The sequence below is a fragment of the Streptomyces phaeoluteigriseus genome, from assembly GCF_001896135.2.
Taxonomy (GTDB): domain Bacteria; phylum Actinomycetota; class Actinomycetes; order Streptomycetales; family Streptomycetaceae; genus Streptomyces; species Streptomyces phaeoluteigriseus.
The window spans coordinates 914,633-962,949 of record NZ_MPOH02000011.1 but is presented as its reverse complement, the minus strand read 5'-3'; the positions used below and the strand labels follow the sequence as shown (position 1 = coordinate 962,949).

At 72.3% G+C, this 48,317-nt stretch carries 35 protein-coding genes and 10 pseudogenes (1 of these 45 cut by a window edge); 22 read left to right on the top strand and 23 right to left on the bottom strand.

Annotation, left to right across the window (positions count from 1 at the left end):
- Nucleotides 1-2: 2 nt before the first annotated feature.
- Nucleotides 3-1,529, bottom strand: coding sequence for a class I adenylate-forming enzyme family protein (locus tag BM536_RS15430; RefSeq protein WP_094103035.1), 1,527 nt, complete (start codon nucleotides 1,527-1,529; stop codon nucleotides 3-5).
- Between the two features lie 156 nt (nucleotides 1,530-1,685).
- Here BM536_RS15430 and BM536_RS15425 point away from each other — a divergent pair.
- The 4 genes and pseudogenes from BM536_RS15425 to BM536_RS15405 form a co-directional block, all read left to right on the top strand.
- A pseudogene (locus tag BM536_RS15425) lies at nucleotides 1,686-2,878 on the top strand (amidohydrolase family protein).
- Nucleotides 2,878-4,011: an acyl-CoA dehydrogenase family protein gene (locus BM536_RS15420; protein WP_094103034.1), complete on the top strand. Its 1,134-nt coding sequence runs from the start codon at nucleotides 2,878-2,880 to the stop codon at nucleotides 4,009-4,011. Before BM536_RS15425 ends, BM536_RS15420 begins: the two are co-directional and overlap by 1 nt.
- Nucleotide 4,012: 1 nt before the next feature.
- A pseudogene (locus BM536_RS15415) lies at nucleotides 4,013-4,950 on the top strand (acyl-CoA dehydrogenase family protein).
- 519 nt (nucleotides 4,951-5,469) lie between these two features.
- A pseudogene (locus BM536_RS15405) lies at nucleotides 5,470-6,003 on the top strand (ATP-binding protein); the annotation flags it as partial.
- 585 nt (nucleotides 6,004-6,588) lie between these two features.
- Here the strand turns inward: BM536_RS15405 and BM536_RS15400 are convergent.
- Nucleotides 6,589-7,515, bottom strand: coding sequence for a cyclase family protein (locus tag BM536_RS15400; protein ID WP_073498608.1), 927 nt, complete (start codon nucleotides 7,513-7,515; stop codon nucleotides 6,589-6,591).
- Nucleotides 7,516-7,601: 86 nt separating this feature from the next.
- Between BM536_RS15400 and BM536_RS15395 the strand changes: the two genes are divergently transcribed.
- The 3 genes from BM536_RS15395 (at nucleotide 7,602) to BM536_RS15385 (ending at nucleotide 10,802) form a co-directional block, all read left to right on the top strand.
- On the top strand, nucleotides 7,602-8,471 hold the full coding sequence (locus tag BM536_RS15395; RefSeq protein WP_073498609.1) for an SDR family NAD(P)-dependent oxidoreductase: 870 nt from the start codon (nucleotides 7,602-7,604) through the stop codon (nucleotides 8,469-8,471).
- Nucleotides 8,472-8,598: 127 nt separating this feature from the next.
- Nucleotides 8,599-9,753, top strand: a complete 1,155-nt coding sequence (locus tag BM536_RS15390; protein WP_094103131.1) for an acyl-CoA dehydrogenase family protein — start codon at nucleotides 8,599-8,601, stop codon at nucleotides 9,751-9,753.
- Nucleotides 9,753-10,802, top strand: a complete 1,050-nt coding sequence (locus tag BM536_RS15385) for a Zn-dependent alcohol dehydrogenase (protein ID WP_073498614.1) — start codon at nucleotides 9,753-9,755, stop codon at nucleotides 10,800-10,802. The genes BM536_RS15390 and BM536_RS15385 overlap by 1 nt, the downstream gene beginning before the upstream one ends.
- 220 nt (nucleotides 10,803-11,022) lie before the next feature.
- Here BM536_RS15385 and BM536_RS15380 read toward each other — a convergent pair whose 3' ends face one another.
- Entirely contained in the window at nucleotides 11,023-12,093 is a 1,071-nt protein-coding gene (locus tag BM536_RS15380; RefSeq protein ID WP_245873506.1) for a GlxA family transcriptional regulator, read from the bottom strand.
- Between the two features lie 143 nt (nucleotides 12,094-12,236).
- On the opposite strand from BM536_RS15380, the gene BM536_RS15375 reads away from it, so the two are divergent.
- Nucleotides 12,237-13,613 (top strand): MFS transporter, encoded by a 1,377-nt coding sequence (locus BM536_RS15375; RefSeq protein WP_245873558.1) that lies wholly within the window; start codon nucleotides 12,237-12,239, stop codon nucleotides 13,611-13,613.
- A gap of 68 nt (nucleotides 13,614-13,681) precedes the next feature.
- On the opposite strand, the gene BM536_RS15370 is transcribed toward BM536_RS15375, so the two are convergent.
- Entirely contained in the window at nucleotides 13,682-14,497 is an 816-nt protein-coding gene (locus BM536_RS15370) for a GbsR/MarR family transcriptional regulator (RefSeq protein ID WP_073498611.1), read from the bottom strand.
- 229 nt (nucleotides 14,498-14,726) lie between these two features.
- Between BM536_RS15370 and BM536_RS15365 the strand changes: the two genes are divergently transcribed.
- Together BM536_RS15365 and BM536_RS15360 are read left to right on the top strand one after the other, a co-directional pair.
- A complete protein-coding gene (locus tag BM536_RS15365) occupies nucleotides 14,727-15,392 on the top strand; it encodes a DUF4097 family beta strand repeat-containing protein (protein WP_073498612.1) in 666 nt (221 codons plus the stop codon).
- Between the two features lie 167 nt (nucleotides 15,393-15,559).
- Nucleotides 15,560-15,736, top strand: a pseudogene (locus tag BM536_RS15360) (ATP-binding cassette domain-containing protein); the annotation flags it as partial.
- A gap of 209 nt (nucleotides 15,737-15,945) precedes the next feature.
- Here BM536_RS15360 and BM536_RS15355 read toward each other — a convergent pair.
- From BM536_RS15355 to BM536_RS15325, 6 genes and pseudogenes are all read right to left on the bottom strand, one after another.
- Nucleotides 15,946-16,530, bottom strand: coding sequence for a flavin reductase family protein (locus BM536_RS15355; RefSeq protein WP_073499670.1), 585 nt, complete (start codon nucleotides 16,528-16,530; stop codon nucleotides 15,946-15,948).
- A gap of 134 nt (nucleotides 16,531-16,664) precedes the next feature.
- Complete coding sequence (locus BM536_RS15350) at nucleotides 16,665-17,504, bottom strand: enoyl-CoA hydratase/isomerase family protein (protein WP_094103130.1); 840 nt, start codon at nucleotides 17,502-17,504, stop codon at nucleotides 16,665-16,667.
- 82 nt (nucleotides 17,505-17,586) lie between these two features.
- A pseudogene (locus tag BM536_RS15345) lies at nucleotides 17,587-19,809 on the bottom strand (acetate--CoA ligase family protein).
- A gap of 176 nt (nucleotides 19,810-19,985) precedes the next feature.
- A pseudogene (locus BM536_RS15340) lies at nucleotides 19,986-21,490 on the bottom strand (flavin monoamine oxidase family protein).
- A gap of 644 nt (nucleotides 21,491-22,134) precedes the next feature.
- Nucleotides 22,135-23,328: a flavin-containing monooxygenase gene (locus tag BM536_RS15330; RefSeq protein WP_094103033.1), complete on the bottom strand. Its 1,194-nt coding sequence runs from the start codon at nucleotides 23,326-23,328 to the stop codon at nucleotides 22,135-22,137.
- 271 nt (nucleotides 23,329-23,599) lie between these two features.
- Nucleotides 23,600-25,196 (bottom strand): annotated as a pseudogene (locus tag BM536_RS15325) (subtype B tannase).
- Nucleotides 25,197-25,438: 242 nt separating this feature from the next.
- Between BM536_RS15325 and BM536_RS15320 the strand changes: the two are divergent.
- Nucleotides 25,439-25,888, top strand: a complete 450-nt coding sequence (locus BM536_RS15320) for a DoxX family protein (protein ID WP_073493743.1) — start codon at nucleotides 25,439-25,441, stop codon at nucleotides 25,886-25,888.
- 40 nt (nucleotides 25,889-25,928) lie between these two features.
- Nucleotides 25,929-26,333: a Zn-ribbon domain-containing OB-fold protein gene (locus tag BM536_RS15315; protein WP_073493741.1), complete on the top strand. Its 405-nt coding sequence runs from the start codon at nucleotides 25,929-25,931 to the stop codon at nucleotides 26,331-26,333.
- 328 nt (nucleotides 26,334-26,661) lie between these two features.
- Here the strand turns inward: BM536_RS15315 and BM536_RS42835 are convergent, their stop codons facing one another.
- Nucleotides 26,662-27,126, bottom strand: coding sequence for a hypothetical protein (locus tag BM536_RS42835; RefSeq protein WP_245873504.1), 465 nt, complete (start codon nucleotides 27,124-27,126; stop codon nucleotides 26,662-26,664).
- 451 nt (nucleotides 27,127-27,577) lie between these two features.
- On the opposite strand from BM536_RS42835, the gene BM536_RS15300 reads away from it, so the two are divergent.
- Nucleotides 27,578-28,183, top strand: a complete 606-nt coding sequence (locus tag BM536_RS15300; protein ID WP_073493739.1) for a GNAT family N-acetyltransferase — start codon at nucleotides 27,578-27,580, stop codon at nucleotides 28,181-28,183.
- 126 nt (nucleotides 28,184-28,309) lie between these two features.
- Here BM536_RS15300 and BM536_RS15295 read toward each other — a convergent pair.
- A pseudogene (locus BM536_RS15295) lies at nucleotides 28,310-28,411 on the bottom strand (transposase); the annotation flags it as partial.
- Nucleotides 28,412-28,766: 355 nt separating this feature from the next.
- Here BM536_RS15295 and BM536_RS15290 point away from each other — a divergent pair.
- Complete coding sequence (locus BM536_RS15290; protein WP_073493737.1) at nucleotides 28,767-29,156, top strand: SHOCT domain-containing protein; 390 nt, start codon at nucleotides 28,767-28,769, stop codon at nucleotides 29,154-29,156.
- A gap of 26 nt (nucleotides 29,157-29,182) precedes the next feature.
- Nucleotides 29,183-29,470, top strand: coding sequence for a hypothetical protein (locus BM536_RS15285; RefSeq protein WP_073493735.1), 288 nt, complete (start codon nucleotides 29,183-29,185; stop codon nucleotides 29,468-29,470).
- A 29-nt stretch (nucleotides 29,471-29,499) separates the two neighbouring features.
- On the opposite strand, the gene BM536_RS15280 is transcribed toward BM536_RS15285, so the two are convergent.
- Together BM536_RS15280 and BM536_RS15275 are read right to left on the bottom strand one after the other, a co-directional pair.
- Nucleotides 29,500-30,165 carry a pyridoxine/pyridoxamine 5'-phosphate oxidase gene (locus BM536_RS15280; RefSeq protein WP_073493734.1) on the bottom strand — a complete coding sequence of 222 codons (666 nt, stop codon included), beginning with the start codon at nucleotides 30,163-30,165 and terminating at the stop codon, nucleotides 29,500-29,502.
- 284 nt (nucleotides 30,166-30,449) lie between these two features.
- Complete coding sequence (locus BM536_RS15275) at nucleotides 30,450-31,622, bottom strand: thiolase C-terminal domain-containing protein (RefSeq protein ID WP_073493732.1); 1,173 nt, start codon at nucleotides 31,620-31,622, stop codon at nucleotides 30,450-30,452.
- 113 nt (nucleotides 31,623-31,735) lie between these two features.
- Here BM536_RS15275 and BM536_RS15270 point away from each other — a divergent pair, with 113 nt between their 5' ends.
- Both BM536_RS15270 and BM536_RS15265 read left to right on the top strand, forming a co-directional pair.
- Nucleotides 31,736-32,923, top strand: a complete 1,188-nt coding sequence (locus BM536_RS15270) for an acyl-CoA dehydrogenase family protein (RefSeq protein WP_094103032.1) — start codon at nucleotides 31,736-31,738, stop codon at nucleotides 32,921-32,923.
- On the top strand, nucleotides 32,920-33,492 hold the full coding sequence (locus BM536_RS15265) for a nitroreductase family deazaflavin-dependent oxidoreductase (RefSeq protein WP_073493730.1): 573 nt from the start codon (nucleotides 32,920-32,922) through the stop codon (nucleotides 33,490-33,492). Before BM536_RS15270 ends, BM536_RS15265 begins: the two co-directional genes overlap by 4 nt.
- On the opposite strand, the pseudogene BM536_RS15260 reads toward BM536_RS15265, so the two are convergent.
- Nucleotides 33,416-34,038: pseudogene (locus tag BM536_RS15260) on the bottom strand (LysE family translocator). The gene BM536_RS15265 and the pseudogene BM536_RS15260 sit on opposite strands and share 77 nt — an antisense overlap.
- Before the next feature lie 81 nt (nucleotides 34,039-34,119).
- On the opposite strand from BM536_RS15260, the gene BM536_RS15255 reads away from it, so the two are divergent.
- The gene (locus BM536_RS15255; protein ID WP_073493728.1) at nucleotides 34,120-34,572 is read left to right on the top strand and encodes an Lrp/AsnC family transcriptional regulator; all 453 of its coding nucleotides are present in this window, start codon (nucleotides 34,120-34,122) and stop codon (nucleotides 34,570-34,572) included.
- A 321-nt stretch (nucleotides 34,573-34,893) separates the two neighbouring features.
- On the opposite strand, the gene BM536_RS15250 is transcribed toward BM536_RS15255, so the two are convergent.
- Entirely contained in the window at nucleotides 34,894-35,529 is a 636-nt protein-coding gene (locus BM536_RS15250) for a TetR family transcriptional regulator (protein ID WP_073493727.1), read from the bottom strand.
- Nucleotides 35,530-35,663: 134 nt separating this feature from the next.
- Between BM536_RS15250 and kbpA the strand changes: the two genes are divergently transcribed.
- Both kbpA and afsK read left to right on the top strand, forming a co-directional pair.
- Nucleotides 35,664-36,386 carry an AfsK-binding protein KbpA gene (gene kbpA, locus BM536_RS15245; RefSeq protein WP_073493725.1) on the top strand — a complete coding sequence of 241 codons (723 nt, stop codon included), beginning with the start codon at nucleotides 35,664-35,666 and terminating at the stop codon, nucleotides 36,384-36,386.
- A 244-nt stretch (nucleotides 36,387-36,630) separates the two neighbouring features.
- Nucleotides 36,631-39,001, top strand: a pseudogene (gene afsK, locus BM536_RS15240) (protein serine/threonine kinase AfsK).
- 46 nt (nucleotides 39,002-39,047) lie between these two features.
- Here afsK and BM536_RS15235 read toward each other — a convergent pair.
- The 4 genes from BM536_RS15235 to BM536_RS15220 form a co-directional block, all read right to left on the bottom strand.
- Entirely contained in the window at nucleotides 39,048-39,494 is a 447-nt protein-coding gene (locus BM536_RS15235; RefSeq protein WP_073493723.1) for an anthrone oxygenase family protein, read from the bottom strand.
- Nucleotides 39,495-39,638: 144 nt separating this feature from the next.
- Nucleotides 39,639-40,412, bottom strand: coding sequence for an enoyl-CoA hydratase/isomerase family protein (locus BM536_RS15230; protein ID WP_073493721.1), 774 nt, complete (start codon nucleotides 40,410-40,412; stop codon nucleotides 39,639-39,641).
- Nucleotides 40,409-40,825: a Zn-ribbon domain-containing OB-fold protein gene (locus BM536_RS15225; protein WP_073493719.1), complete on the bottom strand. Its 417-nt coding sequence runs from the start codon at nucleotides 40,823-40,825 to the stop codon at nucleotides 40,409-40,411. The genes BM536_RS15230 and BM536_RS15225 overlap by 4 nt, the downstream gene beginning before the upstream one ends.
- Before the next feature lies 1 nt (nucleotide 40,826).
- A complete protein-coding gene (locus BM536_RS15220) occupies nucleotides 40,827-41,975 on the bottom strand; it encodes a lipid-transfer protein (RefSeq protein WP_073493746.1) in 1,149 nt (382 codons plus the stop codon).
- A 95-nt stretch (nucleotides 41,976-42,070) separates the two neighbouring features.
- Between BM536_RS15220 and BM536_RS15215 the strand changes: the two genes are divergently transcribed.
- Nucleotides 42,071-43,681 (top strand): FadD3 family acyl-CoA ligase, encoded by a 1,611-nt coding sequence (locus BM536_RS15215; RefSeq protein WP_073493717.1) that lies wholly within the window; start codon nucleotides 42,071-42,073, stop codon nucleotides 43,679-43,681.
- 54 nt (nucleotides 43,682-43,735) lie between these two features.
- Here the strand turns inward: BM536_RS15215 and BM536_RS15210 are convergent, their stop codons facing one another.
- The 3 genes from BM536_RS15210 to afsR all read right to left on the bottom strand — a co-directional run bounded on the left by BM536_RS15210 (nucleotide 43,736) and on the right by afsR (nucleotide 47,804).
- The gene (locus tag BM536_RS15210; RefSeq protein ID WP_073493715.1) at nucleotides 43,736-44,188 is read right to left on the bottom strand and encodes a phospholipase; all 453 of its coding nucleotides are present in this window, start codon (nucleotides 44,186-44,188) and stop codon (nucleotides 43,736-43,738) included.
- 245 nt (nucleotides 44,189-44,433) lie between these two features.
- Nucleotides 44,434-44,628, bottom strand: a complete 195-nt coding sequence (gene afsS, locus BM536_RS15205; RefSeq protein WP_073493713.1) for a regulatory protein AfsS — start codon at nucleotides 44,626-44,628, stop codon at nucleotides 44,434-44,436.
- A 215-nt stretch (nucleotides 44,629-44,843) separates the two neighbouring features.
- Nucleotides 44,844-47,804, bottom strand: coding sequence for an SARP-family global regulator AfsR (afsR, locus tag BM536_RS15200; protein WP_094103031.1), 2,961 nt, complete (start codon nucleotides 47,802-47,804; stop codon nucleotides 44,844-44,846).
- A 462-nt stretch (nucleotides 47,805-48,266) separates the two neighbouring features.
- Here afsR and BM536_RS15195 point away from each other — a divergent pair, with 462 nt between their 5' ends.
- A protein-coding gene (locus BM536_RS15195) for an amidohydrolase family protein (RefSeq protein WP_073493711.1) crosses the window boundary here: on the top strand, nucleotides 48,267-48,317 show its beginning. It continues 1,185 nt past the right edge of the window; only the first 51 of its 1,236 coding nucleotides appear in the window; the start codon lies at nucleotides 48,267-48,269; its stop codon lies off the right edge, out of view.

The window sequence follows — 48,317 nt, the reverse complement described above, 5'->3', positions numbered from 1 at the left end:
CCTCAACCCCCCGTCCCCGCATACCTCTCCCGCAACCGGTACTTCAGGACCTTCCTCAGCGTCTCGTTCCGCGGCAGGGCGTCCACCACCTCCAGTTGTTCCGGCAGTTTGTGGACCGACAGGCCCGCCGCTCTCAGGTGTGCCGTCACCGTGGCCAGGGTCAGGTTCTCGGTCTCCTGCCCGGGGCTCCGGCGTTGTTCCACCACCGCGCACACGCGCTCGCCCCGTTCCGGGTCGGGTAGGCCGATCACCGCCACGTCCTCCACCGCGGGGTGGGTGTGGAGGAGGTCTTCTATCTCCTTCGCCGAGATGTTCTCGCCCTTGCGGATGATCACGTCCTTGAGGCGGCCGGTGAGGACCAGGTGGCCGGTGTCGGTGACGTGGCCCAGGTCGCCGGTGCGCAGGAAGCCGTCCGGGTCGAAGGCCTCCGCCGTTTGGACCGGGTCGAGGTAGCCCTGGCAGACCGCCTCTCCGCGCAGGCGCACCTCGCCGTCCACGATCCGTATCTCCATGCCCTCCGGGGGGCGTCCCTCTGTCGTCGCCAGGTTGTCGGCCGTGTCGTCGGGGGAGCCCATCGTGATCATCGGGACCTCGGTCATGCCGTAGCCGTGGGTGAGCCGGACGCCCATCTCGTGGACCACCGCGTGGTACAGCTCGGGGGGTTTGGGGGCCCCGCCGCCCGCGAGGAGGCGGAGGGTCGGGATCACCGGGAGACCCGGCCGCTTGCGCTGTTCCGCGAGGAACATCGAGTAGAACGCCGTCGAGCCGCCCGCCACCGTCACGCCGTGCCGGCGGTACTCCGCGAGCGCGTCCGGCAGGGCGAAGTGCTCGAACATCACCGCCGGGAAGCCGTACAGGAGCAGCATCACCGTGTAGTCCGGGCCGGCGATGTGGGCGTACGGGAAGGCCATCGAGCCGACGTCGTCGGCCGTGAGGCGCAGGGCGTGGGCGAGGCAGGCGCCGCCCGCGATGAGGGAGCGGTCCGTGTGCAGGACGCCCTTGGGGTCGGACGTCGTGCCCGAGGTCCAGTAGATCCAGCGCACGGAGGTGCCCTCGGTGGGCGGGGCGGGGAGTACCGCCGGGTCACCCTCGGGCAGGTCGTCGTAGGCCTCGAAGACGCCCTTCGCGCCCAGCCGCCGGGCCATCTCCGTGTGGTCGTAGCCGCGCCACACGCCCGGTACGGCGAAGAACTCCGCCTTGGACTCGCGCAGCGCGAAGCCGACCTCGCGGTCCCGGTAGAAGGGGATCACGGGGGTCTGTACGGCGCCCAGGCGGGCCAGGGCGAAGGACAGGACGGCCGTCTCCGGGCGCGTGGGGAGCTGCCAGGCGACGACCGTGCCGGGGCGTACGCCCATGCCGTACAGGCCCGCCGCGGTGCGCTCGGCGCGGTCGCGCAGGGCGCCGAAGGTCAGCGCGCGGTCGCCCTGGAGGAGGACCGGGCGGTCGGGGGTGAGCGCGGCGCGGCGGGCGAGCAGGTCCCAGAGCGTGCGGGACGTGCTGAGGGCGATGGCGATGGCGGTGTCGGGCACGGCGACCCCCTGATTCAGCTGACGGTCAGTCAGATCGTGGGCAGAGCGTAGGGCCGGGTGCCTTGTCGGTCCAGGGGTGCGGGGCTAGCCTGCCCGTAGACCTGACCTGACGGACCGTCAGAAAAACGGACCGTGTCGGCCCGGCGGAGGGGACCCATGACCGAACTGCCCCGCATCATCAGCGTCGACGACCACGTCATCGAGCCCGCGCACCTCTTCGAGACCTGGCTGCCGCACAAGTACCGCGACCGCGGGCCGAAGCCGCTGACCGCCGGCATCGGTGAGCTGGCCTACGTCGGCGGCAAGTACCAGATCACGATGGATCCGGACGGCCCGCCCACCGACTGGTGGATCTACGAGGACCTCAGGTTCCCGTACAAGCGCAACATCGCCGCCGTCGGCTTCGACCGGGACGAGATGACCCTGGAGGGCATCACGCGCGCGGAGATGCGGCCCGGCTGCTGGGACCCCGCCGAGCGGCTGAAGGACATGGACCTCAACCACGTCGAGGGCAGCCTCTGCTTCCCGACCTTCCCCCGCTTCTGCGGGCAGACCTTCGCCGAGGCGCACGACAAGGAGGTCGCCCTCGCCTGCGTGCGCGCCTACAACGACTGGATGGTCGAGGAGTGGTGCGGCGACAGCGGCGGACGGCTCATCCCGCTGTGCCTGATCCCGCTGTGGGACATCGGCCTCGCGGTCGCGGAGATCCGGCGCAACGCCGCCCGCGGGGTGCGCGCGGTGACCTTCTCCGAGATCCCCACCCACCTGGGCCTGCCGTCCATCCACTCCGGCTACTGGGACCCGTTCTTCGCGGTCTGCCAGGAGACCGGGACGGTCGTCAACATGCACATCGGGTCCTCGTCCCAGATGCCGGCCGCCTCCCCCGACGCCCGCCCGCCGTCCAGGCCGCGCTCAGCTTCAACAACGCCATGGCCTCGATGATGGACTTCCTCTTCAGCGGGGTGCTGGTGAAGTTCCCGACGCTCAAGCTGGCCTACTCCGAGGGCCAGATGGGGTGGATCCCGTACGCCCTGGAACGCGCCGACGACGTCTGGGAGGAGCACCGCGCCTGGGGCGGCGTCCGCGATCTGATCCCCGAGCCGCCGTCGACGTACTACTACCGGCAGATCTTCTGCTGCTTCTTCCGCGACAAGCACGGGGTCGCCTCGCTGGACGTCGTCGGGCGCGACAACGCCACCTTCGAGACCGACTACCCGCACGTCGACTCGACCTTCCCGCACACCAGGGAGGTCGCCCTCGACCACGTCGAGGGCCTCGACGACGAGACCGTCCACAAGCTCATGCGCGGCAACGCCATCCGCATGCTCGGCCTCGACCTCGACCGCTGATGGACCTCGCGGACAGCGCCGAGGAGGCGGGCTTCCGGGCCCGGCTGCGGGAGTGGTTGGGCAAGGCGCTCCCCACCCTCCCGCCGAGGCCGTCCCCCGCCGACTGGCCGGGACGCAGGGCGTACGACCTCGGCTGGCAGCGGATGCTGTACGACGCCGGGTACGGGCACGTCCACTGGGACGCCCCGCCCGGCGTCCGGCTCGTCTTCCTGGAGGAGACGGAGAAGGCGGGCGCACCCTATGTGGGCGCCAACTTCGTCGGACTCCTGCACGCCGGGCCGACCGTCGCCGCCGAGGGGACGCAGGCGCAGCGGGCCCGCTGGCTGCCGCCGATCCTGCGCGGCGAGGAGGTCTGGTGCCAGGGCTTCAGCGAGCCCGGCGCCGGCTCCGACCTCGCGGCGCTGCGCACGCGCGCGTGGCGCGACGGCGACCACTACGTGGTCACCGGCTCCAAGATCTGGACCTCGCACGCCGAGGTCGCCGACTGGTGCGAACTGCTCGTGCGCACCGACCCGGAGGCGCCCCGGCACCACGGGATCACCTGGCTCGCCCTGCCCATGGACACGCCCGGCATCACCGTGCGGCCGCTGCGCACGCTCGCCGGGTCCACCGAGTTCGCCGAGGTGTTCCTCGACGAGGTGCGGGTGCCGGCCGACCACCGTGTCGGGGAGGAGAACGACGGCTGGCGGGTGACGATGGTGACGCTGTCCTTCGAACGCGGCACGGCGTTCGCGGGCGAGGTGGTCGCCTGCCGCCGGGTCCTCGGCGAACTCGCCCAGGAGGCCCGGCACAACGGCCGCTGGGACGATCCCGCGCTGCGCCGCCGGCTCGGCCGGCTCAACGCCGAGTTCCGCGCGCTGTGGCGGCTCGCACAGTGGAACGTGAGCGCCGCGGAGGCCTCCGGCGGAGTGCCGGGCCTTGCGGGTTCGGTCTTCAAACTGAGGTACGCGCAGGCGCGCCAGGACCTGTACGACACCGCCGCCGACGTCCTCGGCGACGCGGCCCTCGACCTCGACCGGCCCTGGGTGCTCGACCGCCTGACCTCCCTGTCGTACACCATCGCGGCCGGGACCTCGCAGATCCAGCGGAACATCGTGGGCGAACGGATCCTGGGGCTGCCGAAGGGGCGATGACGTGCGTTTCCAACTGAGCGGGGACCAGCGCGCCTTGCGGGACGGGGTGCGGGAGGTGCTCGCGCGCCGCTTCGGGCCCCGGGAACTGCGGGCCGCGGCCGACCGGCCACCCGCCCTCGACCGGGCCCTGTGGCGGGCGCTGGGCGACGCCGGGTTCTTCGCGCTGCGGCTGCCGGAGTCCGAGGGTGGAGTGGGACTCGGCCTGCCCGAGGCCGTGTTGGCGTTCGAGGAGGCGGGCCGGGTGCTGCTCCCCGGCCCGCTGATCGCCACCCACCTCGCGGCCGGACGCGTCCCGGGCGCCGCGACCGGCGAAGCGGTCGTGACGGCCGTCGACGGCGGCCGGGTGGAGTGGCTGACGGAGGCGGACGTGGTGGAGGGGGGCGGAGGAAGGGGGGTGGCCGGGTCGGGTGCGGTCGCGTTGCGGTCGGTGGATCCGCTGACGCCGCTGCACCGGCTCCCCGCGGCGCCTGCCGTGTCCGCGGGCCCGGAGGCCGTCCCCGACCCCGTCGCCGTCCTCCTCACCGCCGCCGAGCAGCTCGGTGGCGCCACGCGCGCGTGCGAGCTGGCCGTGCAACACGCGCGGACGCGCGAGCAGTTCGGCCAGCCGATCGGAGGCTTCCAGGCCGTCAAACACCTGTGCGCGGAGCTGCTGGTGCGGGTGGAGGTCGCGCGGGCCGCCGTCTACGGGGCCGCCGTGACCGCCGACCCGGCCGACATCGCGACGGCCCGGCTCCTCGCCGACGAGGCCGCCGTACGCGGTGCGCGCGACTGCCTTCAGGTGTACGGCGGGATGGGTTTCACCTGGGAGGCGGAGGTGCACCTGGTGCTGAAGCGGGCGTGGTGCGCACCCGACGTGCCGGGGGCGGCACGGAGAGTGAGGAGCTGTTGGCGCGCGAGCTGCTGTCCGGAGCGGGTCGCAGGGGCGTCGGCCTGCACTGATGGGCGTCGGCCGGGAGGTGTGTCGATGATCGTGGCATCGACCGATCACACAGCGTGAGATGTGGTTGTGGCCGATGCGTGACCCGTCACGGGCCGGAGTCGGGGAGTTGCTCCGGTACCTTCTGTGGGATGCGAGTGGCTACGAGCGCGAGCCGTGCCGGTGGTGCCTGCGGGGCAGTGCCGGATCCGACGGTGCGCGCCCCTGCTCGCAGGCCGGGCGGGCGCGGGATCATGGCCTGTTCGACTCGCCGCAACGAGCGTCGCACAGTATGCCGCACGCGTACTCCTTCGCGCTGGAATATGCCCGAAGCGCTTGTTGAGGTGACTGTATGTCAACCAAGCTGTCTCGTAAGGGAATCACGTTCCGTCACTCCGCCCCTGGCCGTTGTTCTGGTCATGCGGAAAATGGCTACGATCGTGGCCCTCGTCGTCATGGTGCTCGTGTGGCTTGCGTGGCTCACGTGGCGCGCGGCCATGTGTCCGCCGGTTCGGATGGTGTGAGCGGTGCAGGTGCTTCAAGTGCAACTGGAGATCCGGCCCGACCCCGCTGAAGTGGGTCGCGCCCGGCGGTGGGCCCGTTCGCGCATCGTCGGGTCCGGGATAGAGGCCGACGAGCCACTCGCCGAGACGCTGATCCTGCTCGTCTCCGAACTGGTCACCAACGCCGTCGTGCACACCGGCTGTCCGGCCGTGCTGCGGCTCTCCCTGCCGGGCGCCGGCGCCGGGGAGGCCACCGTCCGGCTGGAGGTGGCCGACAGCAGCGACCGGGCGCCCGTGCCCCGCTGTGTGGGCGACGATTCCACGGGCGGCCGTGGCCTCGCCCTCGTGGACGGTCTCGCGGACCGCTGGGGCTGGAGTGTCGAGGGCCCCGGCAAGCGCATCTGGTGCGAACTCGACCGCTGCGTCCGGCCCGTCGACCGTGCCGGCCCCGGAAACGCGGCGGAGTGCGGCGGCGCGGCGGAGAGGGGCGTCACCGCGGACGGTGGCGTCACGGTGGAGGGCGGAGCCGGTGCCTTCCGGCCGCCGGTCTACGAGGGGTTCGCGTACGAGGCGTGTGACGGCACACGGGCACACGGGCACGCAGTCGCACCGGCAGGCCGGTACACGGGTACGCAGTCGCACCGGCAGGCCGGTACACGGGCACGCAGTCGCACCGGCAGGCCGGTACACGGGCACGCAGCCGCACCGGCAGGCGGGCGCACCGGCACACGGGCGCACCGGCATACACGGTTCCGGACGGCGCGCGGGGCACGGTGCACGGTGTACGGGTGCAGAAAGCGCTGTCGGTCCGGCCGGGGAGGGCGGCGGTGCGCCTGGATGTGCTTCCGTGCGCGCCCATGGCAAATGGGACGTAATTCACAAATCCCCGATCGGGTGTTGACGCCAGGTGTCCGTTTGATCACGCTTATGGTCAGCGATTCGCCGCGAGGGGACGACGAGGGTTCCGGTGACGGGGACCCCCGCCGAGTGTGGGTCGTGATGCGGCGTCGGGTCCCTCAGGGCCGGGGGAGGCCGGGGCGGGTACGCCGAGTCGATGGTGGCGCGTGGTGCCGTGCTCGGGGCGGGCAGCGGCGCGCCACCATCCGGCGTCATCCATGGGGTGGTTGGCCGCCCGCGGCCCGGCGGGGGAGGGGGTCGTCAGAGCACGGCCACCGGTGCCACCGGCGTCCCGGTCCCGCCGGCGAACGGCTCGGGCATCGCGGAGAGCAGGAACGCGTAACGCTCCTCTTGTCCACAGGCTGTGGACAACTTTTCGAGATTCCAGTTCTGGCCCTGCATCATGCCCATCTCCACCAGGTGCAGCGCGTGCACCGGCAGCCACAGATCCTCGATCTCGGGCGGGAACACCTCGAACGTCAGGGTGTCGTTGGCGACCGCCGCCACATCGCGCGCGTGGAACCACTCCGGCGTGCGCACCGACAGCCCCGGTGAGGGGTGCGCGTACGCCTGCCGGTCCCCGGCTAGGTAGAGCCGTATCTGCCCGGTCCGTACGAGCACGATGTCGCCCGCCCGCACCCGCGTCCCCGCCAGTTCCTCGGCAGCCTCCAGGTCCTCCGGGGTGACCGCGTGTCCGCCGTCCAGCCGCTCGACGCCACGCGCGCGTGCCACGTCCAGGAGCACCCCGCGCGAGACGACGTGCCCGGCCTTGTCGATGCCGCTGAACTCGGCGCCGCCGTGCGCGGTGACGGTGCCGGCCGGACGTCCGTTGTAGATCCGGCCCGAGTGCGAGACGTGCGGCAGCGCGTCCCAGTGGGTGGCCGCCTGGAGGCCCATCGTCACGGCGTCGTCGCTGCACGCCACCGTGCCCGGCCCGAAGATCTCCTGGTTGATCTGCACCATCGCGTGCAGGGGGTTGACCCGCCCCGGGATCATGCCGGTCTGCACGCCGTCCTCCCGCAACGGCAGCGCGAGCGGGACGCGGCGCCCGGTGCGCACCTCGGCGGCGGCACGCCGTACGACCTCGTCGGTGACCAGGTTGAGGGTGCCGATCTCGTCGTCGGTGCCCCAGCGTCCCCAGTTGTTGACGCGCTCGGCGATGTCGTGGAACTCGACCGGCAGTGCCATTCGGTGCCTCCCCGGGGCTTGTCGCCGGGTATCCGACGGGACATAAAATCTAACGGTCCGTCAGAAACTGCGGGAAGGGGCCGGGCGTGGGGAACTTCTTGACCGGCAAGGCCGTCGCCGTCACCGGCGCCGGACGAGGGATCGGCCGGGCGGTGGCGCTCGCCGCGGCGGCCGAGGGAGCGGGCGTCGTCGTCAACGACTACGGCGTCTCGGTGGACGGCGGCTCGCCCTCCAGCGAGATAGCCGAGGCCGTCGTCAAGGAGATCGAGGCCGCCGGCGGCCGGGCCGTCGCCGTCGCCGACGACATCTCGACCATGGCCGGCGGCCAACGGGTCGTCGACTCCGCCCTGTCGGCCTTCGGACGGCTCGACGGGGTCGTGTGCGTGGCCGGGATCCTGCGCGAGCGGATGCTGTTCAACATGACCGAGGACGAGTGGGACCCGGTCATCGCCACCCACCTCAAAGGCACCTTCACGGTGTTCCGGGCCGCGTCGGCGGTGCTGCGCGCCCAGCGCTCCGGCACCCTCATCGGCTTCACCAGCGGCAGCCACCAGGGGTCGTACTCCCAGGCCAACTACAGCGCGGCCAAGGGCGGGATCATCTCGCTCGTGCGCAGCGCCGCGCTCGGAATGCACAAGTACGGCGTGACCGCCAACGCGGTGGCACCCGTCGCCCGTACGCGGATGTCGGCCGGGGTGCCGATGGAGCTGGCGGAGATCGGGGAGCCGGAGGACGTGGCCGCGCTGGTCGTCTACCTGCTGTCCGAGCGGGCTCGGGAGGCGGGGGTGACCGGACAGGTGTACACGGTGGCGGGGCCGAAGATCGCGGTGTGGGCGCAGCCACGGGAACTGAGGTCGGCTTTCGCGGAGGGCGGCGCGTGGACGCCGGAGCGGATCGCCGAGGTGCTGCCGGGGTCGGTGGGGGTGGATCCGATGCCGTTGCTGCCGCCGGGGTGAGAGGGCACGGTCGTCGCCCGGGCGCGGTGGGCGAGGGCTGGGCGTGGCCCCACGGCGGAGCCGCACAGCGACGCGGCCCCGCGCCCCTGGACCAGACAGATGTCCCTTCCCTGATGGAGGAGTGGCCGTGGAGTTCGGGTTCTCTGCTCTCGACGAGGCCTTTCGGGGCGAAGCCCGGGACTGGCTGGGTCTGCATGTCCCGCACGCCGGCGAACGTCGTGCCTGGGAGCGGGCTCTCGGCGCGGACGGGTGGATCGGGATCGGCTGGGGGGAGGGCGGATACGGCAACCGGGTGGCGACTCTCACCCAGCAGGTGGTCTGGGCCGAGGAGTACGTGCGGTCGGGGGCGCCGGCGCGGTCCGGGCACATCGGGGAGAAGTTGCTGGCGCCGACGCTGCTCACGCATGGCACGGCGGAGCAGAAGGAGCGGTTCCTGCCGCCGATCGCCGCCGGGGCCGAGTTGTGGTGCCAGGGGTACAGCGAGCCCGGTGCCGGGTCGGACCTCGCGGGTGTGCGGACGCGCGCGGAGCGGGTGGCGGACGGGTCGTACCGCCTCACCGGGCAGAAGATCTGGACCTCCCTCGCCCACGAGGCCGACTGGTGTTTCGTGCTGGCGCGGACCGATCCGGGGTCGGTGCGGCACCACGGGCTGAGCTTTCTGCTCGTGCCGATGGACCAGCCGGGGCGGATCGAGGTGCGGCCGATCCGGCAGCTGACCGGGACGAGCGACTTCAACGAGGTCTTCTTCGACGGGGCACGCGCGCGTGCCGGGCATCTCGTCGGCGCCGAGGGGGACGGCTGGCGGGTCGCCATGAGCCTCCTCGGCTTCGAGCGCGGCGTCTCCACGCTCGCCCAGCAGATCGGTTTCGCAGAGGAGTTGGGGCGCGTGGTCCGCACGGCCGTGGAGACCGGCGCCGCCGACGACCCCGTCGTACGCGACGGGCTGGTGCGGCTGTGGGCGGAGCTGCGGACCATGCGGTGGAACGCGCTGCGGACGCTGGGGGGTTCGGCCGGGCCCGGCGCGCCCAGTGTGGCCAAGCTGCTGTGGGCGGGCTGGCACCAGCGGCTCGGGGAGCTGGCGGTGCGGGTGCGGGGCGCGGAAGCGGGCGTGGGGCCGGCGCACTGGTCGCCCTCCGCGCCGTACGAACTGGACGACACGCAGCACCTGTTCCTGTTCTCGCGGGCCGACACGATCTACGGCGGCTCGGACCAGGTCCAGCGCACGATCATCGCCGAGCGGGTGCTCGGTCTGCCCAGACAGCCCAAGGGATGGGGGACGTGATGCGGGGCGTGGTGTTCGACGGGAAGCGGGCCGAGGTCGTCGACGATCTGGAGGTACGGGAGCCGGGGCCGGGGGAGGTGCTCGTGGCCGTGTCGGCGGCCGGGCTGTGCCACAGCGACCTGTCGGTGATCGACGGGACGATTCCCTTCCCGGCGCCGGTGGTGCTGGGGCACGAGGGCGCGGGCGTGGTGGAGGCGGTGGGCGCGGGGGTCACGCATGTGGTGGCCGGGGACCATGTCGCGCTGTCCACGCTCGCCAACTGCGGGACCTGCCCGGAGTGCGACCGGGGGCGGCCGACGATGTGCCGGCGGGCCATCGGGCGGCCCGGCCGGCCGTTCTCGCGGGGCGGTCGGCCGGTGTACCAGTTCGCGTCCAACTCGGCGTTCGCGGAACGCACGGTCGTCAAGGCCGTCCAGGCCGTGCGCATCCCGAAGGACATCCCGCTGCCGTCCGCCGCGCTGATCGGCTGCGGGGTGCTGACCGGCGTGGGGGCGGTGCTCAACCGCGCGCGCGTGGACCGTGGGGACAGCGTCGTCGTCATCGGCACGGGCGGGATCGGGCTCAACGTGCTCCAGGGCGCGCGGATCGCGGGCGCGCTGCGGATCGTGGCCGTCGACGCGAACCCGGCGAAGGAGGCCGTGGCGCGGCGGTTCGGGGCCACCGACTTCCTGACCTCCACCGAGGGCGTGCGGGAGGTGCTGCCGACGGGCGCGGACCATGTCTTCGAGTGCGTCGGACGGGTGGAGCTGATCCGGCAGGCCGTCGACCTGCTCGACCGGCATGGCCAGGCGGTGCTCCTCGGGGTGCCGCCCGCGACCGCCGAGGCCTCCTTCCGCGTCTCCTCCCTGTTCCTGGACAAGTCGATCCTGGGCTGCCGCTACGGGGCCGCCCGGCCGCAGAGGGACGTCGCCCTGTACGCCGAGCTGTACCGCACGGGCCGCCTCCTCCTCGACGAACTCGTCACCCGGACCTACCCGGTGGAGGACTTCGCGAAGGCGACGGCGGACGCGGAGGCGGGGCGGGTGGCGCGGGGGGTGCTCACGTTCTAGACCGCCGCGACCCGTCGCCGCGCGAGGCCCGCCCGGCGCACGCCCCGGCCGCCGGGTACACGGTCAGGTGCGCTGCCGCCGGCGCGGGTCGCCCGGCGACCGGCCGCCTGGCGTGTGCGCCGCCCTCGTGGTCGCGCCGTCCACGGCGGCCCCGGCCGGGGTGGGGGCCCTCGTGCTCCTGTGCGTCGGCCGGTGGGGCGAGGCGCGGCACGCCGCCCGTTCAGCGCGGGGCGCCGACACCGCCGTAACTCTCGTCCCGGCTCTCGACGACTCCCGTCGTCCGGGTCGTTCCCGCACCCTCGGTGACTCTGGTGCGGAAGGTGCGGCGATAGGCCGTCGGGGTGACCCCGAGCGCCGTCTGCAGGTGCTGGCGCATCGACTGGGCGGTGCCGAAGCCGGCGTTCCCGGCGACCTGGTCGACGGAGAGGTCGGTGGACTCCAGGAGGTGCCGGGCGCGCTCGACGCGCTGCTGGGTGAGCCACTGGCCGGGGCTGACACCCACCTCCTCGCGGAAGCGGCGCGTGAACGTCCGTACCGACATGGCCTCCTGGGCGGCCATGTCCCGCAACTGGATCGGCTCGTGGAGGCGGCCGAGCGCCCACGCGCGCGCGGCGGTCGTGCCGGACAGCTGCGGATCGGGCACGGGCCGCTCGATGTACTGCGCCTGCCCGCCGTCGCGGTGCGGCGGTACGACCGTACGGCGGGCGACCTCGTTGGCGACGGCCGTGCCGTGGTCGCGGCGCACCATGTGCAGGCACAGGTCGATGCCCGCGGCGACGCCCGCCGAGGTCAGGACGTCGCCGTCGTCGATGAAGAGGACGTCGGGGTCGACCCTGACGCTGGGGAACAGGCGCTGGAGACGGGCGGCGTCGGCCCAGTGCGTGGTCGCGGGGCGGCCGTCGAGGACTCCGGCGGCGGCCAGGACGTACACGCCCGTGCAGATGGAGGCGAGGCGGGTGCCGGGGCGGATGCGGGCGAGGGCGGCGGCCAACTCGTCGGTGAGGACGCCCTCCTCGAAGACCGGACCGAGTTCGTACGACGCCGGGACGATCACCGTGTCGGCGGTGGCCAGGGCTTCCGGGCCGTGCGCGACCTGGATGGCGAAGTCGGCGTCCGTCTCGACCGGGCCCGGTGGCCGGACCGAGCAGGTGACGACCTCGTACAGGTGCCGGCCCCCGGAGTCCTTCGGACGGCCGAAGATGCGGTGCGGGATGCCCAGCTCGAAAGGGAGCAGGCCGTCGAGGGCGAGCACGACGACGCGGTGCGGGCGGAAGCCTGCGGTAGGGCTCATGGCCCGATCCTAACGAACATCGTCCTTCGGGCCACTCGCTCGGGGAGATCGCGGACCCGAAGCTCTATGACGTGACTCAGGCAGACGCGACTCAGGCAGACGTGCCCCGGACAGGCGGGCCCAAGGCGGACGCGGTGGCGGACATGGGGGCGGACGCGGTGGAATCCGTCGGTGGGGCGCCCCGCGCCGGGAGGCGGCGGCCGCGGATCCACCGGGCGTGGTTCGTCGCCGCCGTCACCTTCGTCACGATCATCGGTGCGGCGGCCTTCCGCTCCCTGCCCGGCCTGCTCATCGAGCCGCTGAACGAGGACTTCGGCTGGTCGCGCGGCACGATCGGCGCGGCCGTCTCGATCAACCTCGCCCTCTACGGGCTCACCGCGCCCTTCGCGGCGGCGCTGATGGACCGGTTCGGCATCCGCCGGGTGGTGGCCGTCGCGCTGACCGTGATCGCGATCGGCTCCGGCCTGACGGTGTGGATGACGGCGGCCTGGCAACTGCTGCTGTGCTGGGGCCTGCTGGTGGGCCTCGGCTCGGGCTCGATGGCGCTCGCCTTCGCCGCGACGGTCACCAACCGCTGGTTCACCGAACGTCGCGGCCTGGTCAGCGGCATCCTCACCGCGGCCTCCGCCTCCGGCCAGCTGGTCTTCCTGCCGCTGCTGTCCTGGATGATCACGCGGTACGACTGGCGCCCCGCGGCGGTGACGGTCGCTCTGGCCGCCCTCGCGGTCGTGCCCTTCGTCTGGCTGCTGCTGCGCGACCATCCGGCGGACGTCGGGCAGATGCCGTACGGGGCGAAGGAGTTCGTGCCCAAACCGCCCCCGGTGCGGGGCGCGGCGCGGCGCACGGTCGCGGTGCTGTTCTCGGCGGTGCGCACGGGGCCGTTCTGGCTGCTGGCCGGGACCTTCGCGATCTGCGGCGCCTCCACCAACGGCCTGATCCAGACCCACTTCGTGCCGGCCGCCCACGACCACCACATGCCCCTCACGGCGGCGGCCTCCCTGCTGGCGGTGATCGGCGTGTTCGACGTGGTCGGCACGATCGCCTCCGGCTGGCTCACGGACCGCTTCGAACCGCGCCGCCTGCTGGCGGTCTACTACGCACTCCGAGGCATCTCACTCCTCTTCCTGCCGATCCTGCTGGCCCCGACGGTGCACCCCCCGATGATCTTCTTCATCGTCTTCTACGGCCTCGACTGGGTCGCCACCGTCCCGCCCACCCTGGCCCTGTGCCGTGAGCACTACGGCGAGGACAGCGCCATCGTCTTCGGCTGGGTCCTCGCCTCCCACCAGGTCGGCGCGGCCCTGGTCGCCTTCCTCGGCGGAGTGGCCCGCGACACCTTCGGCTCGTACGACGTCGTCTGGTACGCCGCGGGAGCGCTGTGCGCGGCGGCGGCACTGATGGCCCTGGTCATCCGGCGCAGGCCCACGGTCCCTGGGGTGCCCGCCGGCCGGCCGCGGCCTGAGCCCGAGGAGGGGGTGGGGTGGGGTGGGGCCGTCCCCGCCGGGCGATGGCCGCGGTGACCGAACTCGGGGACTGAACTCGGTGGCTGGGCGAGGTGACTGAACGCGGTGACTGAACGCGGGGATGTCTATTCGTGGTCCGGGCGTTGTGTGCCGGTGCCGGTGCCGGTGCCGGTGCCGGTGCCGGTGCCGGTGCCGGTGGCGGGTGCGGTGTCGGTGCCGGTCGGGGGTGGTGCGGCCGACGTGTGGAGGATGTCGCGGGCCTGTTCGGCGGCGCGGGTGATGCTTTCGGTGACGAAGTCGAGGAAGCGGGCGACGTTCTCGAGGCGGTTGGCGGCGGGGGTGCGGGGGCCGAGGACCTTGGTGCCCTGGCGTGCGATGTCGACGATCTGGGCGGTGGAACGGGCGCTGGCGACCATGGACTGGTACCAGACGTCGTCGTCGACGATGTAGCGCTCGCGGCGGCGTTCGTCGCGCTCGCGGCGCACGAAGGCCTGGCTCTCCAGGAACGTGACCGCCTTCGAGATGGAGGCCGGGCTGACCTGGAGGCGCTGGGCGAGTTCGGCCGCGGTGAGACTGCCGCTGTCGGTGATGGTGAGGCAGGCCATGACCCGGGACATCATCTTGGGCATGCCCGAAGCCATCATGACGGTGGTGAACGTCTCCTCGAACGCGGCGACGGCCTCCATGTCGCGTCCGTCGACCGGCGAGGGCGCCTGCGTCCCGCGGGGCGCGGCGGGCCTGCGGCGGTGGGTGCGGTGCTCGGTCGCGCGGTGGGCGAGGTCGGCGCGGTAGCTGGTGGGGCCCCCGTTGCGCATCACCTCACGCGTGATCGTCGAGGTGGGGCGGTCGAGTTGCCGGGCGATCTCGGCGTAGGCGAGGCCGTCGGCCAGTCCCGACGCGATCTGCTGGCGTTCGGCCTGGGTGAGTCTGCCTCCCGGCATCACGGTCTCCCTCGTGCTTGTGGTGGTTCAGGTGCCTCAAGCATAGCGTTCACCTTCATTCTATTGCAACGACCGAGGCTTTCGTTGCGTTAACTTCGAACGCGGGTGCAACGATATTATCCATCTGAGCTGCTGTGATGTCGATTTGATGCAACGGGCTTGTTGTGTGATCAGTGAACGCAACGTAGCGTTTGCGATGTCAGAAACAGCAAGTCGCAGGGAGAGCGTGATGCAGAAGTTCGACACCCCCACCCCGATCTCCGCCGTCCTCGACATCCCCGCCGGACGCGTCCAGCTCATCGCGGCGGACCGCGCCGACACCACCGTCGAGGTTCTGCCGGTCGATCCCTCCAAGAGCCGCGACGCCAAGACCGCCGAGCAGACCACCGTCGTCTACGCCGACGGTGTCCTGCGGATCACGGCCTCGGCGCCCGGCAGTCGGCTGATCGGCCCCTCCGGTTCCGTGGAGGTCACGGTTCAACTGCCGGCCGGCTCCCGCGTCGAGGCCAAGGCCGCGAGCGCCGAGCTTCGCGGGGTGGGGCGCCTGGGCGAGGTCGTCTTCGACGGCGCCTACCGTCAGATCAAGATCGACGAGGCGGCGGGTGTCCGCCTCACCGCGATCGACGGCGACGTCGAGATCGGCCGGCTGGACGGCCCGTCGGAGATCAGCACCGCCCGCGGCGACATCCGCATCGCGGAGGCCGTACGCGGCACGGTCGTGCTCAGCACCCAGTCCGGCAACATCTCGATCGCCGCCGCCACCGGTGTCTCGGCCGCCCTGGACGCCGGCACCGGCTACGGCCGCATCAGCAACTCCCTCAAGAACGACGGCACCACCGAACTCGACATCCGCGCCACGGTCTCCCACGGCGACATCACGGCCCGGAGCCTGTGAGAACCCGGGCTGTGAGACTCCGCGGTCCACGAGGACTAGCGGTCCCTGAGACCCCGCGGTCCGTGAAGCCCGCCGTCTCTGAGACCCCGCAGTTCGTAAGAACCGACGGCTCGTGAGAACCCACTGCTTGCAAGAACCCCGCAGCCTGTAGAAGAGGAGCCCCCTTCATGACCAGCTTGGCGATCGCGGCGAACGGGCTGCGCAAGTCCTACGGCGACAAGGTCGTGCTCGACGGCGTCGACCTGGCCGTCCCCCAAGGAACGGTCTTCGCGTTGCTCGGTCCGAACGGGGCCGGCAAGACGACCGCCGTGAAGATCCTGTCCACGCTCATCACCGCGGACGCTGCATCGCCCTCTCCGCCCTCGGCTACCTCTGGTCCACCTCCCTCTTCAACCGCGACCCCAAGTAACCAGGACGACCATGGCGACACGGGCTCCCGCACCACGTCCGGCCTCAGGGCGGCGTACATCCGACACCGCGTCGGGTACGCCGCCCTGTCGGCGTTCCCGGCTTTGATCGCCGGAAGCACCGAGAACCGGAAGCACCGGAAGAACTAGACGAACCGCCCCCGGTGGAACAGCAGCGGCGCCTCGTCCCCGTCGGCCGCTCCCAGGGCGTTCACGCGGCCCACGACGATGAGGTGGTCACCGCCGGTGTGGACCGCGTGGATCGTGCAGTCCATCCACGCGAGGACGCCGGTGAGGCGGGGGGCGCCGGAGGTCGGGGCCTGGTCGTGGGCGACGCCCGCGAACTTGTCGGCGCCGCTGACGGCGAAGGCACGGCACAACTCGCGTTGGCCCGCGCCGAGGACGTTGACGCAGAAGACGCCCGCGGCGGCGATCCGCGGCCAGGTCGTGGACGTACGGCCGACCATGAAGGCGACGAGGGGTGGGTCGAGCGAGAGGGAGGAGAAGGACTGGCAGGCGAAGCCGGCGGGGGATTCGCCCGGGGCGGTGGCCGGTGCTGTCACAACGGTCAGCCCCGTCGCGAAGTTCCCCAGCACCCGCCGGAACTCCCCCTGATCGACCGGCGCCGGCTCGTCCTCACGGACGCAGCGCAACTCCGGGCGTGGCAGCGGCTCGACCGGCCCTGCCCGAAGATGCCGGACGGCCGCGGCCGCGGCGCCTGCGTGTCCCATCATGTCTCTCATTGAAACTGACGACACGTCAGATGGGAAGGGGTCGGGGCGTGGCGTGGAATCGGTCGGGGCGGCACGTACGACGGTGCTGTGGCTGTGGCTGTGCCTGTGCCTGTGCCTGTGGCTGAGCGCCGTCACCGGCCCCGGAACCGGGCCTCCCGTCGTTCCGCGAAGCTGGCCACGCCCTCCTGGGCGTCCTTCGTGGTCATGTTGATCTCCTGGGCGGCGGCCTCGGCGGCGAAGGCGGTGGCGCGGTCGGTGTCCAGGGACGTGTTGACGAGGTGCTTGGTCAGGGCGAGGGCTCGGGTGGGGCCGGCGGCGAGGCGGTCGGCCCAGGCGCGGGCCGTCTTCGCCAACTCGTCGGTGGGGACGACGCGGTTGACCAGGCCGAGGCGTTCGGCGTCCGCAGCCGTGAGCGCGTCGCCGAAGAACATCAGCTCCTTCGCCCGCTGCGGGCCGAGGAGCCGGGGGAGGAGGTAGGCCCCGCCGCCGTCGGGGACGAGTCCACGGCGGACGAACACCTCGATGAAGCGGGCCGGTTCGGCGGCCAGGACGAGATCGCAGGCGAGGGCGAGGTGCGCGCCGAGGCCGGCCGCCGTGCCGTTCACCGCGGCGATCACCGGCTTCTCGCAGTCGAGGACGGCTGCGATCAGGCGCTGAGCGCCGCGGCGGAGGGTGCGGGCGACGTCGCCGGGGATCCGTTCGCCCGTCGCTCCGCCGCCCCGCAGGTCGGCACCCGCACAGAAGCCGCGGCCCGTTCCGGTCAGGACGACCGCCCTCACCTCCGGGTCCGCGGAGGCCTCCGAAAAAAGTTCGATCAGCTGTTCACGCAGGTCAGGGGTGATGGCGTTGAGGAATTCGGGGCGGTTGAGGGTGAAGGTCGAGACGTGATTGTCAGTGGCGTGCCGTACCAATGACTCAACGGAATTTTCCGGCTTGTCGGTCAATGGAGACGCACGGGGGTAATCGGGCATGTTCATCTCATTCCGCTCGGTGGCAGCGGCAGTAGCGGCAGCAGCGGTGGTAGCTGTGGCGGCATCGGCATGCGGTCGTGGCTCAGCGGCACACCGCCAACGCGTCCAGGGCCACCGCCCCCTGTCCCGACGGCAGGACCACCAGGGGGTTGATGTCGAGTTCCGCGAGGTCGTTCCCCAGCTCCAGCGCCATGCGTTGCACCCGCAGGACGACTTCCACCAGCGCGTCCAGGTCGGCCGGTGGGCGCCCCCTGACCCCGTCCAACAGGGGCCGCCCGCGCAGTTGGGCGAGCATGTCGCGGGCCTGCTCCTCCCCGAAGGGAGGCACGCCCACGGCCACGTCCCCCAGGACCTCCACCAGGACCCCGCCCAGCCCGACCGTCACCGTCGGCCCGAACAGCTCGTCGTGCGTGACGCCCACGACCATCTCCACGCCCGGCTCGACCATCTGGCACACCAGGACGCCGTCCAGGTCGACGCCCTCGTAGCGGGCGATGTCGGTCAGCTCGCGGTAGGCGTCGCGGACCTGGCTCGCGGAGGTGAGGCCGACCTTGACCAGGCCCAGTTCGGTCTTGTGGGCGATGCGCTCGCCGGACGCCTTCATCACCACCGGGTAGCCGACCAGCCCGGCCGCCCGCACGGCCGCCGCCGCGCTGGTCACCAACTGCTCGCGCGGCACCCGGATCCCGTACGCCCGCAGCAACTGCTTGGCCGCGTGCTCGCTCAGCTGCTGACCTGGGTGCATCAGCATCCTCGCCTTGCGGCTGGACGGCGACAGGGTGCGGGGGGCCTCGTCGAAGGGGGAGCGGTAGGCCGCCGCGAAGCGGTGGTGGCCGAGGTAGGCGCGCACGGCGGTCAGGCAGTTGCCGACCGTGCGGAAGGTCGCCACGCGGGAGGAGCCGAGCAGTACGTCCCGGTACGCGGGCTCGGTGCCGACGGCGACCCCCACACCACGCACACCAGCTTGTCCGTCCGCTCGGCCGCGTCCACCAGGTCCCGCACGAGCCGGTCGCTCAGCGGGGGGAACGGGCCGCTGATCGGACAGATCAGGACGCCGACCTCCGGGTCGTCCAGAATCGCGTCGATGATCTTCCGGCCACGCCAGTCGCCGACGGGATGACCGCCGTTGTCGACCGGGTTGGCGACGTTCAGGTACGCGGGTATCCACTGGTGCAGCTCCGCCTGCCGGGCCGCGGACAGTTCGGGGAGCCGCAGTCCGGCCGCCGTCGCCAGGTCGGCGACATGTGCGCCGGTGCCGCCCGAGATCGCGTAGACGACGACCCCCTCCGCGCGCGGCGGCCTGGCCCGGGCCAGCAGGGTGGCCGTGTCCTGGAGCTCGTCGAGTCCGTCGACGCGAATCACGCCGTACTGGCGCATCGCCGCGTCCACCACGTCGTCCGCTCCGGTCAGCTTGCCGGTGTGGGTGGCGGCGGTGCGGGCGCCGGCCTCGGTGCGGCCGACCTTGACGGCGACGACCGGCACTCCGCGGCGGGCGGCCCGGTCGGCGGCGAGCAGAAAGGCCCTGCCGTCCTTCAGGCCCTCGACGTAACAGGCGATGGCGCCGACCTCGGGGCGTTCGGCGAAGTAGGAGAGGAAGTCGGCGGTCTCCAGATCGGCCTCGTTGCCGGTCGGCGCCCAGTGGGAGAGGCGGATGCCGAGTTCCTGGAGGGCGAACACCGGGCGGCCCTGGTGGCCGGACTGGGTGATCAGCGCGATCGCGGGCCCTTCGAGATCGTCGCGGAAGTGCTCGAAGGCGTTGAGGTTGGTGTTGGGACCCAGCAGCCGAATCCCCGAGCGGGCCACGGCCGCCGCCAGCCGCTCCTGGGCCGCCGCACCCTGGTCGCCGGTCTCCGCGAAGCCGGAGGCGAAGACGACGGCGAACTTCACCTTCGCCTCGGCGAGTTCGTCGATCACCGGCAGCGGGTCGGCGACCAGCAGCACCGCCAGGTCGACCGGTTCGGGCAGGTCGGCGACGGACGGGCGGCAGGGTATGCCGAAGACGGCGGTGCGGGTGGGGTGCACCGGGTGCAGCCGCGCCCCCACCCGCTCGGCCCAGCCCACCAGCTGGCGTGTGACACCGGTGTTCGGGCGTCCTTCGGCGTCGGAGGCGCCGATCACCGCGACCGACGCGGGCCGGAAGAGCCGGTCCAGATCGGGGACCTCGGCATACAGGGGGCGTCCGCTGACGTCCCGGTCGTCCGCATCGGCGGCCGGCCGTGGACGGCGGCCCGGGTCGCTCGTCGCACGCGAGAACCCGGGCCCGGCGGGAGTCGGTGGTGAGGGTGCCGTGGGTTGATCCAAGCATCGGTCCGCCCCGCTCCTCTGTGACTGACTGGTAACTGACGCTCTGTCAGATTACATAACTGACGGGATGTCAGGAATGGGTGTGCACGGAGGATGTGCACCGGAGGAGGGAGTCGGCCGAGCCGGGGACCGTGGGAGGAGCGGCTCCGGGCCGTGTCCGGCGGGCCGGGGCGGTGGCTACAGCGCGGCCAGCACCTCCTTCGCGACCCGTTCACCCGAGCGCACGGCGCCGTCCATGAAGCCCATCCAGTGGATGGAGGTTTCGGTGCCGGCCCAGTGGATGCCGCCCACGGGCTCGCGCAGGGCCGGACCGTACTGGGTCAGGACGCCGGGCGCGGCGATGGAGACGGGGCCGCCGCGGGTGTACGCCTCGTTGTTCCAACGCTGGAGGACGAAGGAGGTGGGGGTTTTGGCCCGGTCGCCGAAGTAGGTGGCGAAGTCCGCGAGGACGGCCGCCTTCACGGTGTCGGCCGGGGCCGCGTCCAGCGCGCGCATCTTGTCGGCCTCGATGAAGCCCATCAGCGCGCCGTAGGAGGCGTCGGGCGGGGAGTTGTCGAAGGTGGAGCTGACCGCTCCGGTGTCGCTGACGACCTGGCCGTTGAGGCCGTCGGCCCGCCAGAAGGGGGTGTCGTAGAGGGCGATCGCCTTGCCGACGGAGGCCATCGGCAGGCGCTGGGTGAGCTGGTCGCGGCGGCCGGGAGGAGGGGATCGTAGGAGATACGGGCGGCGAGCGGCGGGGGTACGGCGACCACGACCCGCTCGGCGGTGACGGTGACGCCGTCGGCCGTGACGACGTACGAGCTGCCGGACCGGGTGATCGTGCGCACCGGGGCGTTCAGCACGACGCGGTCGCCGAGCGTGGCGGCCAGCTTGATCGGCACCAGCTGGGAGCCGCCGACGAAGCGCAGTTCCTGGGCGCCGTTCGCGGTCTCGGTGAGGCGTTCCAGGGTGCCGGGGGTCTGCTCGTTGCCGGCGGCGGCGATGTAGAAGAGGACGAACAGGAGGGAGAGTTCGCGGGGTTCGGCCGAGAAGATCGAGGTGCAGGCCACGTCGAGGAGGAACTTGGCCGACGGGATCACGGCGTTGGCCCGCAGCCAGGACTCGAACGTCTGCCGGTCCCACTCGGCGGCCTTGGCGGCGGTCCAGGGGGCGTCGACCGGCACCTGCTTGGCCATGTCGTCCAGCGAGGCCTGGACGATCGCCGCGTTGGCCAGTCCGGCCGCGTCGACCGGCGGGACCGAGCCGAGCAGGCCGTCGGTGGCGTACGCGGTCTTCCTGCCGTCCTTGTACAGCAGGTTCTTCCCGGTGTTGTAGGTGGCGAAGGTGGCCACGCCCAGGGAGTCGGCGAGCGCCTTGATGCGGTCCTGGGTGGGGCCGATGAACTCGCCGCCGCCCTCGGTGACCCCGCCGTTCGGGAGGGCCAGGCCGAGCACCCGGCCGCCGACCCGGCCCCGGGCCTCCAGGACGGCCACCGTCCGCCCGGCCGCGACGAGATCACGTGCCGCGGTGAGTCCGGCGAGGCCACCGCCGACGATCACCACGTCCACGGTCCGCGAGGCCGCGGCGGTCGCCGCGGAGGCGGTACCCGTGGCGGTCGCGGCCAGGGTGCCGGCCCCGGCGAGGGCGGCGGTGCCGCCGAGCAGGGAGCGGCGGGAGAGGGGGAGCTGTCTTCCACGTGCCACGTGCGTCCTCCGTCGTGCTTCGAGCGCTTCGAGAGCGAGAGGGGTGGATGGGAGTGGGTCGACCTGAAAGGTGAACAGGGCTCACATTCTGGGGGTGAGCGGGGGCGCGGGACAACGCTCCGGGAGCGGTGGGCATGAGTAACTGGCTTGAGTTCGGTGCCCGTTGCGGCCCGGGCGCTGCTCGGAATCGACGCAAAGGGGCTGTATCGGCCGGGCGCGCTGTCGTGATCGCTTCACCTGAGGGAGAGATCCTCCGGCTCCTCGGTACTCCGGCTCCCCGCCCCCCCCCGGATCCCGGGGCTCCCTGGGCTCCCCCCCTGGCTCCCTCAGAACCAGTGCGACGTCTCGGGTGTGGAGAGCGAGGGCACGGTCACCGTCGAGGCATCCGCCGCCGGGTGCCGGGCGATGACGGCCGGCCGCGGCCCGGCAGCGGAGGCGGAGGTGGGAGCGGAGGTGGGAGCGGAGGTGGGAGCGGAGGTGGAGGTGGGAGCGGAGGTGGAGGGCGAAGCGGACGCAGAGGCGGAACCGGACCGCAACCGGGGGAGTAGAGGACCACCCCCGGTACCGTCAGCCGTCAGCCGTCAGCCGTCAGCCGTCAGCCGTCAGCCGTCAGCCGTCAGCCGTCAGCCGTCAGCCCTCGGCCCTCAGTTCCGCGCCAGCTCCCGGCGTACCGCCTTGGCGATGCGTCCCGCGTCGATCGACAGTTCGCGGAGGGTGCCGCTGATGGGGGTGGTGAAGCCGGTGAAGTAGAGGCCGGGGGCGGCGGCCGGGGAGTGGGGCCCGTGGGCGGTCGGTCTGCCTCGGGGGTCGAGGACGTCGAGGTGGCCGACCAGGTCTTCCAGGGCGCGGGCGTATCCGGTGGCGGCGATCACGGCGTCGGGCCGGACGCGGGTGCCGTCGGCGAGGACGACCTTGCCGTCCTCGAAGCCGTCCACGGCGGCCACGATCTCGACCCTCCCCTTGCGCACGGCGTCGATCAGGCCGACGTCCTGCACCGGGATCGCCCCTTCGCGGACCCGGGTGTAGAGCCCGGTGTCGGGGCGCGGCAACCCCTGCGCCGACAGGTCCGGCAGGCTCACCTTGGCCAGTACCCGGCAGATCCGGTCGACGAGGCCTACGGGGAGCCGCCGTACGAGGATGCCGCTGTACTGGGCGGGCCAGCCGGCGGTGGAGCGGCGCACGATGTGCGGGACGGTGCGCACGGCCAGCCGTACCCGCCCGGCGCCGCTCTCCACGAGGTCGACGGCTATCTCGGCACCGGTGTTGCCGACGCCGACGACGAGGACGTCCCGGCCCGCGTAGGGGGTGCCGTTGCGGTAGGCGGAGGCGTGGGTCAGTTCGCCGGTGAAGGTGGATCGGCCGGGCCAGTCCGGCAGGGCCGGGGTGTGGTTGTAGCCGGTGGCGACGACGACCGCCGCGCCGGTCAGCTCGCGTCCGCCGGAGGCGTGCAGCAGCCAGCCGGTGCCGTCGGGGGTCCGTTCGACGCGGGAGACCTCGACGCCGGTGACGACCTCCAGCTCGTGGTGCTCGGCGTACTTCTCCAGGTACCGCACCATGTCGTCGCGGGCCACCCATCGTCCGAAGCGGCGGGGCATCGGCAGGCCGGGCAGGGCCGAGCGGCGCCGGGTGGTGTGCAGGTGCAGCCGGTCGTAGTGACGCCGCCAGGACGCGCCGACCCGGTCGGACTTCTCCACCACGACGGCACGTATCCCCTGGGCGCGCAGCGCGTACGCGGTGGCGAGGCCGCCGGGGCCGCCGCCGATGACGTAGACCGGTCGGCCGGCCGGGTTGGCGGCGGTGCTCGCGGAGGGGTGGGGCGTCGGTGCGGAGTCTTCCATGAGCGCGAGCGTAATCACGCACGGCTTTGATGGGTCTCGGTCAAGACCGGAATTGGTTGCGGATCGATCACGCCTGCACGAGTGGTGTGTGCGGTTGGCGAGGTAGGCCACCTGGTTGCGGACAATGTGTGCTCACCTGGTCGTGCACATGCCTCGACGCCGGGCCCAGGTGCGGCCGGGCCGCGTGCGAGGGGACGGCGTCGATTCTTATGACGGGAAACGGACGCCGCCGTTCAGGGGGTGGCCCGGCGGTGGGGTCACCCGGCGAGGGCTACTTGGCGGCCTTGTGCCCCGTCACCTTGGCGATCCACTGGATGAAGTCGCCCGGGTCGGTGTTGGCGCCGTGGCCCTGGTCCCAGTAGTAGAGGTGGTTCACGTCGTCGCCGAGGCGGCCGCGGCGGCGGCGAGGTTGGCGGAGACCGTCAGCGAGGTGTCGGAGTCCTTGGTGCCGAGCCGGATCCACCAGTGCTTGCTGCGGCCCGAGTTGGGCTTGTCGACCAGGTGGTACATCGGGTTCATCAGCCGCAGCAGCTCGGGGATGTCGCTGTCGAGCCGCTTGTTGGTGAGACCGGTCGTGTCGTTCTTCTGGCCGTACGCCGTGAAGTGCCGGGCGATCGTGGTGCCCGCGCCGAACTCGTTGTTCTCGCCCGTCGACAGGTCGAAGGCGTCGAACGACGGGACGTTCTTCTTGCGGGCGCGACGTGGGTGAGGAAGTCGGCCCAGGAGAAGGAGGCCTTGCCGTTCTTCCAGGTGATGAACGTGTTGGCGGCGAGGTACGTCGCCCGCGCCGAGTCCGACAGGCCGGCGAGGTAGGTGGTGGCCGACGGCTCCAGGTACTGCTTGACCAGGTACTCGTCGTAGTTGCGCGCGGTGAGCGTGCCGAAGCCGCGCAGGCCCTTGAGCTTCAGGGTGGCCTGGTACTCCGCGAACTGCGCCCGCAGCTCCTTCGACACCGCCTGGTCGACGACCGTACCGGCGGAGGTGGCGTTGGTGCCCCAGTTCCACTCGTAGGAGCCGTCGGCGTGCTCCAGGTCGGTGATCGGGCACCAGGCACCGGTCGCGAAGATCGCGTCGGAGGCGTCGGCCGCGCCGATCTCCTTGAGGTACGAGGCGTAGATCGGGCTGTCGCCGGACGCGCCGAGCAGCGAGGACAGGGCGCCGCCCGCGCTGGTGCCGGCGGAGACGATGCGGTCGGTGTTGCCGGGGATGCGGCCCTTGTTGGCGCGCACGTACCGGACGGCGGCCTTGAGGTCGACGATCGCGGCGGGGGCGACGCCGTAGTACTCGCCGGCGGAGTTCTTGAGGGTACGGCCGCGGGCGCCGGGCTCGACGACGACGTACCCGGCGGCCAGGGCCAGCAGCTGGTTGGTGCTCAGGGCGCCGCCGGTGGGGTTGGTGTCGCCGGTCGCGTTGGAGGCGGAGGGGCTGGGCGCGGCGGTCGGGGCGGCCGAGCCGCTGGGCGCGCCGCCACCACCCATGGGTCCGCCGGAGCCGCCGCCGATCCCCGTCGCGTCCGCGACCGAGGACGGCATGTAACCGCCGACGGAGTTCGCGAACAGGATCGGCGCGTCGGTGGCGTCCACCGCGGTGCCGTCGACCTTCACCGGGACGCTGACGTTGAGGCTCTGGTACTTCTCGTCCACCGGCTTGGCGACGTAGGTGATCGCCTTCCAGAAGTGGTAGGTCACCGAGTGCTCCGTGCCCGCGGTGTCCGTGACGGTGGTCGTCAGCTCGGTGTAGGCGTCCGGGTCGAAGGCCAGGGCGCCCAGGTCGGACCCGGCCGAGGACGAGGTCGCGCTCGACGACGCCCGGGCGCTGAGGGCGAGGCCGCCCACCGCCGCGACGCCGGCAGTGGCCCCGATGCCCATGACGACCGACCTGCGCTTGACTGCCCTGTGCTTCACGGTTCGACTCCCTCGATGCGGGTGGCTTGCACGAGCGAACGTATCCAGATTGGCGACGAAATTGCCAACAATCTGTGCCACTTCATGGGGGATGCACAGATTCACCGCGGGGGCACAGCTCTCTCATGGGGGCTCGCCGGAAGGTCGCTGGAGGGTGGCTGCTCGCGGTCTTCCCGGTCCGCTCTGTCTGACGTACCGTCAGATCCATGGACACGATCTGGCTCACCGGCGCGCAATGGCTGGCCGTGCTGCGGATCGGGCTCGGCCTGTGGTGGCTGGAGAGCTGGCGGCACAAGGACAGGGAGGGCTGGTTCGAGCGCGGTACCGGAATCGCGTGGGCGGCGGGCATCGCGGCGGAGCACCGCTGGAGCGCCGTACGGTCCGGCTTCCAGGCGGTGGTGGCACCGAGGCCGCGTGCGATGGCGTACGTCGTCGTGTACGCGGAGCTTGCGCTCGGCCTGGGCCTCGTGGCCGGGTTCCTCACCCCGATCGCCCTGGTGGGAGGTCTGCTGCTGAACCTCCTCTACTTCACCCTCATGATCCACGACTGGGCCGAGCAGGGGCAGAACGCGATGATGGCGCTGATCTCGGTGGTCGCGCTGTTCGGGATGGCCTGGCAGAGCTGGTCGCTGGACGGCACGCTGGGGTGGTTCTGATGGGCGGCTCCGACGAGGCGGCTCTGCCGCGGTGCCTCCGATGACCTCGCGGTACGACGTCCCGGAGACCGATGCCTTCACGCGCGCGTACTGGGAGGCGGCGGCCGGGGGCCGGCTGCTGATCCGACGCTGCCGGGCGTGCGGGCGGGCTCACCACTACCCGCGCGAATTCTGCCCCCACTGCTGGAGCGAGGACGTGCGCTGGGAGGAGGCGAGCGGCCGGGCGAGGCTCTACACCTGGTCGGTCGTCCACCGCAACGACCTGCCCCCCTTCGGCGAGCGAACGCCGTACGTCGCCGCCGTCGTCGACCTCGCGGAGGGCCCGCGCATGGCGACGGAACTCGTGGGCGGGGGCGAGCCACGGGCGGGTGCGGAGCTGGCGGTGGCGTTCCCGGAGGGGGTACCGGTGTTCCGGCTCGCCCTCCGGGCGGGCGGGCGACCCTGATCGGCGTCGGCCGCCCGCCGGCAGGGCGGCCCGGCGTGGTCCCCCGTGACGGCTGGAGCGCGTCGAGCTTTCCTCGGCCCGCCGACGTGGGAGCGAGGTCCTGCCGCGGGGGAGTGCCCGCCCCGGAGGAGGGCCGCTCCCGGTGGACGAAGACGGCGGGCACGGGATACCTGCCCCGGGGGAGGGCTGCTCCCGGTGGACGAAGACGGCGGGCACGGGAGTACCTGCCCCGGGGGAGGGCCGCTCCCGGTGGACGAAGACGGCGGGCGCCGCGATCGGTACGGGCGGGAGCGGCCGGGCTCCTCGAGGTCGCTGTCCCGCGCGGGCCCTAGTCCCAGCCGCCCAGCAGGCCGGAGTTGGCCTGGGCGTTGCAGATGTTGTAGCCGCCGGCCGCGTGAGCCTTCTCGGTGTGACCGTCGACGGTGACGGAGCAGTTGATGTCTCCGGAGCCCTGCAGCTGAGCGGTCACCGTGTAGTAGAGCGCGTCGTCGTTCAGGGGCAGGGTGGCCTCGAACCTGCCGTCCTTCCACTTCCCCTGTCGGCTGTCGCTGTCCGATCCGTAGGTGATGTCCATGGGACCCAGGGCGCCGGCGGGGGCGGTGCCCCACACCTTGAAGACGACGACCTTCGCCTTCTCCTCCTTGGGCTCAGCGGTCTTGGCCGACTTGTCGCCGGGGTCCGCCTCGGCGGTCGGCCGTTCGTTCGCGGAGGTGGAGGCCGCCGGCTGGTCGTTGGAGTCGCCGGACTCGTCGCCGGTGCCCCCGCCGGCGATCGCGCTGATGACGCCCCCCACGACGAACAGTCCGATGACACCCGCGCAGCCCAGACCGATGATCTTTCCGGTGCTGGACTTCTTCGGCGGCAGCGGCTGGAACGGCGGGCCGTTGTGACCGGGCGGAGTCGGGGCGCGCCCCAGCCGGGCTGCTGCGGGTTCGGCTGCTGCGGGTACTGCTGACTCACGGGGCCCCCTGGGGTGTCCACTTGCGGTGTCTATGACGTGCAGGTGGGTGACCGGTGAGGTAGCCGCGTGGTTGTCGCAGGTCGGTGGGATTCACCCGAGAGTGGTCGATTCCGGCAACGTGTACGCATCTCTCGAACGCCAGAGCTACCCGTGGACGGTCCGCCCTCCCCGTGCCTAGGCCGGACCGGACGCCACGCACCCGGTGAGCCGCACCTGCCCCGCGAGACGCCGGCGGGCCGATGATCCGACGCCTGTCCGGAAGCGGCCGGTGTTCAATGGCGGGATGACCGATGTCCAGGAGCCGTACGCCGGCCCGCCCGCCCCCGTGCTCGACGGCCACGGCATCAGTCTGCGGGTCTGGGACCCCGAGTCCGCCGTCGATGTCGACGCGTGGCTGCGCGGGCATGTCGACCCCGAGTTCCTGCGCTGGAACACCCCGCTGCGGGACATCACGGACACCGCCGGTGCGCGGGAGTCGCTGCGGGCCAGGGCGGCGGCCATGGCGGCGGGGACCGCCGTGACCTTCTGCGTCACGGACGCGGCGGACGGGACGATCCTCGGGCAGATCGGCCTGAACGCCGTCGACCACGTCCAGAGTTCCGCCGGTGTCGGCTACTGGGTGCTGCCCGAGGCGCGCGGCCGAGGCGTGGCCGCCCGGTCCCTGCGGCTGGCCACGAACTGGTTCTTCACCGAAATCGGTCTCCACCGCCTGAAGTTGGGCCACGCCGTCGGCCACGACGCGTCCTGCCGGATCGCCGAGCGCTGCGGGTTCCGCTACGAGGGAACCCAGCGCGGCGCGATGTGGGAGGCCGGCCGCCGGGACGCCTGGCGCGACGTCCACTGCCACGCCCGCCTCGCGACGGACCCCGACCCGGCCGGGCCCGGGTGACCTGGTGGGCTCCGCGATCCATCCCTTGTTCTTCGCAGGGAATCCTGGCCTTCAGGCCGGGCGGGAATGCGATTCTCGGTCTGGAGGCGCGAAGCGCCGGAGATCGCTACGCCTGTGTGGTGACGGTCATGCCGGGCGCTTCTGGTGCTCGATGTAGTCCTTGATGATGCTCAGCGGTGCGCCGCCGCAGGACCCCGCGAAATACGACGGGGACCAGAACACCGAGCGTGCGGGAGGTCGGCCCACAGGACGTGTTCCAGCTCGTGCAGACCGACGAGGAACCAGAAGGCCGCGAGCGAGCGACACCGGGATTCCGATGAGAGCACGAGGGCGAGTGCTGTCAGATAGCCGGGGGGCCCGCAATATGTCCCGCACCCGGTCCGCCTCCCCGGGCTGCTTTCCGTCGACGGACGGATCGGGGGCTCGGTTCCTCCATCGGATTCCGTCTGCTTCCGCTGGCTCCGTTGCTTTCCCTCCGCCGACTTTCTCGCGGATGCACGAGATACGCCAACGCTGGTTGCACATGCCGGTTCACTGGTCCGGCTGTATGAATGAGGTAGCACATCCGTGATCGGAGGGAACGATGGACGACTATCCGCTTCTCAACCTGTTCTGGACGATGCTGTGGCTATTCCTTTGGGTCATGTGGTTCTTCCTGCTGTTCAAGGTCGTCACGGACATCTTCCGGGACCACTCGCTCAGTGGCTGGGCCAAAGCGGGATGGCTCGTGTTCGTGCTCGTCCTGCCCTACCTCGGAGTCCTCGTGTATCTCGGTGTCCGCGGTAGGAGCATGGCCGAAAGGGACGTGAAGCAGGCCCGGGAGCAGGAGGAGGCCGTCCGTCAGTACATCCAGAGGACGGCGGGATCCGGGAGCGGTTCGGTGGACGAGTTGCACAAGCTCTCCACGCTCCGGGACAAGGGTGACCTTTCCCAGGAGGAATTCGAGAAAGCCAAGACCAAGCTGCTGGCCTAGGAATTCCCGTGACGGAGAGGCAGTCCATGGCTCAGACCGGCGCAGACCACAAGGCGCACACGCCGTTCCTGTCCCGCCCCGGTGTTCGTCGCCTCGCACCGTTCGTCCTGATCAGCGCGATCGCCCTGGTCTTCATCTTCGAGAACCGCAAGAGCGTCGAGATCCGCCTGCTCATCCCCGTCGTGCACATGCCGATGTGGGGTGCCCTTCTGATCGCCTGGGCCCTCGGCGTTCTCGCCTGCGCACTCACCGTGCGCCGCCGGTCGAACCGGCACTCACGACGACCGGACGGCAGGACGGATCTCAGAAAATGATCTCGGCTCCCGTCCACTGAAACCATGCCTCACGGCCACAGCAACTCCTGCGTCCAGCCCTCCTCCCGCCGCCGGTAGGCCACCCGCACGTGCCGCCGCCGTGCGTCACCCTGGAAGAACTCCACCTCGTGCGGGCGGAGTCGGTACAGAGTCCAGGTCGGGGACTCGGCGGCCGGGTTCGAGCCGGCTTCGTCCCAGGCGGCGGACGACGCGGTCGCCAGGGTCTCCAGTGAGGGCAGGGTCTCGCTCTGGTGTCCGGTGAGCGCGGCGGCGAGTGCTCCCGTCGAGCGGGCGTGCAGATCGGCCCGGGCCTCGGACGCGGGGGCGACGGCCACCGGGCCGCGCAGGCGGACCTGGCGGCCCAGTGCGGGCCAGTAGAAGGTGAGCGCCGCGAACGGGCGGGCGGCGAGCTGGCGGCCCTTGCGGCTGGTCGCGTGGGTCGCGAAGGACCAGCCGTCCGCGTCGGCGCCGTGCAGCATGACGATCCGTGCGTCGGGCAGGCCGGCGTCGTCCGCCGTCGACAGGGTCGTGGTGTGCGGCTCGCGCTCGCCCGCCGCGACCGCCTCGGCGAACCAGGACGTGAACAGTGCCAGCGGCTCGGCGGGAGCCGCCACCGGGTCGAAGGGCGGCAGCTCGGTCACCTCCGGGTCCCACACCCGCAGCGACCTCAGCAGCTCGTGAAGATCCGTTCCCATGCTCCGAGTATCGGTCAGGGCAGCGCCCGGTACGCGGCCGGAGGGCCCACCGGCTCGGGCCGCTCCATCCCGCACCGGTCCCTGTGGACCGCCGGCATCGCCCGTGGCCCCGCCTCGTCGTGGAAGACGAGCCTTCGCCAGGGCTCGTACGGGTGGCGTACCGGCGTCGCCGCCCGGGAAGCGGCGAGGCGAGTCCGTCGTATCGCCGCAGGCCCCACGGGTACCGGTGCCGCTCGCCCGCCGGCACGCGACGTGCTCCGCCTCGCTCCACGTCGCGCCGTGACCTAGGACGTCCCCAGCACCACCGTCCCCGACGAGCAGAACCACCCGCCCGTCCCCGAGGCCACCCCCAGCCGGGGCAGACCCCCGTCGCGGCGGCGTACCTGCCGGGCGCCCGCCTCGCCACGCAGTTGCCGTACCGCCTCCACCAGGAGGAACAGGCCTCGCATGCCGGGGTGTTGGGAGGACAGGCCGCCGCCGTCCGTGTTGACCGGGAGGTCGCCGCCGTCGACCCGGAGGCGGCCCTTCTCGACGTACGCCCCGCCCTCGCCCTTGGCGCAGAAGCCGAGGTCCTCCAGCGTCACCAGGGTCATGTAGGTGAACGCGTCGTAGATCTGCGCGAAGTCCATCTCGGCCGGCGTCACCCCCGCCCGACCGAAGGCGAGTCTGCCGCTGACCGCCGCCGGGGTGACCGTGAAGTCGTCCCACTCCGTCATGCTCGCGTGGGAGACGTGCTCGCCGGTGCCGAGGATCCACACCGGGGCGGTACGGCAGTCCGGGACGTACTCCTCGGCCGCCAGCAGGACCGCCGCGCCGCCGTCGGAGCGGACGCAGCAGTGCAGTTTCGTGAACGGGTCGGCGATCATCGGGCCGGACAGGACCTCGTCGACCGTCAGCGGGGTGCGGAACATGGCGTCCGGGTTCAGGGCCGCGTTGGCCCGTGCCTGGACCGCGACCTCCGCCAGCTGCTCGATGGCCGTCCCGTGTTCGATCATGTGGCGGCGGGCCGCCATCGCGTACTTGGCGATCAGGGTGTGGCCGTAGGGCACCTCGAACTGGAGCGGACCCCGTGCGCCGAACGCGTACGTGCCCGTGCGGCGGCCCGCCCGCACATCCGCGCGGGCGGTCGAGCCGTACGCCAGCAGCACCGCGTTCGCGTGACCCGCCCCGATCGCGTCCGCAGCGTGCGCCGCCATCACCTCCCAGGTCGAGCCGCCGACCGAGGTGGAGTCCACCCAGGTGGGGCGCAGGCCCAGGTAGTCGGCGACCTCGACCGGTGCGAGCGTGCCGAGCCCGGCCGAGGCGAAGCCGTCGATCCGCGAGCGGTCGAGACCCGCGTCGGCGAGCGCGCGGCGGGACGCCTGGGCGTGCAGCGCGTACGGCGTCGCGTCGTCCACCCGGCCGCAGTCGGACAGTGCCACGCCGACCACGGCCACCTTCCGTCTCCCCACCGTCATGAATCTGACGGTACATCAGACACGGCGGACGGCGGCAGGTGTCGGATGTCTGGGAATCCCGGCCGTGCCCGCCTAATATGACGCGCCGTCAGATACCGAGGGGAGTTCCGTCCATGGACCCCAGCTTCACCGCCGAACAGGACGAGATCCGCCGCACGCTGCGCGAACTGCTCCACAAGCGCTCCGGTCCGCACGAACTGCGCGCCGCCCTCGACACCCCCGCTGGTCACGACCCCGCCCTGTGGACCGCCCTCGCCGACCACCTCGGCCTGCCGGGCCTCGCCCTCCCGGAGGCGTACGGCGGTGTCGGCTGCCCCGTCGCCGACCTCGCCCTGGCCTGCGAGGAGACCGGACGGACCCTCGCCCCCTCCCCGCTCCTCGCCACCTCCGTCCTCGCCGCGCCCCTGATCCTCGCCCTCGGCACCGAGGCCCAGCGCACCGCGCTCCTCCCGCGGATCGCCGCCGGCACTCTCACCGCCACCTTCGCCGTGCCCGGCCCCGCCCTCACCACCGCCCTCGCCCTGACCTGCGGAAACGACGGCGACTGGGCCGGTGGCGGCCGGGCCGGAGGCATCCAGGCCCGGCGCGTCGCGGGCACCTGGCGGCTGTACGGCGAGGCGACCCAGGTCCTCGACGGCCACAGCGCCGGCCTGTTGCTCGTCGCCGCACACACCGGGGGATACGTCCGCTCCCGCACCCTCCTCTTCCTCGTCCCGGCGGAGAGCGAAGGGCTCGTCCGCGTACGGCAGACCGCGCTGGACGCCACCCGGCCGCTGGGCCACGTCCAACTGCGCGATGTGCGGGCAGAGTTGCTGGGAAGCGGTGACGAGCGGAGCGTCCCGGAGGATCTCGCCCTGCTCGGCGACCGGGCCGCCGCCGTCCTGGCCTGCGAAGCCGTCGGCGCCGCCGACCGCGCGCTGGAGCGGACCGTGGAGTACGTCGGGCAGCGGGAGCAGTTCGGGCGGGTGATCGGCTCCTTCCAGGCCGTCCAGCACCGGCTCGCCGACGTCTACGTCCGGCTCCAGGCGGCCCGCTCCGCCGCCTACTACGCCGCCTGGGCGACCGGCCGGGACGAACGCGTCGGTGCCCTCGCCCTCGCCCAGGCGCTGGAGGCCCTGCGCACGGCAGCCGCGGAGGCGATCCAGCTCCACGGCGGCATCGGTTTCACCTGGGAGCACGAGGCCCACCTGTACTTCAAGCGTGCCGCCGGCGACGAGTTGCTGTTCGGACCCGCGCACCGGTTGCGCGCCCACGCGGCCGACCGGGCCCGCCTCTTCACCCGTAGGGAGGTGATGGTGTGACCCGCTTCCGGAGCAGCCGGGGAACCCCGCGTCCCCGCCCCGGCGTCCGCCTCGTCCAGAAGGTCTCCGCCACCCCCGCCTTCGCCAGGGCCGCCCCGCACCTCGTCCCCGCCCTCGACCGGGCCGTCCACCGCCTCACCGGGGGAAAGGTACTGCTCAGCGCCCGGTTGCTGCCCGGGCTCGTCCTCACCGCGACCGGAGCCCGCAGCGGGCGGGCCCGGCGTACGCCGCTCGCCTGCATGCCCGAGGAGGGGGGCCGCGGCTGGATCCTGATCGGCTCGAACTTCGGGCGTCCGGGTCATCCGGCGTGGACCGCCAACCTGCTCGCCCATCCGGACGCCGAGGTCAGCTTCGAGGGCGTCGACATCCCGGTGACGGCCCGGCTGCTCACCGGGGAGGAGCGCGCGGCGGCCTGGAAGGCGGCACTGGCCTTCTGGCCGCCGTACGCGGCGTATCAGGCCCGGGTGGAGCGGGAGATCCGCCTCTTCCGGCTCAGCCGCCGAGAGCCAGCCGCTGGACCAGCAGGAACGCCCCGATCCCCAGCATCGCCGCCCCCGACGTCCGGGTGACCGCGCGGGCCGCCGCCGGGCGGGCGCCCAGCAGCCGGCGGGCCAGGACGCCCACCGTCGCGTAGACGGCGGCACAGCACGCCATGTGCAGCATCCCGAGGGTGACGGTCTGCGCCGGGACCGGCAGGCGCGCGTCCCGGGTGACGAGGAACTGGGGCAGGACGGAGAGGTAGAGCAGCAGGCCCTTGGGGTTCAGGCCGCTGATCGTGGCGCCCCGCAGAAAGACCCGCCACCGGTCGTGCTCCGCCGCTTCCCCCGCCTGCGGCACCCCCGGCCGGCGCAGCACGCTCCACCCCAGCCACACCAGATACGCCGCCCCCGCCACCGTCAGCGCGGTGAGCAGCTCCGGGGATCCCGCGACGAGGACCGCGAGGCCCGCCGCGGCCAGCGCCGTGTGCAGGGCGTATCCACTGACCAGGCCGGTCACGGCGACCCCACCGAGCGGCCGCGCAGTCCGGCGGCGATCACGTACGCCCAGTCGGCGCCCGGCACGCACACCAGCAGCAGGTCCACGGCGAGGAAGGAGATCAGGGTTGCGGAGTCCATGAGGGGACATTAGGCGCGATACGGGCGAAGGTGTTCCCGAAGTTTTCACGAAATGGTGCGCAACGGGGGAAGATCTACCCCATGGACGACGTGGACCGGAAGATTCTTGCCGAGTTGCAGCAGGACGGGCGGCTGACGGTGACCGAGCTGGCCGCGCGGGTGCGGCTGAGCGTCTCGCCCTGCCACCGGCGGCTGCGGGAGCTGGAGCGGTCCGGGGCGATCAGCGGCTACCGGGCGGTGGTGGAGCCGACCGCCGTCGGGCTGACCTTCGAGGCGCTGGTCTTCGTCTCGATGCGGCAGGAGGACCGGGACACGGTCGCCGAGTTCGAGCGGGCCGTCGGCGAGGTGGAGCACGTACTGGACGCCCAGCGCCTGTTCGGGGAGCCGGACTACCTGCTGCGGGTGGCCACCGCCGACCTCGCGGCCTTCCAGCGGCTGTACGACGAGCGGCTGGCGACGCTGCCGGGTGTGCAGCGGCTCACGTCGACGCTGGTGATGAAGCACGTGGTGCGCGACCGGCCCCTGCCGGGCTGACCCGCCCCGCGCGTGACCCTTCGCCGCTCCGGGCGCGTCTGTGAGCCGTCTCCTGGCACGTCTCCGAGCACGTCTGCGCGCCGTCTCCGAGCAGTCTTCTGGTACGTCGGCGAGCCGTCTCCTGGCACATCTCCAAGCACGTCTGCGCGCCGTCTCTGGCAAATCCCCGAGCCGTCCCCGAGCCGCCTCTCCGAGTCGAGCGCCCGCACAGCGCGGCAGGCGGCGGCCCATCCGGACGACCGGATGAACCACCGCCTGCCAGACAGGACGTGGGACGTAGCACGGGGGCGTGGGAACAAGGAGCGGCGCGGCTGCCGCGGGCTATTTCGTCGGCTTCCTGCCGGTGACGCCCAGGTGCACCAACAGGGCGACGTTGGGCTTGAGTTCAGCCTGCTTGACGCCCCACGCCGTGAAGCCCTTCTGGTGCGAGGCCACCGCCGCGAGCATCGCGACCAGCGAACCGGCGATCGCGCCCGGGTTCACGTCCTTGTCGACCTTGCCCTTGGACTGCAACTCGGCGACGGCGTCCGAGAGGGAGTTGTTCACCGTGTTCAGGATCTTCATACGGAGTTTGTAGAAACGCTTGTCGCCCTCGGCCGCGCCGAGGTCGACGACGCGGAGGATCGCGTCGTTCCTCTTCCAGAACTCCAGGAACCCGTCGACGAGTTCCTGCGCGGTCTGCCAGCCGGCCTTGCCGACCCAGGACCGCCCCTCCAGCAACTCGGTCAACCCGGCGCCCTCGGCGGCCATTTGCTCCGCGATCTCCAGGACGGCGCCCTCGACGTCCGGGAAGTACTGGTAGAAGGTCGCGGGCGAAGTGCCCGCCTTCCGGGCGACATCGATGACCTTGACGTCCCGGTAGGGAGAGGAGCTGAGCATCTCGCTGAGGCAGTCGAGCAACTTCTGCCGCGTCGCCTGCCCGCGCCGACCGGCCACGCGGCCGTCGACGGTACGCACTTGTCCTGTCATGCCGTCAGCTTACCGAGGGGTGATCGGAGCGCGATTCGGCCGACTGCAAATGGGGTGCGCGGGGGTCCGGAGGCGGGTGTGCCTGGTCTGCGGCTTGCGTGAACCGCCGTTAGTTTGGCTGTATGGCCGAAAACAGGGCATCGGTGTACGCAGAGGGCGTCCCCTGCTGGGTGGACGCGCAGCTCCCCGACGTGGACGCGGGCAAGCGGTTCTACGGGGAGCTGTTCGGGTGGGCCTTCGAGGAGGCGTACGGCTCCTCGGTGTGGGCCCGGCTGGACGGTGCGCCGGTCGCCGCCCTCGGCCGCAAGACGGACGGCCGGATGCCCACCGTGTGGACGGTTTCCTTCGCGACGCCGGACGCGGAGGCGACCGTACGCCGCATCCGGACGGCCGGCGGGCAGGTCGTCACGGCACCGACGCCGGTCGACGGGGCGGGTGTCGCGGCCCTCGCCGCCGACCCCGAGGGCGCGGTCTTCGGTCTGTGGCAGGCGGGCGGTCACCCCGGCTTCGGGGTGCGGCACAGACCCGGCGCGTTCGCCTGGGCGCAGCTGTACGCCCGTGACACCGAGACCGCCAACACCTTCTACGGCCACCTCTTCCACGAGGCCCTGTTCGGCCCGGACGCCGTGCCCGACTTCGGGCGGGCGCCGGTCTCGGACGTCTTCCCCGAGGTCATGCCGCCGCACTTCCTCGTCCACTTCGGCGTCGAGGACTGCGAGGCGAAGCTCGGCGCGGTGAGCCGGCTCGGGGGGCGGGTGCAGGCCGGCCCGTTCACCGCCTCCTACGGAACGGTGGCCGTCGTCACCGACAATCAGGGGGCGTCGTTCGCGCTGCTGCAGCGCTGAGCCGTCTCAGTCCGCGGTACGTATGGGGGCATGCGTGCGTGCATGGGCGCGGGGCGGGCGCATGGCCATGCTCCTGATTGCACATATATGAAATGAGACACCCTGATTGTTCCGGGGTTCGCAACCGGGCGCCCGGCCAGGAAGAATCAGGGTGCGTGCCGCCACGGCGGTGCGGTGGTGAGACGCTGCACGGGGTCGCGTACACATATGGGTGACGTGGCCCGTACGGGGAGGTGGCAGGCAAGTGGTGGATCAGCTGACGCAGCACGATCCGCGGCGGATCGGGCCGTTCGAGGTGCTGGGACGGCTGGGGGCCGGCGGCATGGGGCTGGTCTATCTCGCGCGTTCGGCCTCCGGCCGCCGCGTGGCGATCAAGACGGTCCGCACGGAACTGGCCGAGGACCAGCTGTTCCGGGTCCGCTTCACCCGCGAGGTGGAGGCGGCGCGGGCGGTCTCCGGCTTCTACACGGCCGCGGTCGTCGACGCCGATCCGCGCGCCGCCGTGCCGTGGCTGGCCACCGCCTACGTGCCCGCGCCCTCCCTCGAAGAGATAGTGAACGACTGCGGGCCGCTCCCGGCCCAGGCGGTGCGCTGGCTGGCGGCGGGCATCGCGGAGGCACTCCAGTCCATCCACGGTGCCGGTCTCGTCCACCGTGACCTGAAGCCCTCCAACGTCCTCGTCGTCGAGGACGGCCCCCGGGTGATCGACTTCGGCATCGCGTCCGGCGTGTCGAACACGCGTCTGACGATGACGAACGTCGCCGTCGGAACCCCCGCCTACATGTCCCCCGAGCAGGCCAAGGACTCGCGCAGCGTCACCGGCGCCAGCGACGTCTTCTCCCTCGGCTCGACCCTCGTCTTCGCGGCCACCGGACACCCCCCGTTCCACGGTGCCAACCCGGTCGAGACGGTCTTCATGCTGCTGCGCGAGGGCCCCGACCTGGCGGGCCTCCCGGACGAGCTGCGCCCGCTGATCGACTCCTGTATGCAGATGGAGGCCACCGGCCGGCCCAGCCCCGCCGACCTCCAGGCCCAACTGGCCCCGCACCTCTTCGCCGGCTCCGACGACAGCGGTACGGCGTCGGCGTGGCTGCCCGAGAAGGCTGTCGCCCTCATCGAGACGCGCCGCGGCGGCCGGCTGCCCGTCAAGTCGGCGGCACCCGCGAGCCCCGGCGCCGGTGGTGGCGTGGGCATGGCCCGGCCCGCCGTACCGCCGCCGCCCGCGCACGACCCGGTGGTACCCGCCCGTACGGCGCCGGCGCCCGTCGCGGTCGGCGCCCCCGACACCGGTCCCGTCCGGCTGGCCGGAGCGGCCGTGCCGATCGGGCCAGGCCCGCGGGTCGCCGACGTCCGCGCCACCGCCGCGGTCAAGGCGTCCCGTGCCCGAGCCCGGCCTGGTCGCCTCCTGGTCCCGGCCCCGCCCCGGCGTCAACGGCGCCGAGCCTGCCGCCACGGCCGCGCCCCCGGCCCCCGCGGAGACGCCGGCGGGCTGGCGCCCCTGGCGGTTCCGCATGTCCAACGACGTGTGGGGCACCCCGGCCGTCGCCGGAGACCTCGTCTACGTCACCTCCTTCGAGGTGCACGCCCTGGACGTGGCCACCGGCCGCCGCCGCTTCAAGACGCGTGACGTGGCCTGGTCGATGGCGGTCGCGGACGGCCGTGTGCACGCCTCCGACGGGCCCACCCTGTTCGCGCTGGACGCCCGCGAGGGCACCGACCTGTGGCGGCTGCCCACCGACTCCTGGGTGTACTGCCTCAAGGCCGAGCGGGGCACCGTCGTCACCGGCACCCGCGGGGGCGGCATCCAGGCGTGGGAAGCCTCCACCGGGCGGAAGCTGTGGGAGGTCACCGGCTGTCAGACCGACTTCGAGACCCCGGAGGCCGGCCCCGCCCTCCATGACGGCACCGTCTACGTCTGGCAGGACGCCCGCCTGCGCGCCCTCGACGCCCGTACCGGCGAGGAAAGATGGTCGTACCCCATCGGCGACTCCGCCTCCTGCAGCGGCGTCCCGGTCCGGGTGACCGCGGCCCCGGACGGCTACGTCTACGTCTCGGCCGGCACCCGTGTCCTCGCCGTCGACACGGCGAGCGGCAGGGTCCGCTGGCACTTCGAGGCCCCCGCGGTCTTCCTCTCCCCGCCCACCTTCGTCCCCGGCCCCGCGGTCACCGGCGGCGGCATCTACCTCGCCGACTACCTCGGCACGGTCTACGCCCTCGACGCCACCGACGGCCGCGACCGCTGGCGTATCGCCACCGAGGCCCGCTCCTCGATCGACCCGGTGCTGGTCGCCGCGGGCCACGTCCACGTCGGCAGCGGCAAGGGCCTCTACACCCTCGACGCCGTCACCGGCACCCCCAAGTGGCGCTTCCAGGCGGGCGGCGACATCGTCGGCTCCCCCGCGGTGGCCGAGGGCCGCATCCACTTCGGCTCCACCGACCACCTCCTCTACACCCTCAAGGCCGACGACGGCCGCCTGCGCTGGAAACTGGCGACCGGCGGCGAGATCACCGGCACCCCGGTGGTCCGCGACGGTGTCGTCTACGCCTGCAGCAAGGACCGCTGCGTCTACGCCCTGGACGCGGAGAAGGGCACGGGAACGGCGCGGACGGCGTAGGCCGTCGCTTCGCGGCCGGCCGGGTGTCGGGGCCGGCTGGGCGGTCTCAGACCAGGGCGACCGCGAACAGCGCGAACGCGAGCGTGATGACGCCCACGCGGACGTAGTGGTACACGTTCCAACGCCTCGCCTGCTGCTTCCAGTCCGCGGGAGCGCCCTCCGGCGACCAGGTCCTGGCGCGCGAGTTGATCGGCACCAGCAGCAGGACCGACATCACCACGCTCACCACGAGCAGCACGTCCCCCGCGACGACCGGCGAGACGCCGTCGCCGCCCCACGCCAGCGCGGCCCACGCCACGCCGAGGGCGAGCGAACTCATGTACCAGATCGGCATGATCCGGCCGAGCAGGCGGGCCCCGTCGCTGTGGGCGGCGAGTCTGGCGTCGTCCGGCAGCCGGTTGAAGATCGGTTCGACGAACGCCGCCACCGCGAACTCCACGCCCACCATCAGCCCGACCACGACGATCGTGATGACGGCCAGTGTGTCCTGCATGGTCCCTCCCCAGGGATTGCCCTAGCGGCGCTAGGTTCTGATTCGATGCTAGAGGAATCGCTGCTCGATTGTCTAGCGCCGCTAGCAAGAAGGGTTCGGTCCGTCCTCACGCCCTCCCGGACACCTGGCCCGGTCCTGTCGGCCTCAGCGCACCCGGAAGCCCTGGGCCCGACGCCCGGCGAAGAGTTCCGCCTGCTGCCCGGCGGGCAGGTTGCCCAGCGCGATGAGGTGCGGAGCCTGCGCGAACCCGGCGGCGCGGGAGGTCTCCTTCGCCGCCCACAGGGCCCGGACGGTCCCCTGGACGGCGGCGGTGGGATACCCGGCGACGACGGTCGCGCAGGCCACGGCCGCGTCAACCGCCCGTCCCGCCTCCGTGAGTTCGCAGACGAGGCCGATCTCGTGGGCCCGCCGGGCCGACATCCGCTCCGCCGTCCCCATCAGCATCATCCGTGCGACCTCCCCGTACGGCATGCGCTGCGCCATGAGCACCGACTCGTACGCGCTGACCATGCCGTACGTGGTGTGCGGGTCGAAGAAGACGGCCCCGGCGCCGGCGACGACGAACTCGCACTCCCCGAGCAGGTAGAAGGCGCCTCCGCAGGCCATCCCCTCGACGGCGGCGACGACGGGCTTCCACAGGTCGTTGGCCTTGGGCCCGACGGTGAGCAGCGGATCGTCCTGCATGTAGGGCGATCCGGGCTGCGGCACGACGGCGTCCCGGTCGATGCCCGTGCAGAACGCCCGCTCCCCGGCCCCGGCGAGGACGACGGCCCGCACGGCGTCGTCGAACCGCAACGCCCGCCACGTTTCGGAGAGATCGCGCGCGGTCGCGAGGTCGATGGCGTTGAGGCGTTCGGGCCGGTCGAGGGTGACGACGGCGACGCCGGTGTCCCGGTCGGTGGCGAGGCGCAGGCTCACGGGCGCTCCAGGACCCACTGGGGCAGGCCGCGCCCGTCGAACACCGCCCGCACGTGGGCGCCGATGCGGACCCGGTCGGCGGGGAGCGAGCCGAGCGGCGCGCCGGCCCCGGCGACCAGGTTCCCGACGAGCCGGATGCGGGGCGCGTCGTCCAGCTCCACGAGGACGACGTTGTACGGCGCCCGGGCGGCGTAGTCGGGCAGCAGGGGCGGGTGCGGGACGGCGTACGACCAGACGCGTCCGCGTCCCGAGGTGAGCCGCCACGTCGTGGCGAAGGACTGGCAGTGCGGGCAGCAGGGCCGGGGCGGGAAGCGGGGTTCGCGGCAGTCGGCGCAGGTCTGCACGCGGAGTTCGCCGAGGGCGGCGTACCGCCAGAAGGGGGCGCCGTCGGTGTCCACGACCGGTTCGAGCATCTCAACTCCTCAGCAGCAGCGCGGAGGTGGGGACTCCCTCTCCGGCGGTGACGAGACAGGTCGCGGCGCCCGGCACCTGGGCGGTGCCGGTGCCGCGCAGTTGCTTCACGCCCTCGGTGATGAGGTTGAAGCCGTGCACGTAGGCCTCGGAGAGCCCGCCGCCGCCGGTGTTGAGGGGCAGCCGGCCGCCGGTCTCCAGGGCGCCGCCCTCGGTGAAGGCGCCCCCCTCGCCCCGGCCGCAGAAGCCGTACCCCTCCAGGGAGAGGGGGATCAGGGGCGTGAACGCGTCGTAGATCTGCGCCACGTCGACGTCCTGCGGGGTGAAGTCGGCGTGTTTCCACAGGTGTCGGGCGGCGGTCCAGGCGGGGCCGGTGAGCGGGTCGTCGGTCCAGTAGTTGACCATGCCGTGGTGCTGGGCGGGCAGGCCCTGGGCGGCGGAGTGGACGTAGACGGGCCGCTGGGCGCAGTCGCGGGCGCGCTCACGGCTGACGACCACGCAGGCCAGCGCGCCGTCCGTCTCCAGGCAGTTGTCGTAGAGGCAGAGGGGCTCGCTGATCCAGCGGGAGGTCATGTAGGACTCGCGGGTCAGGGGGCGGTCGTACATGACGGCGGCCGGGTTCTGGTTGGCCCGGTTGCGGCAGGCGAGGGCGACGGCGAAGAGGTGGTCGCGGGTGACGCCGTACTCGTGCATATAGCGGCGGGCGAGCAGCGCGATCTCGTCGACGGGCCGGAGGAGGCCGAAGGGCCGGGTCCACTGGGCCGGAGTGGGGAGCTGGACGGCGGTGTTCGTCCACGGGCGGGGCCCGCTGCCCCGCTTGCGCGACCGCCAGGCGACTCCGACGGTCGCCTGACCGGTGGCGATGGCGGTGGCGAGGTGGGCGACGGTGGCGCAGGACCCGCCGCCGCCGTACGGGACGCGGCCGAAGTAGGTCAGGTCGCCGAAGCCGACGGCCTTCGCCAGCTCGACCTCGTCCGTGTCCTCCATCGTGTAGGAGGCGAGGGCGTCGACCTCGCCGGGTGCGATCCCGGCGTCGTCGAGCGCGGCGACGACGGCACGGCAGGCGAGGGTCTTCTCGTCCTCGGGGAGGTGCTTGGCGAAGGACGTCTGCCCTATGCCGACGATGGCGGTGGCGTCCTTGAGACCGGCCACGGTGGTCACCTCCACAAGGGGGCGAGTGAGCTGACAGGGTGTCAGGTTACAGCTAATCTGACGGTCAGTCAGCTCATGGGGCGTGGGAGGTCGTCATGCGCGGTGAGGGTGCCGGGGAGTGGGGGACGATCCCGGAGCTGGTCCGGTGGGCGGCACACCGGTACGCGGACGTCGAGGCGGTGGTGGAGGGCCGCACCCGCGTCTCGTACGGCGAACTCGGCGCCCGCGTCGAGCGGTCGGCCGCCGCCTGCCTCGCGCTCGGCGTCCGGGCCGGTGACCGGGTCGCGATCTGGGCGCCGAACTCGCTGGAGTGGATGGTCGCCGCGCTCGGCGCGGTGTCGGCCGGGGCGGTGCTGGTGCCCCTGAACACCCGCTTCAAGGGCGGCGAGGCGGCTGACGTCCTGGCCCGCAGCCGCGCGCGACTCCTCTTCGTCACCGGCACGTTCCTCGGCACCTCGTACGTCGCCTCGCTGCGGCGGGCGGCGGGCGAGGGGCCGGGGGAGGGGCCGCTGCCCGGACTGCCCGCGCTGGAGACGGTGGTGGTCCTCTCGGAGGACGCGCCGACCGGCTTCTGCACCTGGAAGGGCTTCCTGGCGAGCGGGGAGGACGTGAGCGCGGCGGAGGTGCGGGCGTGGTCGGCCGGGATCTCCGGCGCGTCGCCGTCGGACATCGTCTTCACCTCGGGGACGACCGGCCGCCCCAAGGGCGCGGTCATCACCCACGCGCAGACGCTGCGGGCGTACGACATCTGGTGCGAGCTGGCCGGCCTGCGCCTCGGTGACCGCTACCTGATCGTGAACCCCTTCTTCCACACCTTCGGCTACAAGGCGGGCGTCATCGCCTGCCTCATGCGGGGCGCGACGATGATCCCGCAGCCGGTGTTCACCGTGGACACCGTGCTGGCGAACGTGGCCTCCGAGCAGGTCTCCGTGCTGCCCGGCCCGCCGACCCTGCACCAGGCGCTGCTCGACCACCCGGCGCGGGACGCCTACGACCTCCGCGCGCTGCGGCTCGTGGTGACGGGCGCGGCGGTCGTGCCGTTGCGGCTGGTGGAGCGGCTGCGCGGCGAGCTGGGCGTGGGCACGGTGCTCACCGCCTACGGCCTGTCCGAGGCGAGCGGCATCGTCACGATGTGCCGCCGAGGAGACGAGCCGTCGGTCATCGCGTCGACGTCCGGCCGGGCGATCCCCGGCACCGAGGTGCGGGTCGTCTCGGAGACGGGCGCCGAACGGGGTCCCGGCGAGCCCGGAGAGGTCCTGGTCCGCGGCTTCAACGTCATGCGCGGCTACTACGAGGACGAGCGGGGCACCGCCGAGGTGCTGACCCCGGACGGGTGGCTGCGCACCGGCGACGTGGGCGTCCTGGACGACGCCGGCAACCTCCGCATCACCGACCGCCTCAAGGACATGTTCATCGTCGGCGGCTTCAACGCCTATCCGGCCGAGATAGAGCAGCTCCTCGGCCTGCACCCGGACGTGGCCGACGTCGCGGTCGTCGGCATCCCGGACACGCGACTGGGCGAGGTCGGCAAGGCGTACGTGGTGCGCCGCCAGGGTTCCGTGCTCACCGGCGACGACCTGATCGCGTGGTCCCGGCGCGAGATGGCCAACTACAAGGTGCCGCGAGCGGTCGAGTTCATGGCCGAACTGCCGCGCAACGCGAGCGGCAAGGTGGTGAAGGGGGAGCTGCGCTCGCGGTCGCGTTGACGAGGGCCGCACGGCCGGTGCGGGGCGCCCGCCGGGAGCGCCCCGCCGGTGTGCTCAGCCGAAGGCGCGGACGGCCTGGTAGTAGGTCCAGGCCGTGCTGTTGCACGTCGTCCTGGTGGCGCCGCTGTAGTTGTTGCACACGCGCTTGAGGTCTTCGTAGAAGGCGCTGTCGATCCGGGACTTGTTGGCGTCGAAGGTGCCGATCGCCTTGTAGTTGCGGTAGCCGAAGTCGTGCCGGGCGCAGGACGTGGAGAAGGGGAAGCCGAGCGGGTTGTCCGGCGAGGAGGAGCAGTAGTCGGTCGTCCAGTTGAAGCCGTACGCGGACCAGGCGGACTGGTTCGAACGTGCGGCCGTCCACTGGCTGTAGCTCGACGCGCTGGTCTGCGTCCAGCTCGCGAGGACCTGGGGCTTGTCGGCGGGAGCGGCCTCGGCTGCGGCCGCGGTGGCGAACACGGCTCCGAGGGAGAGGGTCGAGGCGGCAAGAGTGGTGCCGAGTCTGCGGTGCATCCCACACCTCCATGAGGCTGTCGCCCGCCCATCGGGCAACAGGTTCATGTCAAAATGGTTGCCGCCCGCGAGGCCCGTTCACACCCCGTCAGCCCGAAGGATCTCTGAACTCTGGGCTGCGCCGGACGAGCGGAACGTTAAGCACCGCTTACGTCCTGCGAGTTGGCGGCCCGCCGGACGCACCTCGACCGCGGCGGCCCCCCTCCGCGCCGCCGCGTCGATCGGTCCCCGTGTGTGGTGAAGGTCTACTTGCCGTCGCCGTCCAGGTCCAGGGCGGGCGGGGCCGGCATGGCGTTGTTGAGGGTGGTGACGGCCTCGCCCGTGGCCGGCTCGCTCGGCATCGCGTTGTTCAGGGTGGTGATCGTCGCGTCCGTCGCAGGCGGCGTGGGCATCGCGTTGTTCTGCGGAGAGACGGGCGCGTCCTTCTTCTGGTCGGTCATGGGACTGAGTTCCTCTGCTGTGGTGACGAGTGAGGAACGCCCGTCCGGAGGCTCCCCCGAGTGCTGCCGGACGGGCGCTCGGAGCCGCACACTAACTGGTCGGCTCCTGGCCGAACCGTCTGCCCCCCGACGCGACGGTCCGACGCGTAAGACAGTGCCGGGTGCGGATAAACAAACGCTGAACGCCCAAGGCCGGCCGGGAAGAAGCGCGTCCGTCACCCTGCGGAGGCGCACGTCAGCAGCCCGCGCACGACGTCCGACTCGGGTGCGCCGCTCTGTTCGTAGAGGGTGAGCGCGTCCTGCCAGCACGCTCGCGCCCGGTCCACCTGCGCCAGCTCGGCCAGGGCACGTCCCAGGAGCGTCAGGACGTTCCCCCGCATCCGGTCACCGCCGATGCATCCCAGGGTGAGCGCCAGTTCGGCGTGCTGGGCCGCCTGCGCGGGGCGGCGCGCGGCGAGGTGCACTTGTGCGATACGGAAGTTGGTGACGCCCTCCCACAGCCGCTGCCGGTGTTCGTTGAAGATGCGCAGGGCATCGGAGAACTCCGTCAGTGCCTCGGCGTGCAGGCCGGCCTGGGTCAGCGCGACCCCCAGCGCGAAGTGGCTGTTGGCGAGCCGTACCGACCGGCCGATCTCGCTGTGCGCGGCGAGGCCGCGGCGGGCGATCTCGACGGCCTTGTCGGTGTTGCCCATTCCCAGGTACGCGCGTGAGAGATTGCCCAGGGCGGTGGCTTCGAAGGGCCGGTTGCCCGAGGCCCGCAGACCTTCGAGGGCCTGGTCGAAGAAGACCTTGCCGTCGCCGAAGCGGCTCTGGTGCAGGCATATGAGCCCGCGGTTGTTGGCCACCCAGCTGACGGCGGTGGCGTCGTGCGCGGCACTGGCGAGCGCCATGGCGACCTTGGCCTCGTCCTCCGCCTGCCGGATGCGGCCGGAGACCAGGAGCACATCGCTGAGGACCGTGCGCGCCCTGCCCTCCGCTCGCTCGTCACCCATGGCCCTGGTGGCGTCGCAGGTGGCCCGCGCCGCCGTCTCGTACTGGTGGGAGTTGGCTCCCGACTCGGTCAGGTCCTTGGCCGCCCACAGCAGGTCGACGGCCCGGCGGAGTCTCGCCGTGCCCGCCGCCTGCCGTACGCAGGCCAGCAGCGGCCCCGCCTCCGTGTACAGCCAGTCGAGGGCCGCCGCCCCTTCGGTGAAGCGCAGCCCCGGATAGCTGGTGGCCTCCAGGTCGTCGACCAGCCGGTCGCGGGGGTGCTCGATCGCGTACACCTGGGCCGTCGTGGCCAGATAGAAGTCCAGCAACCGCGACATCGCCGCCGCCCGCTCGCCCGGCGACGACTCGTCGCGTTCGGCGCATGCACGCGCGTAGAGGCGGACCAGGTCGTGGAAGCGGTAGCGGCCCGGTGCGGCGGACTCCAGGAGGGAGGTGTCGACCAGGGACTCCAGCAGGTCCTCGGTCTCCTCGGGCGCGAGATCGAGTACGGCCGCCGCCGCGGCGAGGGACATGTCGGGGCCGTCCGCCAGGCCGAGCAGGCGGAACGCGCGGGCCTGGGCCGGTTCCAGCTGGCCGTAGCCCAGCTCGAAGGTGGCCTTCACCGCGAGGTCACCGGCCTGGAGTTCGTCGAGGCGGCGGCGTTCGTCGGCGAGTTTGGCGGCGAGGACGGACACCGTCCAGGTGCGCCGGGAAGCCAGCCGGGACGCGGCGATACGGATCGCGAGCGGCAGGAAACCGCAGGCGGCGACGACGTCCAGCGCGGCCTTACGCTCCGAGGCGACCCGCTCCTCGCCGACGATCCTCGTGAAGAGCGCGAGCGCCTCCTCCGGCGACATCACGTCCAGGTCGACGAGGTGGGCCCCGGCCAGGTCCACCATCCGCACGCGGGAGGTGACGAGGGCCGCGCAGCCCTCCGTGCCGGGCAGCAGCGGACGTACCTGCGCGGCGTCCTTGGCGTTGTCCAGCAGGACCAGCACGCGCCGGCCGTCGAGCATCGAGCGGTACAGCGCCGCCCGTTCCTCCAGGGAGTCCGGGATCGCCGAGTCGGCGGTGCCGAGGGCGCGGAGGAAGGCGCCCAGGACCGTCTCGGGCTCGGCGGAGCGCGAGCCGGCGCCCTGGAGGTCGACGTAGAGCTGCCCGTCGGGGAAGGCGGGTCGGGCCCGGTGGGCGACGTGCACGGCGAGGGTCGTCTTGCCGACGCCACCGATGCCCGCCAGCGCCGACACGGCCATGACGCGGCCGCCGTCGCCGGACGCCCCGGCGAGCACCTCGCTCAGCTCGGTCACGAAGGAGGAACGGCCGGTGAAGTCGGGAACGGTGGCGGGGAGCTGCGCGGGCCGCACGGGGGCGGGGCTCGGCTCGGCCTGCTGTGCGGAGGGCTCCGCGAGGTCCGGGTCGGCCTGGAGGATGCGGCGCTGGAGTTCGCGCAGGCCAGGTCTTGGATCGACGCCCAGTTCCTCCGCGAGCAGCCGCCGCGTGTCGGCGTACACGGCGAGGGCCTCCGCCTGCCGGCCGCTGCGGTACAGCGCCAGCATCAGCAGTTCACGCAACCGCTCGCGCAGCGGGTACGCCGCCGTCAGCGCGGTCAGTTCGGAGACGGCCTCCGCGTGGCAGCCCTGCTCCAGGTCCATGTCGAGACGGGATTCGAGGAGGCCGAGCCGCCACTCCTCGAGCCGGACGCGCTGCGCCTCCGCGTAGGGGCCGGGTACGCCGGCCAGCGCCTCGCCGTCCCACAGGCCGAGGGCGCGGTTGAGCAGCTCCCGCGCCCGGCCCAGGGCACCGGCCCCCTTCGCCTTCTCCGCCTCGGCCGCCCAGTCCTGCGCCACCGCCAGGTCGAGGGCGCCCTCGCGGAGCCCGCGCACCGCGTATCCGCCGGACTCGCTCACCAGGACGCCCGGATCGAGGACCTTGCGCAGCCGGGAGGCGTACGTCCGTACCGCCGCCAGCGCCTGCGAGGGCGGCTCCTCGCCCCACAGCGCGTCGATCAGCTCGGCGGCGGTGGCCGTACGGCCCTCGCGGAGCAGGAGGGCGGCGAGCAGGGCGCGTTGCTGGGGGGAGCCGGTGGCCAGCGGCTGCTCGCCGCGGCGGGCTCGCACCGGGCCGAGCACGTCGAAGCGCAGCGTCACCGGCTCCCGGAGGGAGCCGGGACGCTTCTGCTCCGGCACGCGCGGTACACGGTCGTCCATCGGGCTCCCCCTACGGTCGTCTCTTTCGGATCACCCTGGGGCCGCGGGGCCCGGTGCGCACAGCTGCGGCGTCGTCGTGGTTCCCGACTCCACCACGCCCGGCTTCGCTCGCGCGGGGGACCCCCATCGCGTCGACGCCTCCTCCGCCTTGCAGTTGCACGCACCAGGCCCCGCTCACGGCGTGAGACAGGCACCGCGTCTCCGGGTCAGGCTGATCCGAAAGAAACGCCCGGGCATGATGACCAACTATGTCAGTTTGCCCTGTCCCTGCCCGGCCCGTCAGCCGTGCGAGACGCCGATCACAGAGCGGGACACGGGAGTCCACACGGTCGCCACACGCTCTGCGCACACGGGAGTCGACACGCTCGGCACACGGCTCCGCGCACGTTCGATCACAGTCGCTCACCCAAGGCGCCCGACACAGTTGCTGACGGACCGTCAGATCGGCGCTACCGTGCCCTCATGGAGACCCATGAGAGCTTTCCGCAGATCATCTCCGTCGACGACCACACG

Excerpts from the sequence above, each read along its gene's own strand:
- BM536_RS15420 (WP_094103034.1), top strand. The coding sequence starts at position 2,878 with ATGGACCTCGCGGACAGCGCCGAGGAGGCGGGCTTCCGGGCCCGGCTG.
- BM536_RS15400 (WP_073498608.1), bottom strand. The coding sequence starts at position 7,515 with ATGGCACTGCCGGTCGAGTTCCACGACATCGCCGAGCGCGTCAACAAC.
- BM536_RS15385 (WP_073498614.1), top strand. The coding sequence starts at position 9,753 with ATGCGGGGCGTGGTGTTCGACGGGAAGCGGGCCGAGGTCGTCGACGAT.
- BM536_RS15380 (WP_245873506.1), bottom strand. The coding sequence starts at position 12,093 with ATGAGCCCTACCGCAGGCTTCCGCCCGCACCGCGTCGTCGTGCTCGCC.
- BM536_RS15375 (WP_245873558.1), top strand. The coding sequence starts at position 12,237 with ATGGGGGCGGACGCGGTGGAATCCGTCGGTGGGGCGCCCCGCGCCGGG.
- BM536_RS15370 (WP_073498611.1), bottom strand. The coding sequence starts at position 14,497 with ATGCCGGGAGGCAGACTCACCCAGGCCGAACGCCAGCAGATCGCGTCG.
- BM536_RS15365 (WP_073498612.1), top strand. The coding sequence starts at position 14,727 with ATGCAGAAGTTCGACACCCCCACCCCGATCTCCGCCGTCCTCGACATC.
- BM536_RS15355 (WP_073499670.1), bottom strand. The coding sequence starts at position 16,530 with ATGGGACACGCAGGCGCCGCGGCCGCGGCCGTCCGGCATCTTCGGGCA.
- BM536_RS15350 (WP_094103130.1), bottom strand. The coding sequence starts at position 17,504 with ATGCCCGATTACCCCCGTGCGTCTCCATTGACCGACAAGCCGGAAAAT.
- BM536_RS15330 (WP_094103033.1), bottom strand. The coding sequence starts at position 23,328 with ATGGAAGACTCCGCACCGACGCCCCACCCCTCCGCGAGCACCGCCGCC.
- BM536_RS15320 (WP_073493743.1), top strand. The coding sequence starts at position 25,439 with ATGGACACGATCTGGCTCACCGGCGCGCAATGGCTGGCCGTGCTGCGG.
- BM536_RS15315 (WP_073493741.1), top strand. The coding sequence starts at position 25,929 with ATGACCTCGCGGTACGACGTCCCGGAGACCGATGCCTTCACGCGCGCG.
- BM536_RS15300 (WP_073493739.1), top strand. The coding sequence starts at position 27,578 with ATGACCGATGTCCAGGAGCCGTACGCCGGCCCGCCCGCCCCCGTGCTC.
- BM536_RS15290 (WP_073493737.1), top strand. The coding sequence starts at position 28,767 with ATGGACGACTATCCGCTTCTCAACCTGTTCTGGACGATGCTGTGGCTA.
- BM536_RS15285 (WP_073493735.1), top strand. The coding sequence starts at position 29,183 with ATGGCTCAGACCGGCGCAGACCACAAGGCGCACACGCCGTTCCTGTCC.
- BM536_RS15280 (WP_073493734.1), bottom strand. The coding sequence starts at position 30,165 with ATGGGAACGGATCTTCACGAGCTGCTGAGGTCGCTGCGGGTGTGGGAC.
- BM536_RS15275 (WP_073493732.1), bottom strand. The coding sequence starts at position 31,622 with ATGACGGTGGGGAGACGGAAGGTGGCCGTGGTCGGCGTGGCACTGTCC.
- BM536_RS15270 (WP_094103032.1), top strand. The coding sequence starts at position 31,736 with ATGGACCCCAGCTTCACCGCCGAACAGGACGAGATCCGCCGCACGCTG.
- BM536_RS15255 (WP_073493728.1), top strand. The coding sequence starts at position 34,120 with ATGGACGACGTGGACCGGAAGATTCTTGCCGAGTTGCAGCAGGACGGG.
- kbpA (WP_073493725.1), top strand. The coding sequence starts at position 35,664 with ATGGCCGAAAACAGGGCATCGGTGTACGCAGAGGGCGTCCCCTGCTGG.
- BM536_RS15235 (WP_073493723.1), bottom strand. The coding sequence starts at position 39,494 with ATGCAGGACACACTGGCCGTCATCACGATCGTCGTGGTCGGGCTGATG.
- BM536_RS15225 (WP_073493719.1), bottom strand. The coding sequence starts at position 40,825 with ATGCTCGAACCGGTCGTGGACACCGACGGCGCCCCCTTCTGGCGGTAC.
- BM536_RS15215 (WP_073493717.1), top strand. The coding sequence starts at position 42,071 with ATGCGCGGTGAGGGTGCCGGGGAGTGGGGGACGATCCCGGAGCTGGTC.
- BM536_RS15210 (WP_073493715.1), bottom strand. The coding sequence starts at position 44,188 with ATGCACCGCAGACTCGGCACCACTCTTGCCGCCTCGACCCTCTCCCTC.
- afsS (WP_073493713.1), bottom strand. The coding sequence starts at position 44,628 with ATGACCGACCAGAAGAAGGACGCGCCCGTCTCTCCGCAGAACAACGCG.
- afsR (WP_094103031.1), bottom strand. The coding sequence starts at position 47,804 with ATGGACGACCGTGTACCGCGCGTGCCGGAGCAGAAGCGTCCCGGCTCC.